This window comes from Corynebacterium sp. HMSC05D08 (assembly GCF_001807215.1).
In the GTDB taxonomy this organism is placed as follows: domain Bacteria; phylum Actinomycetota; class Actinomycetes; order Mycobacteriales; family Mycobacteriaceae; genus Corynebacterium; species Corynebacterium striatum.
The window spans coordinates 115,344-168,128 of record NZ_KV788292.1 but is presented as its reverse complement, the minus strand read 5'-3'; the positions used below and the strand labels follow the sequence as shown (position 1 = coordinate 168,128).

The following is a 52,785-nucleotide window of genomic DNA, read 5'->3' as shown; positions in this document are numbered from 1 at the left end:
CAAAGCAGCATAGCTAACCCCCGACGTATCCACTGTCCCGGGGTCAGGCCCTCCTTCGGCTTTGCTTTGGGTAAGCCAGAGCTGGACCATTTCGCCTACGGTGGGCACTTTACGGATCCTGGGTGCAATCTCTGGAGGTTGCCATGTGTCTAGATCGATGGTTTGCCGAATTGAAGCAAGCCACCCTAAAGCGGCTAACTCATCAGGAAAAGTAGTCTGCGCTTTGTACTGAATTCCATCCGGTCCTGTGTATCGAGCTTGGTAGCGACCGCTGCGCAATTTTCGGGTTGAGCCCCGTTTATTCCGTGCCATATCCGTGCCATAAATCCCCTGAAACAACCCATCGGGCTTTATGGTGCTATCTCAGGTAGAAAATCTATAACGCCCTGAACAGCGGAAACGTGAAAAACTAAAAGAACCGAAGTGAACTAAATCACTCCGGTTTCTCTCGGTCGGACTAACAGGATTTGAACCTGCGACCCCTACACCCCCAGTGTAGTGCGCTACCAAACTGCGCCATAGTCCGCCGTCACGCTTTGAGGACGCAACGTGATTAGATTACATCAGTCGTATTCACTGTTTCCAATCGCCTAGATGAGCTGTTGTTTTAACTAAAAGTCACCGGAGCTATAGACCCATTTCCCGTCTTGACGGCGGAACTGAGAACGTTCACGTTGGGAACCTACTGCGGCGCCCTTATAGAAGGCCTCAAATTCCACAACACCGGTGGTATCGAGCGGCCCGCCGTCCTCTGTGTCGATTATGTCTAGGCGATAAAAGCGAATTCCATTGTCCTCTAGGTGTACTCGCTCAGGGCGGGTGTCTGGGTCCCAGGTCCTGAGCAAGTATTCCTCATCACCCGTCACAAAAGCAGAGAAGCGGGAGCGCATCAAAGCCTCGGCAGTGGGCGCGGGTTTACCACCGTGATACTGCCCGCAGCATTGACTGAAGCTGAGGCCAAGCCCACAAGGACAACGGGCTTCTGGGCTTAATGGATTGAGCACGATCATGCGTGTACATCCACGATGTGGGCAGCGCCCAGAAGCTGTTCTATTTCAGAAGTAGTCGCTGCTTTGAAAAGCTCCGCCTTTTCGTCGGTGCTTAGGTTACCCACCAACTCAATGCGGCGTTCAAAAGTCTTGTCATGAACGTGGGTGACGGTTACCTCGACGTCGTCAAGCGCCATGCCCTTGGCCGCCTGCTTGATGGACTGAGTACTAGCCGTTGCCAATGCGGACATGAGCAGGCCCTCAGCGGTGAAACCTTGGCCTTTGCCTCCCTGCTTCTTAGTGCGGTCCGCAGGGACAGAGAGGTCATTGTGGCGCACCACAACGCCGAACTTGGTGCCCACTGCAGGCTGTGCCTGGGCTGCGGAATCGTCAACGTGCGCTGGCACGTTCTCTGGAACAATAAATTGCTCGAACCATGCGCCGATAAGGTCCGCCGCACGTGCGGCAGCCCCCTGCTTGGTCACGAGGTGATCCGCCTTATCGAGCGCCACCAAAGACTTGGGGTAGCGAGTCTTAAGGAAGATGTTCTGTGCATTATCGATGCCCACGGTCTGATCGATCGGGGAGTGCAGGATCATGAGCGGCTTGCGCAGGTGGCGCAGGTACTCCTCTGGATTGGTATCAGCAAGGTCTTCAAGGAAGTGACGCGAAATGGTAAGCGCACGTCCACCCAGAGTGACCTCAACTTCACCGTTTGCGTCGACCTCACCGATTTTGTCTGCGTAGTGAAGCACGGAGTGTGCCGGGTCGAAAGGCGCACCGATGGTAGCTACTGCCTTGAGTGAGCGGATTCCGCTTGCCGCGGCCAAGGAAGCGGCGCCGCCGAGAGAGTGGCCCATCAGCAGCTGCGGTGCGGAATAGTTCTCAGCGAGCCATGTGGCGGCTGCTTGAATATCGGCCACATTTTGGCTGAAGCTGGTTTCTGCAAAGTTGCCCTCTGATTGGCCCAGGCCAGGGAAATCAAAGCGGAGGGTGGCTACGCCGAAGTTGGTCAACTGCTTGGAAACGCGGGCGGCGCCAGGCGTGTGGCGGGAGCCTGCAAAACAGTGCGCAAAGATGGCGAATGCTTGCGGCGCAGAGTCTGGAAAGTCGATGGTTCCCGCCATCATGGTTCCGGTGGAGGACGGGAGCTTCACGTTCACGGATTGCATAAATTCTAGGATATAGAGCCTTCGCCACATAGGCCACAGTGGGTTAGCTAGAGTCGAAAGAGTTAAATGAATTTACGTTAAGTCGTTGGAAGTAACGGAGACGAGCATGGGTGCATTTGGTTGGTTCTGGAAAGCCATGGGTGCGCAGTCTGAGCGAAACGATAAGAAGTCCAAAGCGATCGTTGAAAGCTCAAGTTCTGCCACGCAGGAGCTAGCCGCGCTTGACGACGCCGCGGTTGCCCAGGCCGCGCGCGACTCCGTGCGGGATGGTGAAATTGCAGATAAAGCCACATTTTTGGCGGCTCTTGCGGTGGCCAGTGAACGCACCCTGGGAATGTATCCTTTCACCGTACAGTCCCAAGCCGTGCTCCGATTGCTCACCGGTGACGTCATCCAAATGGCCACCGGTGAGGGCAAAACTCTGGTTGGCGCGATGGCGGCAACCGGTTTCGCGCTCACGGGCAAGCGCGTTCATCTTGTGACGGTCAACAACTATCTTGCAGATCGTGATGCTGAATGGATGCGCCCTCTGGTGGAGTTTTTCGGTCTGACAGTTAGCTCAGTTACCGAAAAGAAGACAGCGGATGAGCGTCGCGCGGCATACCTTTGCGACATCATTTATGCCCCCGTCAATGAACTGGGATTTGACGTGCTTCGCGACAACCAGATCACGGATCGCTCCCAGACCGTTCAGGCCCGCGCGGATGTGGCGCTTGTCGATGAGGCGGACTCCGTTCTGGTGGATGAGGCCCTCGTGCCTCTCGTCCTGGCGGGCAATCGCCCCGGTCAAGCCCCCACAGGCCATATCACCAACGTTGTCTCCCGCCTGCGTGAGGACCTCGATTACGTCATTGCTGAGGACGGCCGCACGGTAGCGCTTACCGAAGACGGCGCAGCACGCGTCGAGCGGGAGCTTGGCATCGATTCCCTATATTCCGAGGAAAACATCGGCACCGTGCTGGTGAAGGTCAACCTTGCGCTCCACGCCAAGGCGTTGCTGATTCGCGACATTCACTACATCGTCGCAGACGGCAAGCTGCAGCTTATTGACGCCTCCCGCGGACGGGTAGCGGACCTGCAGCGTTGGCCAGACGGACTGCAGGCGGCCGTCGAAGCGAAGGAAGGACTCGAGGTTTCCGAGGGCGGCCGTATCCTTGACACCATCACTCTGCAGGAGCTGATGCGCCGCTACCCGCTGGTGTGCGGCATGACCGGCACCGCAGTCGAAGCAACGGATCAGCTGCGGCAGTTCTATGACCTTCACGTCTCGGTCATCGACAGGAACAAGGAGCTGCAGCGCTTTGACGAGGCCGACCGTATTTATGCAACGGTCGAGGACAAGTCCAAAGCAATCGTCGAAGAGATCGTTGCCATCAATGCCACTGGGCAGCCGGTGCTGGTAGGCACCCACGACGTGGCCGAATCTGAGGATCTTGCGGCAGCTTTGCGTGAGCGGGGCATTGCCGTGAGCGTTCTTAACGCGAAGAACGATGCCGAAGAGGCGCGGATTGTGGCCGAAGCCGGCGACATTGGGCGTGTAACGGTGTCTACTCAGATGGCAGGCCGCGGTACTGATATCAAGTTGGGCGGCGCCACCGAAGAAGATAGGGACAAAGTTGCCGAGCTTGGTGGCCTCGCGGTCATTGGCACCTCGCGGCATCGCACCTCGCGCCTGGATAATCAGCTGCGTGGTCGCGCAGGACGCCAAGGCGACCCGGGTCTGTCTCTGTTCTTCGTGTCCTTGGAGGACGACGTCGTCAAGCAAGGCGGTGGCGACGAAGCGCTGTCGGCGCAGCCGGATGAAACCGGCTTGATTCAATCGAAGCGTGTCTCTGACTTCGTGGCGCACTGCCAACGCGTTACCGAGGGCCAGTTGCTGGAAATCCACGCGCAAACCTGGAAATACAACCAGCTCCTAGCTGATCAGCGCATCATCATCGACGAACGCCGTGCAAAGCTGCTTGATTCCGCCCAAGCCTGGGAAGAACTCGAGCAACGTGCGCCGCAGCGGGCGGCCGAACTGGCAGAGGTCCCAGAAAGTGCTCGCATCGCCGCTGCGCGTGAAATCATGCTTTATCACCTGGACCTCGCCTGGGCAGACCACCTGGAACTCATGGATGATGTGCGTGAGTCCATCCATCTTCGTGCTATCGCGCGTGAGACTCCGATTGATGAATATCACCGTATTGCGGTGCGCGAATTCAAGGAGCTAGCACAGCGCGCGGTGGAGGAATCCGTGGATACCTTTAAGAAGGTCAGCATTGACGAAGCGGGGGCACACATGGAAGATTCTGGCTTGGCTCGCCCGAGCGCCACGTGGACCTACATGGTCTCGGATAATCCCTTGTCCGGCGGAGGAAATTCGGTGCTTAAAGGCATCGGCAATATTTTCCGTTAACATAATTTACGAAACAAATAGGGTGACGATGCTCGCGCGCGCGGGTGAGTCGCTAATATGGAATAAGTCAACATGAATCCGACCATTCGGAGGTAAAAATGAGCGAGCAGACCGGAACCCCGGAACCGCAGGTAGAAACCACTTCTGTATTCCGTGCAGACCTTCTCAAGGAGATGGAAAACGGCGCCGCGGCGGGTAACGAGACCTCCGTTGCTGGTGCTGAGAACCTCTCTGAGGGGCAAGCACTTCTCGTTGTAAAGCGTGGACCAAATGCTGGCGCCCGTTTCCTTCTTGACCAGCCCACCACCACTGCGGGCCGTCACCCAGAGGCTGACATCTTCCTTGATGATGTCACCGTTTCTCGCCGCCATGCCGAATTCCGCGTGAATGAGGGCGAGTTCGAGGTCGTCGACGTCGGATCCCTCAACGGCACCTACGTCAACCGCGAGCCTCGCAACTCCCAGGTACTGCACGTGGGCGATGAAATTCAGATCGGCAAGTTCCGTCTGGTTTTCATCGCCAACCAGTAATAACGAATCACGTTCGACCCTGAGAGAAGCACCAAGAGAAATATCGTGAGCGCAGCACAGTCCAACGCCGCAGCCCTGCGTAAAGGGGCAGTGAAGGCGAAGAAGGCCAAGACCATGTCGATCGGCGTCGTTTTGGAGCAGCTGAACAAGCAGTTCCCTGACGTTACCGTGTCGAAGATTCGCTTCCTCGAATCCGAAGGTCTGATCACGCCACAACGTACTGCGTCCGGTTACCGCCGCTTCACTCAGGAAGACGTTGATCGCCTTCGCTACATCCTGACTACTCAGCGAGACAACTACACGCCGCTGAAGGTTATTCGTGAGCAGCTTGAAGCCATGGATTCTGGTCAGGTTATGGCTATCGTGTCTGCGGGCAAGGCAGAAACACTTCTGCGTCCCGATCAGTTCCGTGCGCCGGCCGTCACCCGTTTGACTGACGCGGAAGTTGCCGCCCAGGCTGGCTCCACTGAAGCAGAGGTGGCAAGCCTGGTCAAGGTTGGCCTCATCTCTCCGGATGCGTCTGGATTCTTTGACGCTGACGACGTAGCCGCGGTTTCTGCAGCTGTGGCGCTCAAGGCCTTCGGCTTTGAGGAGCGTCAGCTTAAGTCCTTGCGCAACAATGCCCGCCGGCAGGCTGACCTCATTGCACGGGTTGCCTCCCCAGTGGCCAACTCCAAGTCTGACACCGCTGCTCACCAGGCGGAGGAACTCTCCCAGCAGATGACCGCGTTGGTCGTCTCCCTGCATGCCACTTTGGTCAAGACTGACCTGCGCAACGAGTACAACTCTTAAACAGACTCGGGGACTCAAGACCTTCCGGCCCACGGAACTCCCTACTTGCGCTGGGCCTGCCACCACGATCGGCCCAAATGTGGGAGAGTGGAGGGCATGGAAAAAACTAGTCTTGAGTTCCACGGCATCCATGTAATGGAGCCGGAAAATGAACTATGCGCGTTGCTGCGTTGGGTAGAAGGAAACAAGATCCTCCCCGTGTGGCTTTCCCCGCTTGAGGGGTCGCGCGTCATGCAGCGCCTCGACGGATATAGCGAGACTCGCCCTAACACGCATGATCTACTCCTGGAGTTCATCGAAATGGCCGGCGGCGTTGGCTCGATCGAGATAGTCAATTACTACGAAGGCACCTTCATGATTGACATCGTCGATGAAACCGGGGAAGTTCATGACGCTAAGCTCACCGATGCGCTTGTAGTCTCCGAACACTTTGGAGTTCCAATCACCGTCGATCAAGAGCTGCTCAATAAAGTGTCGGTGTTTGTGACGGCAGATGACATGGAAGCCTACTTCGGTTTTCACTTTGATCCCCCCGTTCCCCCCGCTGCGGAAGAAGCAGGGAAAACCCTCGGCTCAGACAGCTCTGCTTCAGGAAATCCCCAGGCAGATGCCGATTTTGAGGCGATGATGCGCTCTCTAGGTGTGTCTGAAGTGGACTTTCTTGAAGAAAACGATGGAAAAGAAACTAATGACACGCGTGTGACTAATGATGACAATGGGGATAAAGAAGTCTAAAGTTGCACTAGAGAGTTTGGTCATGCCTTGCCCTTGACGGGGTCAGGGTGGTGGCCTTTAATAAAGCTTTAGAGCTTCCAACAAACACCATTGGAGTAATTACGTGAGCATCAACGGCGAACGCGACGAGTACACCGCCACCTTCGGCACGGACGAAGGCTACGTTCAAGAGTCCCTTTTCGATGTGGGTCCTGACGAGGAACTGGGTTACCGTGTTCCAATCGCTTGCCAGGTTGCCGGCATTACTTACCGCCAGCTTGATTACTGGGCACGTACCAACCTGGTTAACCCTTCCATTCGTACCGCCCGCGGTTCGGGTTCGCAGCGTCTGTACTCCTTCAAGGACGTGCTTGTCTTGAAGATCGTTAAGCGTTTGCTTGACACTGGGATCTCGCTGCAGAACATTCGCGTGGCTGTTGATTCATTGCGCGACCGCGGTGTCAATGACCTTGCTGAGCTGACCCTCGTTTCCGACGGCACCACCGTCTACGAGTGCCGCTCCAACGATGAGGTCATCGACCTTCTGGCCGGCGGCCAGGGTGTGTTCGGTATTGCTGTGCCTGGCATCCTCAAGGAGCTCTCCGGCACCATTTCCTCTTTCCCGGCCGAGCGCGTCGACGAGTTCGAAGAAGAAACTGTTGTAGGAATCGACGAGCTCGCTGCTCGCCGCAAGCGCAAGACCTCTTAGGAGTTCTTTGACCAAAGCTATAGGCCCCGACTCAAGCTCACGTGAGTCGGGGCCTGTAGCTGTTTTGTTTGTCTGGCAGAATCTAGCCGCACTATCTACCTTTCAATTGGTGCGCGGCACGCGGCTGGTGCAAAGCGCTACGCGCCAGCGGCTGCCTTGAGTGCCTTGGCTACTGCTGCCTCATCGCTTGGGTCTGCAACGGCGGTGAAGGAATCTGCGGCGTCGTCAAGCACTGTGTCTTTGTCGCCTTCGCCAACGTGGACGACGGACAAGGTTACGTCCTTGGATTTGGCTTCGTTGAGTACTTGTTTGAATGTGGAATCATCCATGTCCTGCGCGGTGCCCGTGGTGACGAGGAGGACCTTAGCGTTCTTGCCAGTACCAGCAGCCTGTTCAGAGGCATTCGTCAGCGCGGCAGTGACTGCACTACGGGTTTGGGGAACACCACCGGTACCGAACTGCTGAACCGCAAACGCCACTGGGCCGGCCTCGCCGAAGCCAATGTTTTGGCGGTATCCCACTGTGGCGGTCTCGGAAATAGGTGAGGAATAGTTCCACAGGCTCACTAGGCCATCTTTCTCACCGAGAGCAGTGGCTGTTTCCGCTAGGGCCTGCGTTACAGGGTTGAAGTAGGGAGCGAGTCCCTCTGAAGTATCAAGCAGGACAAGGGTGTTGTCCGCGAAGGCGGCCCCAGCTTCGTTATCCGGCGCAGCGCTCATGGAGCTGGCGCTCGAATCCGCAGCCGTGGACGTGGAACTGGGTGCTTCCTTGCTCGTGGAAGCTGCGGCACTGGCTTCTGCCGTGGTTTCGGCGACTTCTGAGTCAGCTGCCGTCGTGGCTTTAGGGGAGTCCCCGCCCCGCAGAAGGAAGAACAAGCCCACCGCAATAGCGAGAATAAGTGCGGCCAGGAGGGCCAACACCCAACCCGCCATCGCGAACGTGTTCTTGCCATTGGAATGTCGTGCCATGAGTATTCCTTCCACACTGGACGGCTCGTGCCGTTTCCATAGCCCCACCCGGGCTTATGCTCACTTTATCGGTTTGTCATTGTAGCCGCCGACGCCTCATCCACGAGGGTGACAAGCCGTTGACGCAGCGGTTTAGCCTTGGCTGCCAGCGCACGTTGGCGCCCAACGTATTCAGCTTTGCCCTCTGGGGTTTCAATAGGCACCACGCCGAAGCCCCAATCACGGCAGTCATACGGCGAAGCCTCCATATCAAGAGTGCGGGCTTCAATGGCTAACTCCAAGGTTTGAATGAATAGCTCACCGGGCACCAAGGGGCCCAACTTCCATGCCCACTTGTACAGGTCCATCGTCGCATGGACGCAACCGCTCTGATCGCTGTCCGGCTGTCCTTCGCGCGTCAACACAGTGAGGTTGAGCGGACGTGCTGGCTCAGTGAAGAAGCGAAAAGCATCGTAGTGGGTGCACCGGATTCGATGGTTTTCGACGACCTCATTGGTGCCCGCCGCGCCCAAGCGCAGCGGTAAGTCATGGCGCGGAGTGTCCGTTTTATAAACCATCGCCCATTCGTGCAACCCGAAGCAGTCAAACTGTGCAGGATTGGCCGCAGTCTTTGCCATCAGGTTACGGATATAGGTGATAGATTCCCCGCGTCTTTGCCAGAAAGAGTCCAGATCAAGGTGTATCCCCTGACTCGTGCGGCGGTAGTCGCGCCACTCCTCGTGCGGAACCTGTCCCGGCTCGCCCAAGAGCGTAACCCCAAAGCCTGGGTGCCAACGTCGAAGATGAGAAGGCCGCACCGGGTAGTACTCGAAGAGGAAATCATAGACCGGGTGATAGCCACCGGGGTGGCGAAACTCGGCTAGGAGCTCCTCAGCACGTGCAACATGCGCATCGTAGCGGGGACGCCACTCGTTGGGCTGCAGCAGCATTAGCGCTGACCACCACCTCGGCGGCCCGAGCCCCCTGGCTTTCCATTGCGGGAACGGTTTCGACTGCCACGGCCACCCGCGCCACCACGGCCACCACGGCCACCGTGTCTGCCGCGTCCAGGTTGTCCAGACTGGTCGCCAGCGTTCTGGCGCTTGGAACTACCGCCCCGCGAAGCCGGATTGTTCTGGTGCGGCGGCGGGAGGGGTTCACCAGAAGGCTTGCGTGCGCCGGTAATCTTGGCGAGCTCCGGAGCGCCAGCAGGATTAGGTCGATCACTTAGATCAAGCTCGAAGGCTTTGATTCCGGCCTTCTTGATGAGCTTGGCAACCTCATCGCGTTGCTGATCCATGACCAAAGTGACCACCGCGCCAGAGGCACCACCACGCGCGGTACGCCCGGCGCGGTGCAGGTAGGCCTTGTGCTCAGCAGGTGGGTCCACGTGCACGACCAGCGAGACGTCCGCAATATCGATGCCGCGGGCCGCAATGTCGGTGGCCACAAGCACGGGAACCGAGCCATCAGCGAAACCCTCAATGGCCTTCGTGCGCGCGCCCTGGCCTTTATCACCATGCAGCGGCAGGGCATTGATTCCTACGCGGCGCAGCTTCTTGGCTTGACGGTCTACACCGTGCTTGGTGCGCATGAACAAGATGGTCTTGCCTTCGCGTGCGGCGATGCGCACAACCACGTCGTTGCGGCTATCGCGGTCCCCAACGAAAACCAAGTGGTGGGTCATGGTGTCTACTGCTGCTTCAACCGGTGCGGTTGAGTGTGTAACAGGGGAGTGCATGAACTGCTTGACCAGCTTGTCCACATCGCCATCCAGCGTGGCAGAGAAGAGTAAACGCTGTCCCTTCTTGGGCGTGAGCGCCATGAGCTTGCGGACCTGCGGGAGGAAGCCCATGTCAGCCATGTGGTCAGCTTCGTCGAGCGCAGTAATCGCGACGTCGTCAAGCGAAAGCTTGCCCTGATTGATGAGGTCCTGTGCGCGTCCAGGGGTTGCCACCAACAGATCTACGGGGCGGGCGAGCGAGCGGATGTGGTGGTTGATGTTCACGCCGCCGACCACAGAAAGGACGCGCAAGCCTAAAGCATTCGCGGGCTCATCGAGGCGATCGTGGATCTGCGTCGCGAGCTCACGCGTCGGTGCAAGCACCAAAGCGCGCGGGCGAGCCGGCTTCGAGGCACCAGTGTGAGTCAATCGGGTGAGGATGGGAAGGCCAAAGGTGAAGGTCTTGCCAGAACCCGTCGGACCGCGGCCGAGGACGTCTTTGCCAGCGAGGGCGTCGGGGATTGCCGCCTGCTGGATAGGGAAAGGTTCCGTGATGCCCTGCTTGTTGAGGACACGTACGATTTCTTGAGGTAAGCCGAGGTCGGCGAAAGTAGTCATTGCCCTTTAGCTTAGTGGCCAAGCCTCATGATTCCGTAATCCCGAAAGCACACAAAGTCCGGATTGACCGGCGCGGAGGCCCTAGGGCTAAAACGAGTGCAGCGCCAAGACCCCAAGAAGAGGACCTAGCGCTGCGCAAGATTCGGTGGCGTCAAGCCAGCTGAATCTAAAGCTCGCTCAGGCTGCGATCGGCTGACCACTCGATGTGGAAGGTGCCTTCCTTATCCACGCGCTTGAAGGTGTGAGCGCCGAAGAAATCGCGCTGACCCTGGATGAGGGCAGCGGGCAGGCGCTCAGCGCGCAGGCTGTCGTAGTAGGACAGGGAAGAGGCAAAGACCGGTACCGGTAGGCCTAGTTGGGTCGCGGTGACAACCACGCGGCGCCAAGGCGCAATGAGCTCGGAGAGCTCGCCCTTGAAGTAAGGATCGAGAATCAGGGCCGACAGCTGCGGGTTGGTGTCATAAGCCTCGCGGATGCGGTCCAGGAACTTAGCGCGGATGATGCAACCGCCGCGCCAGATGGTGGCAAGGTCGCGTGGGTCAACGTCCCAGCCGAACTGCTCAGAGCCCGCCTTGATCTCATCGAAGCCCTGGGAGTAAGCGATGAGCTTGGAAGCATAGAGTGCCTGGCGCACGTCCTCGATGAACGCCTGCTTGTCGACGTCGGTCTCGATGACGCCGGCTGGAAGCTCACCCTCCTGGGCCGCTGCGCGCTGCTCGGTAGCCGAAGAAAGAGCGCGAGCGAAGACAGCTTCAGCGATGGCAGTAACCGGAACACCCAGCTCTAGGCCATTGATGGCGGTCCAGCGGCCGGTGCCCTTCTGGCCGGCGGCGTCAACGATGACGTCGACAAGCGGCTTGCCCGTTTCTGGATCGGTCTGTGCGAGAACCTCAGCGGTGATCTCGATGAGGTAGGAGTCGAGATCGCCGGAGTTCCATTCCTTGAACACAGCAGCGATCTCGGCAGGCTCGAGGCCAGCGCCGTAACGCAGCAGCTGGTAGGCCTCGCCAATAACCTGCATGTCGGCGTACTCGATACCATTGTGGACCATCTTGACGAAGTGGCCGGCGCCATCCGGGCCGATGTGGGTCACGCACGGGGTGCCGTCAACCTTGGCAGCAATCGATTCCAGGATGGGGCCGAGGGTCTTCCAGGACTCAGCAGGGCCACCGGGCATGATGGACGGGCCGTTGAGCGCGCCTTCCTCGCCACCGGAGATGCCGGCGCCAACGAAGTGCTTGCCCTTGGCAGCTACTTCCTTCTCACGACGAATGGTGTCGGTGTAGAGGGCGTTTCCGCCATCGATGATGATGTCGCCTTCATCCATGGCTGCAGCCATCTGGTCGATTACTGCATCGGTAGCCTTACCTGCCTGAACCATGATGATGGCCTTGCGCGGGCGCGCAAGCGATGCGACGAAGTCCTCGACGGTCTCGGAAGGGATGAAGTTGCCCTCGGAGCCGTGTTCTTCGATGAGCTTGTGGGTCTTCTCCGGGCTGCGGTTGTAGACGGCTACGGTGTTGCCGTTGTGGGCGAAGTTGCGGGCCAAGTTAGAGCCCATAACAGCCAAGCCGACAACGCCAATGTGGGCGAGTTCAGTCTTTTCAGTCATGTGCTCTATCCTACGTCAGACTTTCCCGCTATTCTGTCATGGCATGAGCCAAGAAAACCCAGACAAGTTTGAACTCATGGCGAAGATGGTCGCCACCGTCCAAGAACGCCCGCTTTCCGCTGAGGAAATCGCGGTTTTCAACGCCCACAACCACGGCCTTGGCGGGCTGCTCGGCCTGGACTTTACTTTTGTGTCGAAGGACGAAGTACGTGCCCAGCTTGAGGTCAAGCCTGAGCACCACCAGCCGTGGGGCGCGGCCAACGGCGGCCTTTATTGCTCCATCGCGGAATCCGTGGGCTCCATTGCATCCTTCGTTGCAGCGGCTGCACCAGTAGTTGGAATCAACAACAACACCGACTTCATCCGCTCAGTGTCTGACGGAATTCTGGAAGCCGTGGCAACACCAGTACAGCTGGGTCGGCGCACCCACATCTGGTGCATTGAGATGCGCCAAGCCGGCAAACTCATTGCGCGCACGAACCTGCGCACAATGGTCAACCCATAGTGCTGCGGACCCTAGGGAGTGCTGTGTACTCCCTAGGGCTTTGTTTCCGCCCTAGAGCCAGTGGTTGCGGCGGAACCACCACCACATGACCGCGACCACGAGCACCATGACGCCTAGCGCCATGAAGTATCCGCCAGCCCAGTGCAGTTCCGGCATGACATCGAAGTTCATGCCGTAGATGCCAGCGACCAGGGTAGGAGCAGCCCACATGCCGACCACGGCAGAGATGGTGCGCATGTCGCTGTTTTGCTGCATGGTCACCTTGGCCACAGAGGCGTCGATAAGCGAGGTGAGGCGCTCGTCAAAGCCTGCCACCTGGTCCTTGACCACGAGCTCGTGGTCGTTGACGTCGCGCAGGTAAGAACGAATCTGCTTCGAGATCAAGTCCTTGTGGTCATTGATCATGGCTTTCAGCGCGACCGAAAGCGGGTCAATGGCGTGCTTCATCTCCAAGATCTCACGCTTGAACATGTAGATCCTGTCAATGTTGAACTTGGTCTGCGGCGTAAAGACCTCTTCCTCGATCTCATCGACCTCGATGGCGAGCAGGCGCACGATCTCGGAGTAGCGATCCACCATCATGTCAAGAATCTTCCATGCCATGGCTACTGGTCCGAGTTCGACCAAGTCCTGCTCGTCCTGGACCGTGTAGGCCAGGTTTGGCAGCTTGGCAGAGTGGCGGACCGTAATGATGAAGTTGCTCCCCAGAATCATCTGGATTTCACCTGTGGAGATGATCTGGCGCTTATCAGCAACCTCATCGTGGTCGCGGTAGTTGACCGAACGGGCGACCATAAACAGTTGATCGTCGTAGCGCTCGAGTTTGGGGCGCTGGTGTGCTTGGACGGCGTCTTCCACGATCAGTTCGTGGATACCAAACTCGGACGCAACCTTGGTCATCTGGGACTCATAAGGCTCATGCAGGCCTACCCACACGAATCCGCGTCCGTATTCCTCCACAGTCTGCAAAGCCGTGTGCGGGGTGAACTCGCCCGGAAGCGACTCGCCATCGACGAAGACCCGGCAATGTTCTATTGCTCGTTCTGCCGGAACAGAGAAAGTGCGGGAGGAACTGGGTGGATCGTTCTTCTTGCGTGGCCTGAAGGGCGACGGTACAGACGGCATCGTTTCAGCCTCCTTCACTTTATGAGCAGACGTGAGCCGAAATTGGTTTCGGCAGGCAATTTTTAACTAGCGGGTAAAGCCTACACTGCCACGGGGCATATACTAGTTTTCATGCCTACTTGGAAAGAAGTCACCGCTGCCAACCCTGCACACTCAGAGAACTTTGCCCGCAAGTGGAAAATGCTTGCTGCGCAGGGCAAAGATATCCACGGTGAGGCGCGTCTAGTGGACGCAATGGTGGAGCGAGGCTCCCTAATTTTGGATGCAGGCTGTGGCACAGGCCGGCTTGGTGGCGAGTTGGTCAATCGTGGCCACAAGGTCGTCGGTGTCGACGTCGATCCCATCCTCATTAGCCACGCGGAGCATGATTTCCCGGACGGCCAGTGGGTGGTAGGTGACCTCTCGGAGGACGAGATTCCGGAGGGTAACTTTGACTTGGCCGTGGCAGCAGGCAACGTTATGACCTTCCTCGCAGTTGATGGCCGCGAGGCAGCCATTCGCAACATCTACAACTCGCTGCATTCTGACGGCCGTTTTGTCGTCGGTTTTGGTGAAGGCCGCGGCTGGGCCTTTGATGACTTCCTGACCCTGGCCAAGGAGGTGGGCTTCCGCGTTGACTTCCTTTTCTCCTCGTGGGATATGAAGGTATTCAAGGAGAGCTCGACATTCTTGGTAGCGGTGCTGACCCGCCCAGGCGCAGACCTGCTTTAGCGTCCAGATACAGTCCTAGAGAATGACCGTCCTAAAGAATCTCGAGAAGGGTTCGAAAACAGTTAACAGTTCGCGAACTGTTCTAAAGCAGCCCGGCCTGTCGCCGCAGCTGGTGTCCGTGATCCACAGGTCCGTGCCCGTGTCCGACGCGCAGACCATCGGCGTTTTCAATGGCTTCATGCAACCATGTGGTGGACCACTCAAGAGCGTCCGGCAGGGTTTCCCCCGCGCCAAGGCGTGCGGCTAGTGCCGACGAGAGCGAGCAGCCGGTGCCGTGCGTATTTTTCGTGTCTACCCGCGGGCTTGAAACCCGGCAGAGCACTCCTTCTGGCCCCACAGCGGCGTTGTCTGCGTGGCCTGCCTGCAAGTGACCGCCTTTGGCGATGACATAGGTGCCCGTTTCGCTGGCCCAGTCCTGAGCTATCGAAATCGCCTCGTCGAGACTGCTCGCCTGCGGCGTGGACGTTAGCACCGCAAGCTCTTTGAGGTTTGGCGTGATGACGGTGACCTGGCGGCAGAGTTCCCGTACTGCGGCTTCCGCCTCCTCGTCGAGGAGCCTATCCCCGCTAGTGGCCACCATGACAGGGTCCAAGACAACTGGGGTATTTGGGGCGAGTGCGTCCAAGAAGCGAGAAACACTGGCCACAATGTCCGCGGTGCCGAGCATGCCGATCTTCACTGCGTCAACCGCGACGTCGTCAAGCACAGCGTCAAACTGCTCCTGCAGGAACGATAGAGGGGGAGTGTGCACCGCACGCACTCCCTGCGTATTTTGCGCCACCAAAGCCGTGACCACCGACATGCCATAGGCTCCTGCGGCCATAAAAGACTTTAGGTCGGCTTGGACGCCGGCACCGCCCGTGGGGTCCGTTCCGGCAATGGTCAAAACGCGTGGCAAAGTGCCACGTGGATCCGTGGATTCCACAACTATCCCTTCGCTAGTACTAACTGAGTGCAGGTTCTTAGGGTCTAATCTCAGCCGTTTTCAACGGCACCCCTTGTCGTAAGCTTTGAGGTTAACAAAAAGCACTATCTGGCGGAGATAAATGGTGGCAGATTCTGCAGATTCGGCAGAATCAGTAGCTTGAGAACAAAACAGAAACCGCCCCCGCGTGAGCAAGCTTAAAAGCTTGGCCAGGCGGGGGCGGGATGCAGGATGGCTGGGAGGCGGCGCTGAAGTGCGCGCCTGGCCCGTCATCGGCGTGACTTCATTTACTTATTCTTGTTGATGAAGTTGCGAGCGATGCGCTGCTGATCGGTGATCTCCAGGTTGCCGCGGTCGCGGGAAATCATGTTTTGGATCCAGTTGACAGCAACAGTGGTGCGGTTGCGGAAGCCAAGGACGTACATGATGTGCAAGCCCATCCAGGAAACCCATGCCGGGAAACCGTCGAACTCGGTCTTGCCCATCTTCACAACAGCGTTGAAGCGGGAGATGACGGCCATGGAGCCCTTGTCGAAGTACTCGAATGCCTCGTGCTCGTTGGCGGTGGACTCCTCGTCGACCTTTGCCTTGATGAGCTTGGCAACGTGTGCGCCACCCTGGATAGCAACCTGTGCTACGCCTGGCAGGCGGTTCAGGGAGATCATGTCGCCGACCATGTAGACGTTGTCGTGCTGGCCCACGGTCAGGTCGTCGTTGACGGAGACGCGGCCAGCGCGGTCTGCTTCGACGCCAGCCTGGTCAGCAACCATCTTGCCCAGCGGGGAAGCGGACACACCAGCGGACCAGATCTTGGTTGCGCCCTCGAGGGTGACAACGTCCTCGTTCTTCATGTTCTTGTAGGTGACAGCGTCCTCGGTGACGTCGGTAACCATAGCGTTCAGACGTACGTCGACGCCGAGACGCTCGAGGGAGCGCTGAGCCTTGCGGCCAAGGCGCTTGCCGAACGGCGGCAGTACCTGTGGCGCACCATCCAAGAGGTAAATCTTGGCGCTGGTGGTGCCGTAGTTGGAATACTGGTCGCGCAGCGTGCGGTTTGCAAGCTCGGCGATCTGGCCGGTTAGCTCCACACCGGTTGGGCCAGCACCAACGATGATGAAGGTAAGGAGGCGCTCGCGCTCGACAGGATCGTCAACAAACTCAGCCTTTTCGAAGGCAGACACGATGCGGGAGCGCAGCTCAAGTGCGTCATCCAGGGTCTTCATGCCCGGCGCGAACTCAGCGAAGTGGTCGTTGCCGAAGTAAGACTGGCCGGCACCAGCAGCTACGACGAGGGAGTCGTATGCGAAAGTACGGCTAAAACCGTCGAGCTCAGCGGTAACGGTCTGATCCTCGATGTTGATATCGGTTACTTCGCCGTTGACGAAGTGGGCATTATCCTGGCCGCGCAGCAGCTGACGGGTAGAAGGAGCAATCTCACCGGCGGAGATCATGCCGGTTGCTACCTGGTACAGCATCGGCTGGAACAGGTGGTGATTCTTCTTGTCAATCAGGGTGATCTCGACGTCAGCATTCTTTAGCTGCTGTACTGCGTTGAGACCGCCAAAGCCTGCGCCGATAACGACTACGTGGTGGCGGCCGCCGGCTGGGCGGTAAGGGGTTTCAGCCATGGTGGGGTGATACCTTCCTGAGAAAGCGAAAATTTTTGTACCGAATCAGTCTAAACCCTAGATACCGTACATGCATACTTTATATACCTTAAACTGGCTCTTCCTCGGCATGGCGAGGTATTTAGGTGGGCTTTTCAGATTAAGGTGAGTGCAAACCCCTTAGTGCAGCTGGTCAAGGAGACCCCAAGAAAATGGTCAATTTTCCACACCTAGACACAATTGACGCTGCGCAATGGCCAAGCGTGGCGAATGTTCCTTCAGTGAGCTTTGGGCAGTTTAAAGCCCGACGCGCAGAGGCGGAATTTGCCAAGACATGCGACCTGGCGGAGATCGACCTTGATCCGGAAACGGATTCAGAAGACGGTCCAGACATGGAGGTCCTACACGATGCGCTGTTTACTCGCATTGCGGCTACGGGATGGCTTGGTTTTGCGGAGTCTTATCTAGCAGGCGAGTGGACTACGGAAAACTCGGAGAAGCTGGTGAAGGTTTTACGCTGCCTGCTGCAGACTGGGTATCGGCCCAAGGCTAAGGACCTTGCACCGGAACTTTCTGCTCCGGGGGAGCTTCCTGTGGAGCTGGTCCGTTTATATGCAGGCGACGGGTTTACACACAGCGGTGGCATTTTTGCCAGTGGGGTTCCCACGACGGTCCGCGAGGCGGTTCCTAGCTTTAGCCAACAGGCGGGCAGGAAAGAGCCTAAAGAACACCTTGTTGACGTAACTAAAGTCAGTGAGCCAACGAGCGTGGATCGTAGTGATTTGCGGGACGGCCAGCGGCGCAGCGCACAGTGGCTCCTCGACGCCACGCATTCCGGTGCGGGTACGCATCTTTTGGTTTATCCCGCGACGGGGTTGAATGTGGCGGTGGAGGCTGTGAGTCGACGCGCAACGGTGGATGTGTTGACGGCCGATGCTGAGCAGCTTAACGAGTTCAACGAGATCTTGTTGCTCGAAGGCGCTGCGGATTCGGTACACGTGCAGCTTAGCGACGCCGTGATTCCTCACCCCAAGCAGTGGCGTGGGCGTTATGACGCGATTGTGAGCGTGGAGAAACTAGAGCTGCTCACTCCGGCTGAGCGCAAGCGCTTTGTGAGCGTCCTGGACCGTTCCTTGGTGCCAGGCGGGCGAGTTGCATTGGCCTCTACTTTTGCGACGGATGCGATGACGCCTGCTGGGCGGGCAGCACTGCAGGTGCTGCGGGCTTATATCTGGCCGGGTTTGGATTACCCGACCATCGAGGAAACACACAAGCTCTTTGACAAGCAGTCCAATCTTCGCATCGTGGCACAGACTCACGTGGGTAGCCATTACGCGGAGTCGCTGCGTGAGCAGCGTAGCTACTTTGACGGGCACCTGCGCGAAGCAGCAGCAGCGGGATTCGATCCGGTATTCCGCAGGCTGTGGACCTTCCAGTTCGCGTTGCGTGAAGCGCTCTTCGAGCTGGGCATGATCGACGCCGTACAAGTAACGGCGACCCATCGCAATCGCGGCGGCCGCCGTTAGGCTGCAATCGGCCACGCAGTAGACCCAGGCAGGGTTAAGGGGCTAACTGGCTAAGAGGATAAGCGGTTAAGGAGTAACCACAGGGCGCGAGGCGCGCTCGAGCAAGACAGCGATGGAGTCGTAGCTCTTGCCGGAGATCATCTCCAGGCCCATCTCACAGGTGCGGTTATCGGAGACATAAGCATCGAAGTGCTCAGCCTCGAGGGAAGCGCGCTCCTCACGGGTAGCCGATTCCACCAGCTCTGGGTGGAGCATGATGCGGTCACCGGCGGAGCCACAGCACATAGCGCCTTCTGGAACCTTGGCATGGCCACAGAGGTTGGCCAGCTGCACCAAGTCATCGCTGATGCCCATGTGCGCAGTGGAACAGGTTGGGTGAACGGCGATGGTGCCCATGTTCTGGACGATCGGTAGGTGAGGGGCAACCTCATCGCGTAGCCACTCGACGACGTCCATGATGCGCAGCTGGGACCATAATTCCTTGTCCGCTTCGGAGAGCGCCTCTGGGACACTGTCGAGCAAGCCGTGGGTACAGCTGGCGGCATCCACGATGATGGGGAGCTTGCCGTGCTCAGACCAGTGCCACAGGTCGCGGACGATCTTGGTGGCCTGGTATTCGAAGCCCTCGGTGTAGCCCTTAGAAGACCAAGGAGTACCGCAGCAGTCGCCTGCTACATCATCCGGAATCCACACCGGTTGTCCGGAACGGCGGCCAAGTTCGACGACGGCGCGCGGCAGATCCACCGAATCCGGGGCGGCGCCAGCAGGGCGGCCAAAGATGCGGTTGATGCAAGCCGGGAAGTACAAGGCCTGTGCGCCTTCACGCGGTGTCTCCGGTAGACGGGACGCACCCTTAGGGAGTGGACCTGGCACAGTGGGCAGCAAGTCAGGGGAGATGACGTTGCGGGCCATGTTGGCGCCGAGCTCAAGTGGCTTGTGCGGAATCTTATTGGCGGAAATGACGCCAGCACGCGCGAGCTTCTCGACGAGCGCCCAACGCTGCGCGGTCGACAGGGCTACCTTCTCGGCCTTGGGGCCAGCTCCCTGCTTGCGCAGCTGCTTCATCACTGCGCCGGTGTCGATGCTGATGGGGCACGGAATGGAACAGGTGCCGTCCGCCGCACACATGTCGACGGCATCGTACTGATATTCCTCTTGCAGCTGGCGCAGGACCGCAGAGCCTTCTGGTTGGCGGGCCATCTCGCGGCGCAAGACGATGCGCTGACGTGGGGTGACCGTGGCGTGGCGGGACGGGCAAACGGGTTCGCAGAAGCCGCACTCCACGCAAGGATTAATCATGTCCTCGACCTTGGGGAAGGACTTGAAATTCTTCAGGTGCACGGACTTGTCGCGGGTGAGCTTCACATTTGGCGCGAGGATGCCTTGCGGGTCAATCATGTTCTTGACTTCCCAGAAGAGCTCGAAGGCTTCGGAGCCCCACTCGTGCTCGAGGAATGGAGCCATGTTTACGCCGGTACCGTGCTCGGCCTTCATCGAACCTTGGTACTTGTCGATGACCAACTCAGCCAGCTCGTCCAGGAAGTTGGCATAAGATTCGCGTTCTTCGTCTAGATCGAAGCGCGGGGTAAGGAAGAAGTGCAGGTTGCCGAAGGCGGCGTGTCCCATCACCGACTCGGGGTAGCCATACTTGTGCTGCAGATCCAGCAAATCGGCGGCTGCGTTGCCTACCTCTGCGGGCGGGAAGCAGACGTCCTCGGTGATGTAGGTGGTGCCGTTCGGGCGGTCGGCTCCGAGCAGGCCGTACAAACCGTTGCGGAGCTCCCATGCGCCGCGCATGCCCTCTGGTGTGGTCTCGAATTCGAGTGGGCGTAAAAGCGGTGCGTCCTTGAGGACCTCCTTGAGGCGCTCCATCGCGGATTCGAGATCGGCGAGGTCGGTGCCGCCTACCTCGACGAGCAGTGCTGCTGCATCGTCATCAAGGTCGATCCAGGACTTTGGCGCGTGGGCGTAGTGTTCTGCCGAACGGCGCATCACCGGTGCGACGAGGAGTTCGCAGGCTTCAGCGCCGGCCTCCATGATTGGGTGCACGAAGTTGGCTGCATCGCGCAGGTTCGGTAACTCGACCCAGGTCGTGGCCTTGACCTTGGGAAGTTTTACCGTCTTGATGACGGACTCGACGATGGCGCCGAAAATGCCTTCGGAGCCGACGAGGAGGCGCTTTAGGATCTTGACCGGCTCGTCCTCGTCGAGGAAAGCGTCAATGCGTAGGCCGTTGGTATTGCGGATGGAGAACTTCTTGCGCAAGAACTCCACCATCTCGGTGTTCGCTCGCAGGCAGTCCCGGAAGGCGAGGAGGTTGGCGTGAAGTTCAGGCTCCTGTGCACGGAAGGCATCGTCGCCGCGAGCGGTATCGACAATGGTTCCGGAGGGCAAGACGAAGACGAGCTCATCGACGCAGTGGTAGCTATCGCGCTCCAGCGAACAGCGCATGCCGCCGGAGTTGTCGGCAAGGACGCCGCCGATGGTGCATACAGAGGTTGATCCTGGGTCCGGGCCGAGCATGAATCCGTGCCGGCCGAGGACTGCCTGGGCGTCGCCAAGCACAACGCCTGGGCGGGACCACAGCTTGCCGCCGCCATCCCTGACCTCCATGCCGGTGAAGTTGGTCTTCACATCAACCAAGATGTCATCTGACATTGCTTGGCCGTTGAGCGAGGTGCCCGCGGCGCGGAACGTCATGTGGCGGCCGTTCTCGCGGCAGTAGGTCATGAGCTTGGACAAGTCGCTGGCACTACGCGCTGACACTACGATTTGAGGAATGGATCGGTAGGGGCCGGCGTCGGAAGAGAATCGGACAAGGTCTGATAGGCGTCCGTGCACGTTTTCCGGACCGACGATGGCCTCCATGTCTTTGATGAGCGACATGGGGGAGCCGTTGGTGTACTTCGCTGGTACAGCATCTGCCTGGCTCGTTGATCCCTGTGGGCGAGAAATCTTTGTTGAATCGGGACTCAGAAGCTTTTGCATACACTCAACTTAGTCCCAGATATCTGTTGACCGATAGTAAGTGTGGCCTAAGGTCACCTTTGTTTAACCACAGTTGGGGCGGCAGTTTAGACCCCTTCATTAGCGGTATCCCAACGTCCGAAACTGCTAGTTCATTTAACGGGATGTTGTGCTATGGTTTGGAAATCAATCAATCCATAGAAAGATATTCACCACGTCGGTGGGATCGGGAAAGGGAAGTTGGGCTCAGGGGTATCGTTCCTGGGGGCAAGGTCCCTAACCTTTACCCCCACAGATTCCACTCACAATGAAGGTGCCTGATGGCAAGCCGGACATGCGAGTGGGGAAGAGGTGGGTAACTTCCAAGTAGTAAGGGCGAGTCACATGTCGAGTATGACTTCTCACCAGTGTGAAGTAGCCGATCCGTCGGCGGCGCAGGAAGCGCAAAGCAGCTCTGAGAAGCTAGCGGTTTACGCATTTCCCATCGTGATTGTGCTGTGTGCAATTGCAGCCTTCATGAGTCCGTCGACCTTTGTCCCGGTTAGCTCTTATACGAGCCAGCTGCTTATGGTCATTATGTTCTCGATGGGTCTTACCCTGACGATCCCGGATCTTGCGCTCGTTGCCAAGCGTCCATTGCCCATCCTTATTGGCGTTGTATGCCAGTTTGTGGTTATGCCGACCAGTGCAGTGCTTGTTGCTAAGCTGCTGGGGCTTAACGACGCCGTTACCGTCGGCCTAATCCTGCTTGGTTCGGTTCCTGGTGGTACGGCATCCAATGTCATGGCGTACTTGGCAAAGGGTGACGTGGCGCTGTCTGTCGCCATGACGTCCGTTTCTACCTTGGTTTCCCCAATTATGACGCCACTGTTGATGCTGTGGCTGGCGGGGCAGAGCGCTGAGGTTGATGGAATGGGTATGATGTGGTCGCTGGTTCAGACGGTCTTAATCCCGGTTGCACTTGGCCTGTTGCTGCGCGTTGTGGCAAGCAAGGCGGTTGATTATGTCATCCCGGTGCTGCCGTGGGTGGCTATCGTCGGTATTGGTGCAGTGGTTACTGCGGTTGTGGCAAAGTCGCAGGATAAGCTGCTGACGGTTGGTCTTGTTGTATTCTTCGGTGTGGCCATTCAGAATGTCATCGGATTCCTCTTTGGTTACTACACGGCAAAGGTAACTCGTCAGCGCGAAGCAGCAGCGCGTACGACGGCTATCGAAGTTGCCACTCAGAACTCCGGTTTGGCCTCCGCGCTGGCGCTGCAGTTCTTTACGCCTGAGGCTGCATTGCCAGGCGTTGTGGCAGCCGTGTGGGCGAACATCACGGGCGCAGTATTCGCAGCACTCGTTCGCCGTAAGCCTTTGCCCGCTGAGGAGACCTCAGGGGAACTACTGAAAGAGCCGGCGCACGTGAGCTAGTTGTGAGGTCAGGTGGGCCCCTTATATAAGGGGCCCGGGGGATAACGACACAAATCCTAAATGACATAATGTACATTATCGGACAAATATTGAATAGTGGCGTTACGTCTATACGTCCCCGTGCATCTATATCGATTTGTCGGCACTCACGTATCAATTAGTTCTTGTGACGCGCATTTCCCCGGCTGGGTGCAGACGTCGCCGAGCGGCTTGGCTTTGTCCTGGGCTACTCGCGCGGCTCAACTCGTTGGATTTATATTGACCCGGTTGTTGGTCTGGCTTGTTGGTCCGACTGCTTGCCCCCGGTTTGGGTCCGGTTTTGGTCTGGCTCGGACGCGGTGGCTGAATTTGGGCTTTTTCGGCTTTTGGGGTTGCTTCTGCCCTAACTGAGTACACCACCGTTTAATGTCACTGTGACGTTAAACGGTGGTGTGAGTGGGAATTGCGGGTGTGCTCTAACGGCGGTTGTATGCAGTGATAAGTTGCCAGCCCGTAAGAATGCCGAGCAATACTGCGATGCCAAGGAGTAGCCACATTTTCTGGAAGCCGACGAATACTGCGAAGCTAATGAGCACCACGAGTCGGAACCAGATGACTGGGATTAGATGTTGAGAGTTCATGCCTGCGTATTGCTAGTTACTTCCGTATTGCTAGTTACTTCTGAAGCGTGACGCGAATGTTTACTTCGCCTTCTTTTTCAATCTTGGCCGCGATCATCTCTGGAGTCTCAATTCCGTAATCTAGACGGTTGACCGGAATGTTGCCGCCCATAACGATGGTCTCACCGTCGCGAACAACGTCGAATTCCTGGGTGACCTTCTTGGTCTTGCCCTTGATCGTTAGGTCGCCGGTCAGCTTAACCTTGGCCACCGAGCCGTCGTCTGGCACTGCAGAAATATCAGCAGGCTCAGTCAGAGTGAACGTGGCTTCAGGGAATTGGCGCGTGATAAACAGCTTGTCCTTCATGTTTTGGTCACGAACCTTTTTATCCGTGGTCAAGGTGGTCATGTCCACGGTGATCGTGCCTTCTTCGATCTTGCCGTCTTTAATGACAGCCTGGCCGGTCACGTCCTTGGTGGAGCCGGAGGTCGTGGTCTTCTCAGCAGGCAGAACCTCGTTGATGGTGAAACCAACCGAGGTGAAATTATGTGGCGTACCAGCAACAACGTTCCAGGTGCCATCGACATCGGTGCTAGCTGGCTTGGTGTGCGCTGCATCAACAGGCTTTGTCTGGACACCACGGCCCATGAAAATCGAATAGAACAACGGGCCAAGTGCAACCACCGTGGCGACGAGAATTAGCACCACGAAAATGGAAATGACCAGCTTGCGGTTACCTAGAAGTTTCTGCATTTTTCCTTATCTCAATTCCTCGAGCCGACGTGCCAAGGCGACGAGTTCAGAACACAGTTCCTGGAGCTCATCTCCATCTGCACCTTCCTTCGCTGCCATTGCGACGTCCTCGGCTGAGCAGCGTAGTTCAAATAATCCATCCCGCAATTCATCAGCACGCTCCGGAGTCATGATCACAGCGTTCTTCGGAATTGATGTACCCGAAACGTTATTACGCTGCTCATATGCGCGTTGCTTGCATGATGCGCTACAGAATTTGCGAGGGCGTCCGCGCCCTCCTTGTGGGATCTCCTTGCCGCACCATTGACACGATGCGACAGCACGGTCGCGGCTAGCTTGACGGATCACCTGTTACACCTTAGTCCATTTAACCCGGGGTGGGAACAAACGCACGCTGTACTTCGTTATACTGTTAGTTTCTTGGGTGATTTATATCAACCCTTCCGAGCACTCTTTATGAAAAGGATGATGTTGCATGGCAGATCGCGTACTCCGTGGTAGCCGTATGGGCGCCGTCAGCTACGAGACGGACCGTGACCACGACCTAGCACCACGCCAGATGGTCAAGTACCGCACCGAAGACGGTGACATCTACGAAGTTCCTTTCGCAGATGATGCGGAAATTCCTGAGGAGTGGATGTGTAAGAACGGTAAGCTGGGCACCCTTATGGAGGGCGAAGGCGTAGAATCCAAGCCAGCCAAGCCGCCACGTACCCACTGGGACATGCTGCGTGAGCGCCGTTCCATCGAGGAACTCGACGAACTGCTTACCGAGCGCATCGATCAGCTGCGCTCCCGCCGCCGCTCCGCTGCTCGTCTGCTCAAGGAGCAGCAGGAGAATCAGAGCTAGAACTCGGTTTCTGCAGCGCCACACATGCTGTACATAGCGCACAAAAGGGGCGCGCTACTTCCCCATTGCTGGGAATGTAGCGCGCCCCTTTCGTCTTAGTAGGCGGCTCATGGTGAGCCGCTCGGAGCCTACTCGGCTTGCTTTGCCTACTTAGACTTGCTGCCGAACTGGTGCTTCAGCAGGGACTGTACCTCGTCAGCGAAGTCGCCGGTCCAGGCAAAGCCTTCTTTGAGCTTGCCAGCCAGGCCCGGAAGGGAGCTGTGGCGGTAAGTGTAGGACGCGATGTTGCTGACCTCGCCAGCCAAGTCCTTGGCCTGCTCGGAACGGTGTGCAATGCCCCACTTGGTGACCTCGAAGAGGGAATCCTTGACGAAGGAGCCGTCCAGCTTCGACTCACCGTACTCGCGCTCGGTGAAGGTGATTGGTACCTCGCGTACATCCCAGCCATCCTTGACAGCGCGGAAAGCCAAGTCAACCTGGAAGATGTAGCCAGCTTTCGACAGGTCGTCGAAGTCGATGGACTCCAGCAGCTCACGCGTGAATGCGCGGTAGCCTGCGGTCATGTCGGACAGGCCGGCGCCCAGCGCCACGGAGATGTACAAGTTGCCCAAGCGGGACAGGTATTCGCGGGAAGCAGGCCAGTTGATGGTCTCGCCGCCCGGTACGTAGCGGGAACCGATGACGAGGTCCGCGCCCTTGTCGATCTCAGCGAGGAGCAAGTGCAGCTGCTCAGGTGCGTGGGAACCGTCAGCGTCCATCTCACAGAGGACCTGGTAGTCGCGCTCCAAGCCCCACTTGAAGCCAGCAATGTAAGCACCTAGGAGGCCGCCCTTGCCCTCACGGTGGAGGACGTGCAGCTTGTCATCCTCAGCAGCCAGCTTGTCTGCAGCCTCACCGGTGCCGTCAGGCGAGTTATCGTCCACGATCAGAATGCTGACCTCTGGGGTTGCCTTGCGGACACGGCCGGTGATCAGCGGAAGGTTCTCAATCTCGTTGTAGGTCGGGATGATAACCAAGGTGGAAGCGTGGGTAGTGCTCACGTTTTAAAGCTCCTCGTTGTTTGCTGCCGGTGTAGCAGAGTTTTGTTTAGGCGCACGTTGCTTGCCACGGGCTCCTGGCTTTTCAAGATTGCCTGTCCTGCGTGCAGAACGGAGAGCAAGTAGTGCGCTGACTGTTCCAATGATAACCATGAGCCATTGCAGGAGCGAACCATACCTCACGGCAAAGGTCACTCCCTTGCGCAGCGGCAGCGTCTCAATGAGATACTTCGGCTCAAAGATTTCGCTGTGTTGGCTCACCCGGCCATCCGGATGGACAATGGCCGAGACTCCCGATGTTGCGGCGATAACCACGGCGCGGTCAGTCTCCAAGGCGCGCAGGCGGCTCATGGCTAGTTGCTGATAGGTCATGTCGGAGTAACCGAAGGTGGCGTTGTTCGTAGGCGTCGAAAGAATTTGAGCACCGTTGTTCACCGAACTGCGGAATGCCTGGTCGAAAGAGACCTCGTAGCATGTGGCCACACCGACGAGAACGTCGTTCATCGTGACCACACCGGGGCCGTCGCCCGGCTTGAAATCGCTGGCTAGGTCGACCATGTCCGTGAACTTGCGGAAGAAATTCCGCATAGGCATCGTCTCGCCGAAGGGCTGCAAATACTTCTTGTAGTGGTGCTCTCCTACTTCCCCACCTGGCTCGAAAACCTGCATGGTGTTGCGGTAGCCCACCGCGTCCTTCGTTAGCGTACCCACCAGAACGGGCGCGTCGATGGCGTCGACGGCGGCGTCGATAAGCATGCGTGCCTGCGCATCCTTAAGAGGATTGACGTCGGAGGAATTCTCCGGCCAGATCACCAGATCGATGGGGTCTTCCTTGTTTTCCTGGGCCGCATTGGCGGCTTCCTGTGTGACTCGGACGTGGTTTTCCAATACGGCCCTGCGCTGGGCGGCAAAATCCAGGCCCATCCGCGGGACGTTGCCCTGAATCGCGGCTACCTTGACTTCGCCCACAGTATGGTCCGGGCGGTTGATACCGAGTCCCGCCGCGAGCCCTGCCACCAAGGGAAGCACCACTGCCGCCAGCGCAGCCGCACGGAGTTTTCCGCGGGCCTGTACCAAACCCACCAATCCGCACGCGCACATGACGGTGGCGAAAGTGATGAGCGCTGGCCCGCCCCACGGCGCCAGATTAGCCAACGGCCCTTCAATCTGTCCCCAGGCAAGGCGGACCCAGGAAAAGCCGCCGAAGGGAACGCTCGAGCGCAACATCTCGACCGCTACGTAAAAGAACGGGAACAAGAGGAAACCCGACCTCATGCGGGCAAGTGCAGCCCCGCCGATACCTAGCAAGATGGCATAGAGGGAGAGCCAGAATGCCAAAGCAATGTAGGGGAAATTACCCACCAACTCCCCGATCCACGGCAAGGTGAGCAGATAGAGAAAAAACGCGTGAAGGCTGGCGATTGCGGCTCCAGCTTTCAGGCTCACGCTTGAGGCTCTCCACGGCACCAAGGCGGCAAAGAGCAACGCGATACCGAGGATCCCCATGGGCCACCAACCCAGTGGCTCAACAGTGCAAAAAGTAACGCCGCCTGAAACGCCGGCAAGCGCTAGGCGGCACAGAAACTGTTTCATTACTTCTTGGAGTCTCCCGCATCGTTTCCGGAGTCGTCGGCCGAGCCACCGGTGAAGTCATCAGGATCGAGGTTCTCGGTCCACTGACGGATCTCTTCCTCGTCGAGGACCTCCGGCTCTGGGCGGCTCCCCTGGGCACCGCCTGGATACCCGGTTGCTGAACCGTAGTCCGCAGCGTTTCCGAAGCTTCCATAGGAATCATGGTGCTGCGCCATGGGCGAAGCTTCAAAGATGCGGGTGCCCATGTGCTCAATCTTGCGCACCATAGAAGCCGCGAGAATCGTGCGCGCCAGGGAGCGCGTTGGCGCAAAGATGAGTAGCGCGCCGATGAGCGTTGAGACAAACCCTGGCATCGATAGCAACAGGCCGCCTGCCAGCGTCAGGCCCACGTTGCCGGCGGTCTTGCCAGCTTGGTTTCCGTCCATGTAGTAGATCCCGTCTTGCCCGCGCACAATCTGGCGGCTCATGATGCGGCGGATTTCAATACCTGCGAGGGACATGCCGAAGAACATCGACACGAACAAGGCCACGAGTGCCCACAGGATTCCAATCCACTTGGCCACGGCCCAAAAGGCGAGTGTCTCAAGCAAGGTATAGGCGATAAACAGAACGAATGGCATGGCCTCTACCCTACCCATCCGCGGCATACATGCCGTGGCCAACACCCGCTGACGTGTTTTCTACAACCGGAATCTAGGGGCAGTGAACGCAACGGTTAGACTCGCAGCCATGACTGATACCCCTGAAGCGCCCCACGTTATCACTGAAACGCCTCACGTAGGTTCGCCGCTGCTGCTTGACGACGCCGTCCATGGAACCGTCGCGCGTTTCCAACCGGTAGCCGGTGCGACGACGGCGGAAGACTGGATTGAAATCGCAGGACTGGCTCAGGATTTCGGCGACGGCAATGTCTACCTCGCCCAGAACGCAGCATTGGAGCTGCGCGGTGTCCACGACGTAGCGCAGCTCGTGGCTCGCGTTAGCGCTCCTGCATTGAGCACGCTAAGCCGGCCTGTCTTGGCTTCCCCTCTCTCGGCAGCAGCGCGCGAACTGGCCCGCGATATTGCGGCGGTTTGTGAGGGGCTGGAGGCGGCTTCTGAGCTTGTCCTAGGCGTCGATGACGGAAGCGGCGACATTGTTGCGGAGGGCGTCGACTATGGCGTGCTCTTACGCGGCACTGACAGCGCTCAGCTGATTACGCAGGGCGTGCTTTCCGACGCTGTGCTGGCCATCGAGGACCTCGTGCCCGCCTTGGTTAATGCGATTGAAGAAGCGGCGGCGAAGGCGCCGGAGGAAGCGTCTGCGGATACAGGCCGAACGGAAGAGCTGAAGCTGTCTGCAACGGAGACCTCGGACAAGCCGGCCCAGCCCATCGGCTGGCTGGCTGAGCATACCCCTGAAGGGCGCGTTGACCTAGGAGCAGGACTGCACAAGGGAGTAATCCCAGCGGAGTTCGCGGACCTGATCGGACGCCTCGACGTCGATATCACGGTCACCCCGTGGCAGGGGCTCGTGTTCCATGACATCGCGGAAGGCGACGCCGAAGTGGTCCTGCGCGTGCTGGCACCACGTGGGTTTATCTTCGACGTGAATTCGCCTTTGCTGTAACAAGTAAGAACAAGCTAGCGCGGCATATGGCGCCACACGGGGCGCGGAACCACGCGCATGACCCATGCCAACGCCTGGAGGGGACGCGGAATCCAGAGGGTGCGGCTGCGCGGCGCGTCAGCAGTGCCCGCGCCCTTGCCAGACATGGCATCAACCACGGCGTCGGCAACCGCGTCTGGGGTCACCGAAAGCGGTGCTGGCTTCATTCCGGTGGTCATGGAACCGATGACAAAGCCCGGGCGCGCGGTAATGAGTGCGAGCGGGCTGCCGTGCAGGCGATCGGCAAGTCCTTGGCAGAAAGCATCGAGACCAGCCTTGGTGGAGCCATATACGTAGTTGGCGCGCCGGGCACGCCACCCAGCGATGGACGAGAAGGCGATGATGTGGCCGCGGGTCATCTCATCAGCAAGTACCGTCAGCATCGATACCTGGGCGCCATAGTCCACCAAGGCGATATCGAAAGCATGGGCCTCATCGTGCTCAGCACGGTCTTGGTCACCAAGGATGCCGAAAGCCACTACGGCGGTGGTGATTCCGTCGCTGTGCTCGCACAGCTCACGTGCCGCACGAAATATGGCACGGTGCTGCTCGACGGCGGTGGCGTCGAAGTCGAGAGTATGGACTGCAGTTGCGCCCGCGGCACGGAGCTTCTTAATGCGCTCGTCCATGCCGTGGGTGCCGCGTGCTGCAAGGACAATTTCGTTTCCCGGAGCAAGACGCTGCGCAATCTCGCCACCGATGTCACTGCGCCCGCCGAGGATTAACACACCTGCCATCTAGCGGACCTCGCGGGGGGCCTGGTTGACGGATTCGTATCCATCCGCGGTGGTGTACACGATGTCCTCAAGACGCATGCCCCACTTGCCTGGCACGTAGATGCCCGGCTCGATGGAAAAGGCCATGCCCTCCTCAAGGACCAACTCGTTGCCAGCCATAATGAAGGGCTCCTCGTGGGTAGACAGGCCAATGCCGTGTCCGGTGCGGTGCGTAAAGTACTCGCCGTAGCCAGCTTCCTCGATGACCTCACGGGTAGCGCGGTCGACTTCCTGTGCAGTCGCGCCGGGCTTGGCTGCTGCGCGGCCAGCTGCCTGGGCGCGCTCCAGTACTGCGTAAGCGTCCTGGAAGTCCTGAGGCGCTGCGCTCAGATCTCCGCCCACAACGTAAGTACGGGTGGTGTCGGAGTGATAACCCGAAGGCAGGGTGCCTCCGATGTCAACGACCACTGGATCGCCTTTGCTCAGCACGCGGTCACCGTAGTCGTAGTGCGGGTTGGCACCGTTGGGGCCAGAACCGACGATGATGAAGTCGACCTCCACGTGTTGGCGGAGGATCAGGTCGCGCAGGTCCGCTGCGACGTCAGCCTCGGTGCGTCCTGCCTTGAGCAGACCAGGAACAGCAGCGTGGACGGCGTCGATAGCCGCGCCCGCCTTGGTCAGCTCCTCCAGCTCGGCGGCGTCCTTGCGGGTAAACAACTCGGCCAAGGAGTAGGTGGCCAGCACGTACTGAGGCTGTGCACCAGACTGGGCGGACTCAGCAAGCAGGCCCTGGATGCGCAAGACGTGGTCAGCGGTCAGCGATGCACCAAGCGCCACCGTGGGGGTACTGGAAGATGTCGTGGCGCGCAGAGGCTCGCAGGCGAGCTCATAAGGGTTCTCGCCATCGCTCCAGCCGCGCAACTCCAAACCGAGCTGCGCCACAGGCGAGGAGCTAAGCGTTTCGATGTCCGTAGACGGGGCAACGATGAAAGGCTTGCCCGTGGGGCCAAGCACCAAAGCGGTTAAGCGCTCGTGGGAGGAGACCCAGGAACCAGTGAGATAAGCAAAGTCGGCACCGGTACCCAAAATAAGCAGGTCAATCCCCTTTTCAGCGGATACCTCTTGAGCCCGCTGCAAGCGGTCGGCGTATACAGACACTGGAAAAGTACTGTTCGAATCAGACATGTGCATGAGCCTACCCGCGCACCCCGCGCCCTTTCATTTCAGGGGACGCGGTGTGCTTAAGCGCCGATGGCCACGACGCCGCGCTGAATTGCATCGATGGCGCGCCGGGCATTGCGGCGGATGTCTTCCTCGTAGCCGGTCTTGGCGATCTGCTGCAGCATGTCCACCACCTGGCGGCACCAGCGCACGAAGTCGCCGGGGGTAAGTTCCGCACCAGCTTCGTTCGCGGCAGCCATGCAGTATCCCAGCGGGGCTCCGGCGGCCCACTGATGGATGGCGAGTGCGAAGCCGGCTTCCGGTTCACGGGTGCGTGGGAGGTTATGGCGGGCCTCGTCGGCAATGAGCTCGGTGTAGATGCGATACGTAGCTTCCATGGCATCGGCCATGGCATCCGTGGCCGCTTCCAGCTCGCCACGGGTTTCCTTGCGGTTTTCAAAGAGGCACAGGGATGCCACACCGGCTAGCTCCGCTGGGTCTAGCTCATTCCAGATGCCACGCTTCAAGCACTGCGCTACGAGCAAGTCTGACTCGCTGTGGATCTGGGAAAGGCGCTCGCCTTCATCGGTGATGACTGGGCGGCGGTCTTCGCCAAAGCCTTCGAACTCGACGTAATCCATTTCAGAGAGCAAGTCGACGATACGTCCGAAGGTCTTGCCCAAGGTATCGGTAGCCCGCTCGACCTTCTTGCTGACCTTCTCGAGGTCCCTTTCGCGCCGCGCCAATTTTTGCGCGATACCCGCCAGTTGCTCGCGGTCGGTTGCTGGCCACGAGTGGGCCGGATGGTTGCGGATGGCGTCGCGTAGCTCGCCCACCTTCTTGTTGGTGCGGTTGCGCGGCGCCATGCGCATCTTCTTTGGGCGGTCGTAGCGGTTGCGCTTGAAGGAATCTTGTATGAACTTGGTGTTGCGACGCGGGTTTTTCTGCACCGGACGCGGGAGCTTCATGCGGCCCACGACGATTGGCGGATTGTTGATGCCGGAGACATCGATGCGGCCGGACCATCCAGTTTCGGTAGTCACCCATGGGCGTGGGTCCGCGGTTTGATTCGCGGGAGTGACCACGACGGCAAGAATGGGATGCTTCTTTCCAGCGATGGCGATGACGTCGCCCAGCTGGAGACGGCTGAGCACCACGGCGACCTCTTGGTTGCGCTGCGCATTGTTGTTGGCGCGCACCGACTTCTCCTCGTCGGTGAGCTTGCGACGCAGGCGGATGTAGTCCATGAGGACCTCTGCTGGGTCTTCACCATCGCGTGATGGAGGTGCGAGTGCATCGATGGCGTCGTCAAGCTGATTGCGCAGCTCCCGCACGCGGTGCTCCGCCTTTTCGATCTCACGGGTCTCCTCGACGACCGAGCCATCAGCTTGGAACTGCGCGAAGGACTTCTCGAGCAGGCGTAGTGACTCCTCGAAGCCCAGCATGCCCAGCAGGTTGATAGCCATGTTGTAGCCGGGCGCAAACGTGGAAATCAGCGGGTAGGTACGCGTGGAGGCCAGACCTGCGACCGCATGCGGATCCATAGCTGGGGCCCACTGCACCACGGCATTGCCGATGGTGTCGATGCCGCGACGACCCGCGCGGCCGGTTAACTGCGTGTACTGGCCCGGGGTGAGATCGACGTGCGCCTCGCCGTTGAACTTCACCAGCTTTTCCAGGATGACCGTGCGAGCAGGCATGTTGATGCCCAAGGCAAGAGTCTCGGTGGCGAATACGGCGCGGACTAAGCCTTGCACGAAGAGGTCTTCGACGATGTGCCGGAATGCAGGAAGCATTCCCGCGTGGTGGGCCGCAAAGCCGCGGGACAATGCTTCGCGCCAACGCTTGAAGTCAAGGACCTGAAGATCTTCTTCTGGAATGCCCTCGACACCTGCGTCGATGATGGCCTTGATGCGCTCGGATTCTTCTTGTGAGGTGAGCACCATGCGGCTGCGCAGACACTGGTGGAGCGCGCCATCGCAACCCGCGCGGGAGAAGATGAACGTGATGGCAGGGAGCATGTCCATGCCCTGCAGCACCTGGAGAGTCTCAGGGCGGCCCAGCGGACGGTAGCGGTCCTGCGGGCGGGAGGCGCCGGAACGGCCGCGGCCACCCCGCCCACCGCGGGAGTTACGTGCATCGCGGTCACCGCCCTTGTGGCGGGCACGGGCGCGGAAGCCCTGGCCCGAATGGGCGTCGTTGCGCCCGTCGTCGCTATCGCCCGCCTCAAGACGACGGATGCGCCGTGCCAACTCGGCATTGACTTGGCCGCCGGACTCGGGCTCAAACAGCGGGTAGATCTTGCGGCCAATCATCATCCACTGGTCCAAAGGCACCGGGCGATGATCAGAGACAATAACCGTGGTGTCGCCGCGCACGGCGGAAAGCCACTCGCCGAACTCCTCCGAGTTGGACACTGTGGCGGACAGGCCGATGATGGAGACACTCTCGTCGAGATTCAGGATGACCTCTTCCCACACTGCGCCGCGAGAGGCATCGGCGAGGAAGTGGACTTCATCCATGACCACGTGGCTTAGGCGGTCCAACGCCCCGGACTCTGCGTAAATCATGTTGCGCAGAACCTCAGTGGTCATGACGAGGATTTCTGCCCGGGAGTTGATGGAGACATCGCCCGTGAGCAGGCCGACGGCGTCCGCGCCGTGTGCGGCGACAAGATCGTGGTACTTCTGGTTGCTCAGCGCCTTGATGGGCGTGGTGTAGAAGCAACGGGTTCCGCGGCTTAGCGCCAGGGACACAGCGAACTCGCCCACAATGGTCTTGCCCGCGCCGGTGGGCGCGCAGACGAGAACACCGTGTCCTTCTTCAACGGCTCGGCATCCCTTAACCTGGAAATCATCCAGCGGGTGGGACAGTCTATCGCGGAAGGTATCCAGGTGTGTGGAAGTCATAAGTCCTCAGGTTACCCGCTGCTACAGGACGTCGTCGAAGAAGCCCGCGTTAGGCGGCGTACTTGGCGCCGAGTTAGGCGCTGCGGAAGGTGCGGTTGGCGGCGCGCCATGAGTGCGGGGTGCCAGGTGCGAGGAAGAAACAGGTTGTGCGGCTTCAACCGGCGTAGGCAGCCCGATACCCGTGGTGTCGTCATCCAACGCCGAAGCAGACTCGTCGTCCACATCCAACCAATCCGGACGGTTGCGGTTGCGCCGTTTGTCATTGATGCGGCAGAACTGGAACGCGGATTCGATGAGGACCTCGAGCGCTACGCCCAAGACGATCATCGAGAAGACTTCCTGGCCCGGAGTAACCACCGCCGCGAAGATGAGGATGACCACAAAGATGATGCGGCGCTTGTTCCTGATCACTCGGTATTCCAAGATGCCGATGATGTTGAGCATGACTACCAGCAGCGGGATCTCAAAGCTCACGCCGAAGATGAGGAGCATCGCGAGAAGGTAGTAATAGTAGCGCTCACCAGTCAGAGCGGCCGTTTGGAACTCCTCGCCCATGCTCATGAGGAACTCAAGGCCGACGGAGAGAATGTAGTAGGCCAGTACGGCGCCGCCAACGAAGAGAATGACGGCGGTGGTAACGAAGATGAAGGTGTACTTCTTCTCATTCTTGTGCAGGCCAGGCACGATGAACGCCCAGATTTGGTACAGCCAAACCGGTGAGGCCAGCACAGTGCCAGCGAGTGTGCCCACTTTCAAGCGCAAAGTCAGCATTTCAAACGGGCTGGTGGCCAAGAGGCGGCACTCCCCGTCAGCGCTGAAGGAGGCGCGGCGCTCAGCAGGAAGTTCACAATATGGGCCACGCAGGATCTCGCCTAGCGGGCGCAGCCCCAAGGGAGCTTGTTCGTACCAGATGAATCCGATGACGGCGCCGATGGCGAGCACGACGAGTGAAATGACGATGCGCTTGCGCAACTCCTGAAGGTGCTCAACCAGCGTCATCTCGCCCATGGGATTGGACTTACGCTTGCCGAACCTCTTGAGCAGGGGTCGCTTACGCGCTGGCCTTTGTTGGCCAGCAACACTTCCCTGTGCAGACATTGACATCGACCTTCCGTGAAAAGAAAAATCTGGAACGAATAAAGCGCCTCCGACACGGCTATTGCGTGTCAGAAGCGCTCACCACATCTATGAGTTTGGGTTGCCTTCAGAACGCGGCTGGGTCTGGCGAGGCTGCATTTCCGGGCTGTTCCAGAACTCTTCATCAGTCTGATTCGCAGGCTTTGCGAGCTGGCCTTGCTGTTCATTCTCAGCCTTCATTTCGTTGACCTCAGACTTGAAAATGCGCATCGAACGGCCCATAGAGCGAGCCAGCTCAGGCAGCTTCTTGGCGCCGAAAAGCAGGACGACGACGAGAAGGATAATAAGTAATTCCCTAGGACCGATTGGCATGGGTGCCTCTTTCTGTTCGACAGGCTCATGTGGAGCTGGTCTATTGAGTTAACTTTCGGCTATTGAGTATAACGCTTAAGGGCCGCGATTCGCCGATCTGCAATTGCTTGAACAAGCGTTTCAGGGCCCACAACTCGCACTCTATCTGCTTGGCTGAGTGCGAAACGAATAAACCAGTCCTCACCACCAATTGGCATCGTTGCAGCTACACGACCATTTTCTAGGGTCTTACCCAAAGTCATATCGTGCTGCTCAGCAAGCCAAGTGAATTCTGGTTGAATCTCTAGTTGCGCAGTCTTGGCGTGTCGCATTTCGAAAGGCTGGGCAGGGTCAAAGTCGAGCTGACGAACGCGCGGATTAACCTTTTCTTCCAGCACTTTTACTTGACGCATGCGGTCAAGGCGGAAGGTGCGGTGTGCGCCTACAGACTCGTCCCAGGCAACGAGGTAGGGCTCCGATTCGAAGATGAAAATACGCGCCGGATCGACGGTACGTTCCTTTTCTTGGTTGCTTGATGCGGACCAGTACTTGAAGCGCACGCGTTGACGCTTGTCGACGGCGCCCGCAAGCGCGGCCTGCACCTCGGACTCAGTGGGGTCGATGTGCGCCAGCGAGTCGTAGATGGCTGCGGTCTTTTTGTCCATGATGTCGCGCAGCTTTGCAGCGGCGGACCGCACAGCGGCAGTGTCGATTAGACCCGGCATGGCTTCCAAGGACTCGAGGGTCAGCAGCAACGCGCCCGCCTCCGTAGGCGTGAGACGCAGTGCCTGGGTCAAGCCCTGATCGTTGTAGATCTGGATACCGTCGCGGTAATCAAAGGAAAGATCGATGAGGTCCTCTGTATTACGCCCAACGCCTGAACAAAAGAGGCGATCCACCGCGTCCTTGAGCTCCGCTGGTGTCATCCCCAGGTCCGTGGCGGCCTCCATTGGGCTTTGCCCAGGGTGGTTGCGGAAATAGGGAATCAGATTAAGTGAGCGCACCAGCGCTTGGAGCTTTTGGGAACCATCAGCCATGTCTACTTCTCCCCTTCCTGCGGGCGTTCTGCGGTAAGCAGCTCGATGATGGCGGCGCGAACCGCGGCGGGCTCGAGGACCTCAACGCCTGGTGCATAGCTAGCAGCAGTGCGAACAAGCCAGTCCTTTTCCACTCCATTCATGGCATAGAGCCCATCTTCCCGCTGGGTGCCAGCAGCAGCGAGCTCGAGCGCGCTGCCCTGCGGGATTGAAACGAGCGCGTCCACGGTCTCGCCGCGTTGGAGAGCCTCAACAACGAGGTCTTGCAGCGGGCCAGGCACAGTAAGGTGCGTGGCGTCCTGGCGCGACCTTTTGACGTTATCGATGCGCGTTGCACGGAACACGCGGGGCGCCTCACGGTCAACGTCCCAGCCAACCAAGTACACGCGGCTGTTGTGGTTGACTAGTCCCCACGGGTCCATCGTGCGCCGCACTGCCGGCGAGGAGGGCGTGGCGTAGTAATCAAAAGTAATGCGGAGATGCGCGCGCACCGCCGTGATGACTGCGGTGGTCAGCTCCGGGCTGATGCGGGTGATGTCGTTGACCGCAACGTAGACGGGTGCGCCGCTCAGGTCGCGGGATGCACCAGAGGCTGCGATCTTCGTCCACGCCGACAGCGTGAAGTCACTCAAGCCGCCTGGCTTGCCAATTCCGCCAGCCACGCCCAAGACCATGGCCTCCTCAGGAGTGAAGTCAACGGGCGGCAGCTGGTACTCGTCCTGGTTGAGGCGGTACATCGATCCATTCTCGCCACTGGAGTGGACCACTGGGACACCCGCGCGTTGCAGCGTGACGACGTCGCGCGAGAGCTGCTTCAAGAAGGCCTCATCGCTGCGATTCTGATAACCCTCGACATTCTTGCGGATCCAAGCCGCGCTGCGGTCCGGGCTGCCGCCACCATGTGCCGCGCCTTGCAAGGCAAAGGAAAGGTTGGTCAGCCGCTCGACGGCCTCGTCGCGCTTTGCCGGATTCCCTTCAGCCATGCGGGCATGCTCCTTCACATCGGTTATATGCAAACAGGTTTATTTAAGAATACAGCGCGCATACCTGCACCGCGCCAACCATACGCACGGGATCTAGGCAGGCACGGGAACTAGGCGTTATGCTCCATGTAGTCTAACAACGCTTGCAGGCGGGGATCCTCTGAAACGAACGGGTCAGAAAACTCCTCCGTCATGGGCTCAGGGCGGTTGACCTTCAAGCGTGTCCAGTCCACAGTGACATTAGATCCCAGCCTGCGCGCCTCCGCCAGGAACTGCCCGCGCAACTTGGCGCGCGTGGTCTGCGGCGGGGTGTTGATGCACTTAGCAATTGCTTCGTCAGTGGTCCAACGCTCCACCATTCCGCGGCTTTCCAAGATGCTGAACAAACCGCGGTCCGGCCGGATGTCGTGATAGGTCAGGTCAATCTGTGCCAGCTTCGGGTGGCCCCACTCCCCGCCCAGGCGGTCGCGGTAACGGTCTAGCAGTCCGCGCTTAATAACCCAATCGATCTCGCGGTCAACGCCCGAGAAGTCCTGGGTCTCAATGGCATGCAATGTGCGCTCCCACAAGTCGACCACGCGCGCCATCTCAGCCGACGGGGTGCCTGCGTCTTCGCGCTCGTTAAGCCAGCGGCGGGCGGCGTCGCATAGCGCCTGCTGCACCTCCAACGCAGTGATCGTGGAACCATCAGCCAATGGCAGCGGCGTTCGCCCCGTCGTATCCCTGGCAATCTCGCGAATGTGGTGAATCGGATCAACAACCTCGAAGCGCGGAACGTCGAATCCGGCCTCGAGCATCTCCAGCATCAACAACGCAGAGCCGACCTTGAGCGCCAACGTCGGCTCGGACATGTTGGAATCGCCCACGATGACGTGCATGCGGCGAAAGCGCTTTGAGTCACCGTGCGGCTCGTCGCGGGTGTTGATGATGGGGCGCGAACGAGTGGTCGCGGAAGAAACGCCTTCCCACACCTGGTCGGCGCGCTGCGAAAGCAGGAAGTGCGCTGATTCCTCGCCTCGCGCGGGCTGAACCTTTCCCGCACCGCAGATCAGCTGGCGGGTAATCATGAATGGAAGCAGGGCTACGCCCAAATCCTTGAGCACCACGTGCCGGCTGATGAGGTAGTTCTCGTGGCAACCATAGGAATTGCCGACCGAGTCAACGTTGTTCTTGAACAGGTACACCGCGCGGGGCTGTTGTTCCGCCGCGAGAGCTTCCTCAGCGCGGCGTGCTAAGTCATCAACCACGCGGTCGCCAGCGCGCTCATAGTTGATGAGCTGGGTGAGGCTATCGCACTCCGCGGTGGCCACCTCCGGGTGGGAACCTACATCGAGGTACAAGCGTGAGGCGTTGGGATGAAAGATATTCGAGGAGGAGTACTCGTCCACCACGGGACGGAAAAGGATGCGGGCGATCTCGTCCGGAGTCATTCTCCGTTGATCGCCGCTGGCACTCGAGGTGATTCCGTATTCGGTCTCAATTCCCATAATGCGGCGGGCATAGACCGGACCTGTGGCGAGTTCCCCCACGATTATTCGCCGCCCTTTTGTACGTAAGCGCGCACGAATTCCTCGGCGTTGTTCTCCAGCAGTCCGTCGATCTCGTCAAGGAGATCCTCGGTGCCGGCGCTGTTGATGCTAACCTGGCCTGCGGCCAAGTCCTCAGATGCGTCGCCGTCGTTTCCGCCGTTGCCAGCGTTGACCTGGGATTGGTTTCCACTCATAGCTCTACTTTTCCTTTCTTAACCATGTTTAGAGTACTCGACGTTTACGCCCATGTGGCCGAGCTTGGCCAATAGCTCCTGGGAGTCTGCGGAGTCCGCAATGAGCTTCTCGACGTCGTCAGCGCCAAGCCCGCGCGTATCGTCCAGCGCTACGGTTGCCGTGCCCGTCGGGGTGCGGAAAGACAGTGTCTGCCAGCTGGCCGCCAGCAGATCCTCGCTGTACTTCTGCGTGATGCTGCCGCGGAAGAAGGCGCGGGTGTCGCGAGGCGGATTATCCGCAGCGCGGGCGATGTCCTCATCGCTAACGAGCGTGCGCATGCGACCCTTGCGCACGAGCGCGTGGTATAGCGACTTCGCTGGGTCGATGTCAGTGTACTGAAGATCGATGAGCGCGAGCTTCGGGTTCGCAGGATCCACGCCGCGGTCCATATAGCCCTTGATGAGCTGGTACTTGGCCACCCAGTCCAAGAGATGCGCTGCCGACATTGGGGCGGCAGACAGCAGGCCTGTCACCTCGTCCCAGGCTTCGAGCACGCGCTTGTCGACGTCCGTCACCGCAGCGACGCGCTCGCGGTAGACCGCGAGAATCTCGAGTGCTGTGAGTTCGCGGCCGTCTTTGAGCTGCAGCTTGTGGGTCAAGGTGAGGTCGTGGCTGACCTTAGATACCTCGGCCACGGCGTCGCGCAGCTGCAGATCGCTAAAGTCAACGCCGGCTTCGATGGCATCGAGGACCAAGGAGGTCATGCCCAGCTTCAAGAAGTTTGAGGTCTGCGACATGTTCGCGTCGCCGATGATGACGTGCAGGCGCCCGAAGTCCTCTGCCACGGCATGCGGCTCGTCACGAGTGTTGATGATGCCGCGGTTGAGCGTGGTCTCTAGCGAGATCTCCTGCTCGATGTAGTCGGCACGTTGGGAAATTTGGAAGCCGGCCTCCTCGCCGTCTTGTCCCCTGCCCACGCGTCCTGCACCAATGACTACCTGGCGGGCGACAAAGAAGGGAATGAGTCCCGCAGCGATGTCGCCAAAGTCGGTGCTGCGGCGATACTGGTAGTTCTCGTGGGAACCATAGGACGCGCCCTTGCCGTCCACGTTGTTCTTGTAGAACTTCAGCGGCGGGCACGGATCATGGTTGACGAGCACCGAAGTGCCCTGCTCTGTGAGTTCCGCGACGGACGCGGCGGCGCGGCGCAGGATGAGGTCACCGGCAGCGTCGTAAAGCATGGCGTCCCAAGCATTGGTGCACTCTGGCGAGGAATACTCGGGGTGCGCGTGATCGACGTAGAAGCGCGCGCCGTTGGCGGTGACCACGTTGGCAACACCAATGGCGTTGGGGTCCACGATGGGTACCGTCTGGTAGCGCTTGAGGTCGAAGCCCCGGGAATCTCGCAGCGGGTGTTCCTCCCGGAAATCCCAGCGCGAGCGGGCCCCTGTATGCAGCGCTGCATAAGCGACGACCGCGTGAGTCGAGGTGACAATAGGTGACATCTCCGGGTTAGTTGGCGTGGAGATGCCGTATTCAGTTTCAGTTCCTAAGACGCGTGCCATGAGGTGCTCCTAAAACCCATCAACTCAACGCGGGTGCCCTCGGCGCCAGCCTCGGTTCCCGCGACAATCTTTGTCCACTCCTCCGGGCTTGCGGAGGTTGGGACATACTCGGACTCCGCTTGCTCCGCGGCGATCGCTTGGCGCAAGTGATTCTCGGTGATGCCTTGGGCTGCGCGGGCATCCCCGGCCAGAGCCTCCTTGATGGCCAGCTTCTTCGCGCGGGCGATGATGTTTGCGATCATCGCGCCGGACACGAAGTCGCGGTAGTAGAGAATGCGCGGCTCATCGTTCAAGTAGTGCAAGCGCACGAATGGGCGCTCCGAATACAGATCCTCTACCGCGGCGTCGATAAGAGCATCGACATCGCCCTGGTGCGGGACCTTTTCCCCCAAGTGGCGGGAGAAGATATCGCGTGCGCCCTGCTTGTTGGGGCGGTTCACACGAATCTTGATGTCGAGGCGGCCCGGGCGCATAATCGCGGGGTCAATGAGTTCCTCGCGGTTGGTGGCACCGATGACGATGACGTTGCCCAGCTTCTCGACGCCGTCGAGCTCCGTCAACAGCTGTGGGACCACGGTGGTCTCCATATCGGAGGACACGCCGGAGCCACGCGTGCGGAAGATGGACTCCATCTCGTCGAAAAAGACGATGACAGGACGCGCGGCGTCGAGAGCCGCCAGCTCGCGGGCGCGCTCGAAGATGAGGCGAATGCGGCGCTCGGTCTCGCCGACATACTTGTTGAGCAGCTCTGGGCCCTTGACGTTGAGGAAGTAACTCGGGCCGGCGCTGCCCATCTTATTGGCAAGAGAATTGGCCACTGCCTTGGCGATCAGGGTCTTGCCACAGCCGGGAGGGCCGTATAGGAGCACGCCTTTGGGCGGCTCGAGGTCATACTGGCGGTAGAGATCCGGATGCAGGAAGGGTAGCTCCACGGAGTCGCGGATTTGGGAGATCTGCGCGTCGAGGCCGCCGATGTCCTCGTAGGTGACGTCAGGAACTTCCTCCAGCGAGAGCTGCGCAACCTCGGTCTTTTCGATCTTCTCTAGTGCGACGCCGGACTTGGAGTCGATGAGGATGGTGTCGCCAGCGCGTACGCCCTCGCGGAGACGGGTGGCGAGCAGAACGACCTGTTCCTCACCAGAGGAATTAGCCACGATGGCGCGAGAGTCATCGACTTTTTCCTGCACGGTGGCAAGGTTGCCGGTATCTGGATGCCCGCAGCCTTCGACGACCACGAAGCCGTCGCCAAGCCGCACCTGCTGGCCCACGCTGAGGCTGCCCGGCTCCAAGTTGGGCGAGATCTTCAGGCGCATGGGCCTGCCGTTGGTATAGACCTCGGCATCACGGCGGGAGTCGTGCTCGCGGCCTGAGTATCCGAGGAAGACGCCATAGGTCGAAGCAGGCTCGGAAAGGGCGTTGACTTCAGCGAGCATCTGCTGCAGCTTGTTGCGAGAGTCCTGCAACAAGGATGCGAGCTTGGTGTTGCGCTCGGCGAGCTGATCAATCTGCCGTTTGAGGTCGGCGGTGTGACTTGCGTCGTTCATAGCTACACACTAGCGCGTACGGCTCTCCGCAAGGTTAGGTACCCCTCATTCGTGAGGGTGCACCCTGGTGTGCTGTGTTTGGCGCGCAGGGCTTGGGCGGCGTTACTTGCGAGCGCGGCGCTGCGGGCGCGGCGGGGTTACGCCGTCGGCAAGGCGGCGCGTCCAGATGAGGAATGCGGTGTGTGCGTTCATGCGGTGTTCTGGGCGGGTAGCCAAGCCCTCGACCTTCCACTCGCGCACGAGGGACTCCCAAGCCTTAGGCTCGGTGAAGCACTGCAGCTCGCGGATGCCCTCCATGACCTTCATCAGCTGTGGGACGGTGGCCACGTAGGTCATGAACACGCCGCCAGGAATCAGGATGTCGCGCACCTTCTCGAGGTGCTCCCATGGCTCGAGCATATCGAGGATGACGCGGTCAACTGGGCCGCCCAACTCGTCGACGGTGACATCGGCCAAGTCACCCAAGCGCGGCGACCACCACTCCGGCTGATTACCGAAGTATTCCTTGACGTTGTCCACCGCGTACTCGAGATGATCGTCGCGAACCTCGTAGGAGAAGACGTGGCCCTCTGGGCCCACAGCACGCAGCAGAGTCATCGAAAGCGCGCCAGAACCCGCGCCTGCCTCCAGGACGCGGGCGCCCATGAAGATGTCGCCCTCCACCAGGATCTGAGCAGAGTCCTTGGGGTAAATGACGGCGGCGCCGCGCGGCATCGACAGCACGTGGTCCACCATGAGGTGGCGGAAGAGCAGGAAATCGCTGCCCAAAGTCGAGCGCACGACAGAGCCCTCGTCCATTCCGGCGATCTCGTCGTGGCGGATGATGCCCTTGTGCGAGTGGAATTCCCCGCCCTCTTCGAGCACCACGGTGTAGTGGCGGCGCTTAGCATCGGTCAGCTGGACGCGATCGCCATAGTGAAATGGTCCGGAGTAAGGCATCGTGGGGATTCCTATGCTTTCTGTGGAGAGGGTCTAGTTAACCTACCAAGTATGCCTCAATGGCCTCGCCCATCCATACTTGGTCGCGTTCGCCGACCATTTCGCGGGCCGAGTGCATCGAGAGCATGGGCACTCCGACGTCGACAGTGTCGATGCCGAGCCGCGTTGCGGTGATGGGGCCGATGGTGGAGCCACACGGGACGTCGTTGTTGCCCACGAAGCGTTGGAAAGGAACTCCTGCTCGCTCACACGCGCGTTCCCACAAGGAAACAGTGGTGGCGTCGGAGGCATAGCGCTGATTACCGTTGATCTTGGTGACCGGACCCTTGCCGATGATCGGATGGTGTGTCGGATCGTGCTTGCCTACATAGTTCGGGTGTACGGAGTGCGCGGCGTCGGCAGATACGCAGGAGGAGCGTGCGAACATCTGGTAGCGCTCCTCTTCGTTGGCGCCGAGTGCGCGGCCGGTACGGCCCAGCACGTCCGCCAGGATTGGACCAGCAGCACCAAAGCGGGAGGAAGAGCCCTCCTCCTCGTGGTCGAAGGCGGCCATAACGAGGACGTCGTTATGCGCAACCGCGCCCTTCTGTGCCGCGTTCTTCATGGCTACTAAGGAAGCATGGACCGAAGCCAGGTTGTCCATACGGCCAGCTGCGATGAGTGGTTCACCGACGCCGAAGACGGCACCGCGCTGCGCGTCAGCGGTGATGAGATTAAAGGCCGAGATCTCGTCTTTTTCCACACCGATCTTTTCCGCAACGACGCTCAAGACGGAGGCATCAGGAGTGCCAACGGAAAGCACTGGCTGCATGTTGTGCTGGCGGTCCGGCTTGAACTCGTCTTGACGGTAGAGGTGGATGGCCAAAGAAGGCAGACGCAGGATTGGGCCGGTGTTGACCAGGTGGTGCTCGCCATCCTTGGTGACTACCTGGCCAGCAACGGTGAGCTCGCGGTCGAACCACGTATGCAGGAGCGCGCCGCCGTAGATTTCCACTGCGACTTGCTGCCAGCCGGCGGAATCAAAGTCCGGGGTGGGTTTTAGGACCAAGCCTGGTGAGTCAGTGTGAGAGCCTACGATGCGGAAGGCCGAGTTCTTGTCCGCACCTTCGGGCACATACCAAGCCATTACTGCGCCACCGCGAACCATGACGTGTCCGCCAGGCGCCGCTGACCACTCGGCGGATTCATCTTGACGGACGAAGCCTTCCTCCTCCAATTGGCGCGCTACTTCGTGCGCTGCGTGATAGGAAGAAGGGCTTGCAGCAATAAAATCGAGGAACTCATCCGAAATACTCATACCCCCTACTTTGCCATGAATGCTCGGGCGCTAGGCTAAAAGGACCATGGCTGATGCACGCACTCCCCGACCGCTGGCGCTTTCACCGTCACGGGCCTCTGACTATAAGCAATGCCCATTGCTCTACCGCTTCCGAGCAATTGACAAACTCCCCGAACCGAAGACGCTGGCACAGGTGAAGGGAACGCTGGTTCACGCGGTTCTCGAAAACACCCACAAGCTTCCCCGTGAGCAGCGCGACTACCCCACTGCGGTGAAGATGATTAAGCCGGAGTGGGAGAAAATGGTGGCGGCGGATTCGGAGCTTAAGGAGCTGGTGCCTGACGACGCCACTCTCGACTTCTTCGTCTCTGCCCGGGACCTGGTCAAGGGTTACTTCCAGATGGAAAACCCGCAGGGCTTCGACGCCCAAGAATGCGAGATGTACGTCGATACTGTCTTGCCCAACGGCGTACCGGTCCGCGGATTTATCGACCGTGTTGATGTGGCGCCAACGGGCGAGGTGCGCGTTGTTGACTACAAGACGGGCAAGAAGCCGCTCCCCCGTTACAGCCACGATGCCCAGTTCCAGATGCGTTTTTATGCGCTGGTCTATTGGCGCATCCTCGGGACCATTCCAGCCCAGCTGCGCCTGATGTACCTCAAGGTGCTGGACTCGATGTTCCTTGCACCAACTCGGGAGGAGCTGGAGTACTTCGAGCGCGACCTTGGCGATTTGTGGGCGAAAATCGAAGGTGACGGCAAAGAGGGCGTCTTCCGGCCAAAGACCTCGAAGCTGTGCGGCTGGTGCTCCTTCCAAAAGCTGTGCCCCGAGTTCGGCGGCACCCCTCCGGAGTACCCGGGCTGGCCCGGGTCCACGGCGGACGTTTCCTAGTTAACAGCTAGCAACTCATAAACAAAGGCTGCCGAGTACACATTGTTATCTTCGAGTACTCGGCAGCCTTTTTTGATTTTCTGTCTTTAGAACAGACCAGAGATGGTTCCGTTGGTGTCAACGTCGATGTTGTTCGCGGCCGGCTTCGTAGGCAGACCCGGCATGGTCATGACGTCGCCGGTAAGGACGACGATGAATCCAGCGCCGGTACGTGGCAGAAGCTCGCGCACATGCAGGGTGTGGTCTTCCGGTGCCCCCAGCGCAGACGGGTTGTCCGAGAAGGAATACTGCGTCTTAGAGATGACGACTGGGAATTCATTCCAGCCGTTGTCCTTGATGTACTGCAGGTCCTTCTTCGCCTTGGGGCCATACTCGATGTGGGTGGCACGGTAGATTTCCTTGGCGACGGTCTCGATGGACTTCTCGACGCCCTCTGCTGGGTCGTAGAGCTGGTGGGCTGCGCCGTCCTGCAGGTTGTCGATGAGCGTCTGAGCAAGTTCCTTTGCGCCTTCGCCGCCCTTGCCCCAGACGTCTGCCTCGGCGAGAGCAACACCGAAGTCCTCAGCCCACGTGCGCATGAACTCACGCTCGGCGTCGGTATCGGTGAAGAAGGAATTCAGAGCGACAACTGGGCGTAGGCCAAACTTCCGTAGGTTCTCTACGTGGCGCTCTAGGTTTACGATGCCCTTGCGCAGCGCATCCAGGTTTTCGGTGGTGAGGTCTTCACGAGCCTGGCCGCCGTTGTACTTCTGGGAGCGGATGGTTGCTACGACCACTGCACCGGCGACGTCGAGATCGCCAAAGCGAGCCTTGATGTCCATGAACTTCTCGCCACCAAGGTCTGCACCAAAGCCAGCTTCGGTGAGGACGATGTCGCCGAACTCCATAGCAGTCTGGGTAGCCAGCAAGGTGTTGCAGCCGTGGGCAATGTTGGCGAACGGGCCGCCGTGCACGAATGCCGGGGTGCCGCCCAGGGTCTGGACCAAGTTCGGGTTCAGGGCATCGCGCATAAGCGCGGTGAGCGCGCCTTCTGCGTTGAGCTCACGTGCGGTGACGGGCTTTTGATCGTAGGTGTAGCCGACGGTGATGTCACCGAGGCGCTTCTTCAAATCCTCGAGGTCCGTAGCCAAGCCCAGGATTGCCATGATTTCGGACGCTGCGGTGATGGTGAAACCAGTTTCTGCCGGGACTCCGTGGGCGGGTCCACCGAGTCCGGTGACGACGTTGCGCAGTGCACGGTCGTTGACGTCGAGGCAGCGCTGCCAGGTCACGCGTCGAGGATCGATGCCTAGTTGGTTGCCTTGATGGATGTGGTTATCGATGATTGCCGCAAGAGTGTTGGTGGCGGCGGCAATGGCGTGGAAGTCACCGGTGAAGTGCAGGTTGATGTCTTCCATTGGGACGATCTGAGAGTAACCGCCGCCAGCGGCACCACCCTTGATGCCCATGACTGGGCCTTGAGAAGGCTCGCGCAGAGCGACGATGGCCTTGTGGCCGAGGAGGGAGAGCGCATCGGTGAGGCCGATGAGCGTGGTGGACTTGCCTTCGCCGGCAGGAGTTGGCGAAACACCCGTTACCAAGACCAGCTTGCCCTTGGGCTTAGAGTGATCCAGCTTGGTGATGTCGACTTTGGCTTTGGTGTTGCCGTAAGGGATGAGAGCTTCTGCCGGGATGCCGGCGCGGTCTGCGATATCGGTGATGGGCTCGAGGTGGTGAGCCTGGGCGATTTCAACGTCTGTCAGGTGGGTAGTCATGGCTTTATGCTACCGAGAAAAAGCCGCTTGATCCGGCCAAATTCAAAGATTTGGGGGCCAAGCGGCTGGCTTTAAACTTACCTTTTGTGGTGGGTAATTCAGGTGCCTCAAGAAGCTAGGCGATAACTGCACCCAAAAGGTAGCTCAGCAGGACAGAGGCCACGATGGAGACCGTACCCGGGATGAGGAATGGGTGGTTGAAGACGGCCTTTCCGATGCGGGTAGAACCAGTATCGTCCATCTCGACCGCTGCAAGCAGAGTTGGGTAGGTCGGGAGAATGAACAGAGCAGAAACTGCTGGGAATGCTGCCAGCGCGGTAAGTGGGCTTGCACCCAGAGCGAGAGCAGCTGGAAGCAGTGCCTTGGTGGTAGCTGCCTGGGAGTACAGGAGCGCTGCTGCGAAGAAGAGAACCACGGCGAGCATCCACGGAGCGGACTTGATGATGTCACCAGCCATTGCCTGGATGTCTTCGAGGTAGTGGTTGATTAGGGTGGTGCCGAGCCAAGCGACGCCCAGAACACACATCGAGGCAGACATGCCGGACTTGAACACTGGGGTGTTGAGAACGTCCGCGGCCGGAATCTTGGTGATCATCACGATGAGTGCAGCGGCGGTCAGCATGACCGTCATGATTGCCTCGTTACGTGGCAGGGTCGGGTCGGTGATGAGGCCGACCTGCTCAGAGGTCAGGGTTGCCCAGATCATGACGATGACGATGGCGGCGAGGAAGATACCGATGGAGGCCTTAGCGCCCTTCTGGACAGTATGGCCGGACTCCCCCTTCGGCTTCGATACGAGGCCTTGTGCAAGGCGCTCCTGGTAAACCGGATCGTCGTCGAGTTCCTTACCGGCGTGGTTGGCAAGCCAAGCAGCCGGGAAGATGCTCAGGAAGGTAGCTGGAATCAATACTGCGAGAAGCTGCAGGTAACCAATGCCTACTGGCTCGAGGAGCGAGGCCAACAGGACGACTGCTGCGGAAATCGGGGATGCACAAATTGCCATCTGTGAGGCAACGACGGCGATGGACAGCGGCCGGGAAGGACGAACCTTGCCTTCCTTTGCGACCTCGACGATAACCGGAAGAGTAGAGAACGCAGTGTGGCCGGTACCAGCCAGTACAGTCATCAACCAGGTAACGATTGGTGCGTAGTAGGTAATGCGGCGAGGGTTCTTACGCAGGAAGCGCTCTGCGACATAAACCAGGTAATCCATGCCGCCAGCGCGCTGCATCGCCGCGATGGCAGCGATAACGGTCATGATGATGCCGATGACATCGAATGGGATGTCTTCGCGGGTAACGGGGATACCGGTAAGGCCAAGGGCCAGTACGCCGAGGCCGCCGGCCATACCGATACCGATTGAGCCGATGCGGGCGCCCAAGTAAATTGCCGCAAGGACAATGAGGATATGGACTATAACCATGAGAGTCTCCACAGGTTTGAAATGAATGGCTTCCTCAGCCCAAATTCATGAGGGAGCCATGCTCTGTCCCTCCTATTGTCCCCCAAACAATGTGGCTTTTGTTAGCCAAATCGCCCGTTTGTGTTTGTTCCCACATATTTAATTCTTTATATTACGGTTGGTTAATTGAAATTCATCAAAACCCCTGGATATACAAGAAGCCCGGTTCGAACGAAGCTTTCCGCCCTCGTGTCACCCTGCCCATTTAAGGGGGTGGCACGAGTCGAAAACTAGTCCGAAACGGGCTTTTGAAACTCTTATCTCTTAAGACCGTGCAGATTCCCACACGGCCTTAAAGTGGGAATTAATCCTCGTCGACGTAGAGCTGGCCGCGGAACTCTGGGTGCATAAGGTTTTCTACGGACAGGACCTTCGACAGGGTTGCCTCGTCCATGAGACCCTTCTCCAGGACCAGCTCCTTGACGCCCTTGCCAGTCTTCAGGGACTCCTTGGCGATTTCGTCACCGTTGTGGTGGCCGATGAACGGGTTGAGGTAAGTGACGATACCGATGGAGTTCTCGACGTATGCGCGGCAGACATCTGCATTTGCGGTGATGCCAGTGACGCACTTCTCGCGGAGCGTATCAACGGCGTTGCCCATGATGCGGATGGACTGGAACAGTGCCTCGCCGATAACCGGCTCCATGACGTTGAGCTGGAGCTGGCCGGCTTCAGCGGCCATGGTGACGACGTGGTCGTTACCGAAGACCTTGAAGCAGACCTGGTTGACAACCTCTGGGATAACCGGGTTGACCTTACCCGGCATGATGGAGGAACCAGCCTGGCGAGGAGGCAGGTTGATTTCACCCAGACCAGCGCGTGGGCCAGAGGCCAGCAGGCGCAGGTCATTACAGATCTTGGCGAGCTTCATGGCGGTGCGCTTGATCACGGAGTGCAGAAGCACGTAAGCGCCACAGTCGGAGGTTGCCTCGATTAGGTCGCGAGCGGTCTTGATCTCGAGGCCGGTGACCTCGGACAGGGCGGCGGTGACCTGGTGGCGGTAGCCGGCTGGGGTGTTTACGCCGGTACCAATTGCGGTTGCGCCGAGGTTGATTTCCAGCAGACGCTTCTGAGCGTCACGCAGGACAGCTTGCTCTTCGGCCAGGTTGTGGGCGAAGGCCTTGAACTCGTCACCAAGGGTCATTGGGACTGCGTCCTGCAGCTGGGTACGGCCCATCTTCAGAATGTCCTGGAACTCGTTGCCCTTCTCGTGGAAGGATGCCTGCAGCGCGTCGATGCGCTCAATGAGGGCATCAAGCGAGAAATACAGGCCGAGGCGGAAACCGGTTGGGTATGCGTCATTGGTGGACTGCGACATGTTGACATCATCGTTCGGGTTGATGATGTCGTAAGCACCCTTTTCCTCGCCGAGGTACTCGAGAGCGAGGTTTGCCACAACCTCGTTGGTGTTCATGTTCAGTGAGGTGCCAGCGCCGCCCTGGAATACGTCCAGTGGGAACTGGTCCATGCAGCGGCCCTCATCCAGAATTTGGTCACAAGCCCAAATGATGGCTTCTGCCTTCTTCTTTGGCAGAACGTGCAGACGGCGGTTTGCCATCGCGGTGGCCTTCTTTACCATCACCATGCCGCGGATAAAGTCCGGGATGGTGTTGATGGTTACGTACGAGATTTGGAAGTTGTCGATTGCGCGAAGGGTGTGGACACCGTAGTACGCGTCATTCGGAATTTCCAGGGAGCCGAGAAGGTCGGTCTCGGTACGAGTCTTCTTCGAAGACTTCGTTGCCTTAGCAGCATCCTTTGCTTCAGAGGCGGATGGCTTTACACCTTCCTCCTTGGCGTCAATCTCTACATCCTTCTTAGTGGTCTTAGCCATTTGGCGGGACTCCTTAGTAGGTTAATGCTCGCTATTTATTCACGAACATTTTGAACGATGAAAGGGTGAGTAAACTCAACGCCCATCGTAGCCAGCCCCGCCGTATGGGTGCCCGATCTATGGGATAAATCTAATAATTACCCCTAAAAGCGGGCGATACGGAGATCGGAAGCCAAAATGGCTTCGGCGCCCAGCGCAGATAGCTTGTCCATGATGTGGTTTGCCTCCTTGCGTGGGACCATTGCGCGGACCGCTGCCCAGTTCTCGCGAGCTAGCGGAGATACGGTCGGGCCGGTGAGTCCTGGCGTAACTGCGGATGCGGCATCGAGATTATCCGTCGAAACGTTGTAGTCAATCATCAAGTAGTTACGTGCGTGCAAAATACCTTGGATGCGGCTGAGTACTACTTGCTCGGCAGGCGTGACTTCCTGTCCCTCGCGCTTAATCACCACTGCTTCAGAGGTGATAATTGGCTCGCCAAATGGCTCGAGCCCCTGCTGTCGCAAGGTGGTGCCTGTCGAGACAACGTCAGCGATCGCATCGGCGACGCCTAGGTGGATGGAGATCTCTACCGCGCCGTCGAGGCGAATCACCTCGGCCTCAATGCCGCGAGTCTTTAAGTCGTCACGAACCAAGTTCGGGTACGAGGTAGCAATGCGCTTTCCAGCGAGCTTCTCAACCGTCCAGTTTTCGCCTTGGCGGGAGGCATAGCGGAAGGTCGAAGTGCCAAAGCCCAGGCCGAGGACCTCGTTGAACTTGGCCTTGGAGTCTCGGGCAAGGTCGCGGCCAGTGATGCCAAGGTCTAATACACCTTGTGCGACGTAAATAGCGATGTCTTTGGGGCGGAGGAAGAAAAACTCAACGTCGTTCGCCTCGTCGACGATGTTAAGGGCTTTGTTATGGCCGCGGCCTTTGTAGCCTGCTTCGGCCAAAATCTCTATTGCTGCCTCTGACAGTGAACCCTTATTAGGGACGGCAATCTTGATCATGATGGAACCTTCGCAATAAGCCACATCGCTCTTGCTGCGTTAGCAATCAGAGGGCGGTGGGAGTCTTAAGTGAATGGGATGACGTTACGGGAAACGCGTTTACAGATATTTGTAAATGTCTTCTGGCTGCAGGCCGCGCTTGAGCATCATGACCTGAGTCCAGTAGATGAGCTGGGACATTTCTTCAGCGAGTTCTTCGTCCGACTGATATTCGGAAGCAATCCAGACTTCGCCAGCTTCCTCGATGATCTTCTTGCCAAGATGATGGACGCCCTTGTCGAATGCTTCTACGGTGCCGGAACCCTCTTGGTGGGTGGCAACCTTCTCGGACAGTTCAACAAAAAGCGACTCAAAATTCTTCACGGTTTCCTATTCTTCCACAGATACGCATACAATGTCATAATTGGTGTTTAAAATATCTCTTCTGGAGCTACCACTACCCTATTTGTGAGGGCTTGACCTACCTGCATCAACGGCGTACTTATGAGGCGTCTAGCTTCGAATCTGCGCAAACCACGCGTAAATGTCAGCGGCGCCCGCGCCGTGCAAGTGGCGAGAATTATGCAGGGAGGATATTTCCACAACCTCTTCTGGGACCTCCACGCGATTGTCTTCCGGGAGACCAATGACCGTGCACCCCGCGTCAACGGCGGCGCGCATACCTGCGGCTGAATCCTCGAAGACCAAACAGTCACGCGGGTCCAAATCCAATCGACGGGCCGCTTCGACATACATGTCCGGGGCTGGTTTGCCTGTGGGTACTTCGTCGCCACAGATCGTGTCCACAAAGAAGTGCTCGCCCAACTCAGCGATAGCGGAGCCAGCCACATAGCGTTCCGTATTGGTGGTGACCATCATCGGGATCCCGTCGGCGTGGAGCTCGCGCAACAGCTCCGGCACACCAGGGAAGATTTCGAGATTGCCGTGGAAGAGGCCTTTTACATAGTCGAACATCGCCATGCGGTAACGCTCGACTTCATTTGGGGCAACCTCTACCCCAGCCAAGCCTGCGCAGATATCTAGCGTCGTCTCAAAAGTGACACCGACTGTGGCCAAGCGCTCCTCGTGCGTCATTTCGTGGCCCAAAAGGCTCGACAGATAAAGCGTCGCCTCCGCCCACAATGGCT

47 protein-coding genes, 1 tRNA gene and 1 riboswitch (1 of these 49 cut by a window edge) are annotated in these 52,785 nt (G+C 58.9%); of the genes, 12 read left to right on the top strand and 36 right to left on the bottom strand.

What is annotated here, in order from left to right:
- Positions 1-452 precede the first annotated feature (452 nt).
- The 3 genes from HMPREF3148_RS01560 to HMPREF3148_RS01550 all read right to left on the bottom strand — a co-directional run bounded on the left by HMPREF3148_RS01560 (position 453) and on the right by HMPREF3148_RS01550 (position 2,161).
- Positions 453-526, bottom strand: a tRNA-Pro gene (locus HMPREF3148_RS01560).
- An 85-nt stretch (positions 527-611) separates the two neighbouring features.
- Positions 612-1,010, bottom strand: coding sequence for a YchJ family protein (locus HMPREF3148_RS01555; protein WP_049063610.1), 399 nt, complete (start codon positions 1,008-1,010; stop codon positions 612-614).
- On the bottom strand, positions 1,007-2,161 hold the full coding sequence (locus HMPREF3148_RS01550) for a bifunctional alpha/beta hydrolase/OsmC family protein (protein ID WP_070508587.1): 1,155 nt from the start codon (positions 2,159-2,161) through the stop codon (positions 1,007-1,009). The genes HMPREF3148_RS01555 and HMPREF3148_RS01550 overlap by 4 nt, the downstream gene beginning before the upstream one ends.
- A gap of 106 nt (positions 2,162-2,267) precedes the next feature.
- Between HMPREF3148_RS01550 and secA2 the strand changes: the two genes are divergently transcribed.
- The 5 genes from secA2 to HMPREF3148_RS01525 all read left to right on the top strand — a co-directional run bounded on the left by secA2 (position 2,268) and on the right by HMPREF3148_RS01525 (position 7,304).
- Entirely contained in the window at positions 2,268-4,559 is a 2,292-nt protein-coding gene (gene secA2 / locus HMPREF3148_RS01545) for an accessory Sec system translocase SecA2 (RefSeq protein WP_070508586.1), read from the top strand.
- A 98-nt stretch (positions 4,560-4,657) separates the two neighbouring features.
- On the top strand, positions 4,658-5,089 hold the full coding sequence (gene odhI / locus HMPREF3148_RS01540; protein WP_046646002.1) for an oxoglutarate dehydrogenase inhibitor Odhl: 432 nt from the start codon (positions 4,658-4,660) through the stop codon (positions 5,087-5,089).
- A 45-nt stretch (positions 5,090-5,134) separates the two neighbouring features.
- Positions 5,135-5,881, top strand: a complete 747-nt coding sequence (locus HMPREF3148_RS01535; RefSeq protein ID WP_049063604.1) for a transcriptional regulator FtsR — start codon at positions 5,135-5,137, stop codon at positions 5,879-5,881.
- A gap of 96 nt (positions 5,882-5,977) precedes the next feature.
- Positions 5,978-6,616: a bifunctional nuclease family protein gene (locus tag HMPREF3148_RS01530; RefSeq protein ID WP_070508590.1), complete on the top strand. Its 639-nt coding sequence runs from the start codon at positions 5,978-5,980 to the stop codon at positions 6,614-6,616.
- A 109-nt stretch (positions 6,617-6,725) separates the two neighbouring features.
- Positions 6,726-7,304, top strand: coding sequence for a MerR family transcriptional regulator (locus tag HMPREF3148_RS01525; protein WP_100619455.1), 579 nt, complete (start codon positions 6,726-6,728; stop codon positions 7,302-7,304).
- Between the two features lie 137 nt (positions 7,305-7,441).
- Here the strand turns inward: HMPREF3148_RS01525 and HMPREF3148_RS01520 are convergent, their stop codons facing one another.
- The 4 genes from HMPREF3148_RS01520 to gndA all read right to left on the bottom strand — a co-directional run bounded on the left by HMPREF3148_RS01520 (position 7,442) and on the right by gndA (position 12,204).
- A complete protein-coding gene (locus HMPREF3148_RS01520) occupies positions 7,442-8,272 on the bottom strand; it encodes a vWA domain-containing protein (RefSeq protein WP_070508585.1) in 831 nt (276 codons plus the stop codon).
- A gap of 65 nt (positions 8,273-8,337) precedes the next feature.
- Entirely contained in the window at positions 8,338-9,201 is an 864-nt protein-coding gene (locus HMPREF3148_RS01515; RefSeq protein WP_005531466.1) for a hypothetical protein, read from the bottom strand.
- Positions 9,201-10,592 (bottom strand): DEAD/DEAH box helicase, encoded by a 1,392-nt coding sequence (locus HMPREF3148_RS01510; protein ID WP_049063597.1) that lies wholly within the window; start codon positions 10,590-10,592, stop codon positions 9,201-9,203. Before HMPREF3148_RS01510 ends, HMPREF3148_RS01515 begins: the two co-directional genes overlap by 1 nt.
- 166 nt (positions 10,593-10,758) lie before the next feature.
- The gene (gndA, locus tag HMPREF3148_RS01505; RefSeq protein WP_049063595.1) at positions 10,759-12,204 is read right to left on the bottom strand and encodes an NADP-dependent phosphogluconate dehydrogenase; all 1,446 of its coding nucleotides are present in this window, start codon (positions 12,202-12,204) and stop codon (positions 10,759-10,761) included.
- A 43-nt stretch (positions 12,205-12,247) separates the two neighbouring features.
- Between gndA and HMPREF3148_RS01500 the strand changes: the two genes are divergently transcribed.
- On the top strand, positions 12,248-12,709 hold the full coding sequence (locus tag HMPREF3148_RS01500) for a PaaI family thioesterase (RefSeq protein ID WP_172453480.1): 462 nt from the start codon (positions 12,248-12,250) through the stop codon (positions 12,707-12,709).
- Between the two features lie 51 nt (positions 12,710-12,760).
- Here the strand turns inward: HMPREF3148_RS01500 and corA are convergent, their stop codons facing one another.
- Positions 12,761-13,834: a magnesium/cobalt transporter CorA gene (gene corA / locus HMPREF3148_RS01495; protein ID WP_049063593.1), complete on the bottom strand. Its 1,074-nt coding sequence runs from the start codon at positions 13,832-13,834 to the stop codon at positions 12,761-12,763.
- 111 nt (positions 13,835-13,945) lie between these two features.
- Between corA and HMPREF3148_RS01490 the strand changes: the two genes are divergently transcribed.
- Positions 13,946-14,545, top strand: coding sequence for a class I SAM-dependent DNA methyltransferase (locus tag HMPREF3148_RS01490; protein ID WP_005531477.1), 600 nt, complete (start codon positions 13,946-13,948; stop codon positions 14,543-14,545).
- Positions 14,546-14,627: 82 nt separating this feature from the next.
- On the opposite strand, the gene thiD is transcribed toward HMPREF3148_RS01490, so the two are convergent.
- Complete coding sequence (thiD, locus tag HMPREF3148_RS01485; RefSeq protein WP_049063591.1) at positions 14,628-15,470, bottom strand: bifunctional hydroxymethylpyrimidine kinase/phosphomethylpyrimidine kinase; 843 nt, start codon at positions 15,468-15,470, stop codon at positions 14,628-14,630.
- Positions 15,458-15,554, bottom strand: a riboswitch (TPP riboswitch). (Overlaps the previous gene by 13 nt.)
- A 203-nt stretch (positions 15,555-15,757) precedes the next feature.
- Positions 15,758-17,098 (bottom strand): NAD(P)/FAD-dependent oxidoreductase, encoded by a 1,341-nt coding sequence (locus tag HMPREF3148_RS01480; RefSeq protein WP_005531479.1) that lies wholly within the window; start codon positions 17,096-17,098, stop codon positions 15,758-15,760.
- 191 nt (positions 17,099-17,289) lie between these two features.
- Here HMPREF3148_RS01480 and HMPREF3148_RS01475 point away from each other — a divergent pair, with 191 nt between their 5' ends.
- The gene (locus tag HMPREF3148_RS01475) at positions 17,290-18,603 is read left to right on the top strand and encodes a class I SAM-dependent methyltransferase (RefSeq protein WP_070508584.1); all 1,314 of its coding nucleotides are present in this window, start codon (positions 17,290-17,292) and stop codon (positions 18,601-18,603) included.
- 66 nt (positions 18,604-18,669) lie between these two features.
- Here HMPREF3148_RS01475 and HMPREF3148_RS01470 read toward each other — a convergent pair whose 3' ends face one another.
- A complete protein-coding gene (locus HMPREF3148_RS01470) occupies positions 18,670-21,591 on the bottom strand; it encodes an FAD-binding and (Fe-S)-binding domain-containing protein (protein ID WP_070508583.1) in 2,922 nt (973 codons plus the stop codon).
- Positions 21,592-21,954: 363 nt separating this feature from the next.
- On the opposite strand from HMPREF3148_RS01470, the gene HMPREF3148_RS01465 reads away from it, so the two are divergent.
- Complete coding sequence (locus HMPREF3148_RS01465) at positions 21,955-22,983, top strand: bile acid:sodium symporter family protein (RefSeq protein WP_172954269.1); 1,029 nt, start codon at positions 21,955-21,957, stop codon at positions 22,981-22,983.
- 455 nt (positions 22,984-23,438) lie between these two features.
- Here the strand turns inward: HMPREF3148_RS01465 and HMPREF3148_RS13610 are convergent, their stop codons facing one another.
- From HMPREF3148_RS13610 to HMPREF3148_RS13935, 3 genes are read right to left on the bottom strand one after another with little or no spacing between them, the layout of a single operon-like run.
- On the bottom strand, positions 23,439-23,603 hold the full coding sequence (locus HMPREF3148_RS13610; protein ID WP_005531483.1) for a hypothetical protein: 165 nt from the start codon (positions 23,601-23,603) through the stop codon (positions 23,439-23,441).
- A gap of 34 nt (positions 23,604-23,637) precedes the next feature.
- Positions 23,638-24,336 (bottom strand): YceI family protein, encoded by a 699-nt coding sequence (locus HMPREF3148_RS01460; protein ID WP_049151694.1) that lies wholly within the window; start codon positions 24,334-24,336, stop codon positions 23,638-23,640.
- Between the two features lie 6 nt (positions 24,337-24,342).
- Positions 24,343-24,681 (bottom strand): hypothetical protein, encoded by a 339-nt coding sequence (locus HMPREF3148_RS13935; RefSeq protein ID WP_080548661.1) that lies wholly within the window; start codon positions 24,679-24,681, stop codon positions 24,343-24,345.
- Positions 24,682-24,811: 130 nt separating this feature from the next.
- Here HMPREF3148_RS13935 and HMPREF3148_RS01455 point away from each other — a divergent pair, with 130 nt between their 5' ends.
- Positions 24,812-25,186, top strand: coding sequence for an RNA polymerase-binding protein RbpA (locus HMPREF3148_RS01455; RefSeq protein ID WP_034657500.1), 375 nt, complete (start codon positions 24,812-24,814; stop codon positions 25,184-25,186).
- A 146-nt stretch (positions 25,187-25,332) separates the two neighbouring features.
- On the opposite strand, the gene HMPREF3148_RS01450 is transcribed toward HMPREF3148_RS01455, so the two are convergent.
- Genes HMPREF3148_RS01450 through HMPREF3148_RS01440 form a run of 3 tightly spaced genes read right to left on the bottom strand, consistent with a single transcriptional unit; the run spans position 25,333 to position 28,436 of the window.
- On the bottom strand, positions 25,333-26,226 hold the full coding sequence (locus HMPREF3148_RS01450; protein WP_005531487.1) for a polyprenol monophosphomannose synthase: 894 nt from the start codon (positions 26,224-26,226) through the stop codon (positions 25,333-25,335).
- Positions 26,227-26,229: 3 nt separating this feature from the next.
- Positions 26,230-27,816: an apolipoprotein N-acyltransferase gene (gene lnt / locus HMPREF3148_RS01445; protein ID WP_049063583.1), complete on the bottom strand. Its 1,587-nt coding sequence runs from the start codon at positions 27,814-27,816 to the stop codon at positions 26,230-26,232.
- Complete coding sequence (locus tag HMPREF3148_RS01440) at positions 27,816-28,436, bottom strand: FxsA family protein (RefSeq protein ID WP_034657502.1); 621 nt, start codon at positions 28,434-28,436, stop codon at positions 27,816-27,818. Before HMPREF3148_RS01440 ends, lnt begins: the two co-directional genes overlap by 1 nt.
- 109 nt (positions 28,437-28,545) lie before the next feature.
- Between HMPREF3148_RS01440 and HMPREF3148_RS01435 the strand changes: the two genes are divergently transcribed.
- Positions 28,546-29,424: a hypothetical protein gene (locus tag HMPREF3148_RS01435; RefSeq protein ID WP_065420394.1), complete on the top strand. Its 879-nt coding sequence runs from the start codon at positions 28,546-28,548 to the stop codon at positions 29,422-29,424.
- A gap of 14 nt (positions 29,425-29,438) precedes the next feature.
- Here HMPREF3148_RS01435 and HMPREF3148_RS01430 read toward each other — a convergent pair whose 3' ends face one another.
- From HMPREF3148_RS01430 to HMPREF3148_RS01370, 13 genes are all read right to left on the bottom strand, one after another.
- On the bottom strand, positions 29,439-30,200 hold the full coding sequence (locus HMPREF3148_RS01430; protein ID WP_049063579.1) for an SDR family oxidoreductase: 762 nt from the start codon (positions 30,198-30,200) through the stop codon (positions 29,439-29,441).
- Positions 30,201-31,364 (bottom strand): M24 family metallopeptidase, encoded by a 1,164-nt coding sequence (locus tag HMPREF3148_RS01425; RefSeq protein ID WP_034657504.1) that lies wholly within the window; start codon positions 31,362-31,364, stop codon positions 30,201-30,203. It lies immediately after the preceding gene.
- Positions 31,365-31,420: 56 nt separating this feature from the next.
- A complete protein-coding gene (locus tag HMPREF3148_RS01420; protein ID WP_049151695.1) occupies positions 31,421-34,249 on the bottom strand; it encodes a DEAD/DEAH box helicase in 2,829 nt (942 codons plus the stop codon).
- A 21-nt stretch (positions 34,250-34,270) separates the two neighbouring features.
- Positions 34,271-35,347: a twin-arginine translocase subunit TatC gene (gene tatC / locus HMPREF3148_RS01415; protein WP_005531498.1), complete on the bottom strand. Its 1,077-nt coding sequence runs from the start codon at positions 35,345-35,347 to the stop codon at positions 34,271-34,273.
- A gap of 87 nt (positions 35,348-35,434) precedes the next feature.
- Positions 35,435-35,698 carry a Sec-independent protein translocase subunit TatA gene (tatA, locus tag HMPREF3148_RS01410; protein ID WP_005531500.1) on the bottom strand — a complete coding sequence of 88 codons (264 nt, stop codon included), beginning with the start codon at positions 35,696-35,698 and terminating at the stop codon, positions 35,435-35,437.
- A gap of 59 nt (positions 35,699-35,757) precedes the next feature.
- Positions 35,758-36,714 carry a helix-turn-helix transcriptional regulator gene (locus HMPREF3148_RS01405; RefSeq protein ID WP_049151696.1) on the bottom strand — a complete coding sequence of 319 codons (957 nt, stop codon included), beginning with the start codon at positions 36,712-36,714 and terminating at the stop codon, positions 35,758-35,760.
- 2 nt (positions 36,715-36,716) lie between these two features.
- Positions 36,717-37,697, bottom strand: coding sequence for a helix-turn-helix transcriptional regulator (locus HMPREF3148_RS01400; RefSeq protein ID WP_070508581.1), 981 nt, complete (start codon positions 37,695-37,697; stop codon positions 36,717-36,719).
- A 110-nt stretch (positions 37,698-37,807) separates the two neighbouring features.
- A complete protein-coding gene (gene pafA / locus HMPREF3148_RS01395; protein WP_050765453.1) occupies positions 37,808-39,184 on the bottom strand; it encodes a Pup--protein ligase in 1,377 nt (458 codons plus the stop codon).
- Positions 39,185-39,228: 44 nt separating this feature from the next.
- Positions 39,229-39,420: a ubiquitin-like protein Pup gene (locus HMPREF3148_RS01390; RefSeq protein ID WP_005531508.1), complete on the bottom strand. Its 192-nt coding sequence runs from the start codon at positions 39,418-39,420 to the stop codon at positions 39,229-39,231.
- An 18-nt stretch (positions 39,421-39,438) separates the two neighbouring features.
- Positions 39,439-40,965 carry a depupylase/deamidase Dop gene (gene dop, locus HMPREF3148_RS01385; RefSeq protein WP_070508580.1) on the bottom strand — a complete coding sequence of 509 codons (1,527 nt, stop codon included), beginning with the start codon at positions 40,963-40,965 and terminating at the stop codon, positions 39,439-39,441.
- The gene (gene arc / locus HMPREF3148_RS01380) at positions 40,950-42,509 is read right to left on the bottom strand and encodes a proteasome ATPase (protein WP_070508579.1); all 1,560 of its coding nucleotides are present in this window, start codon (positions 42,507-42,509) and stop codon (positions 40,950-40,952) included. The genes dop and arc overlap by 16 nt, the downstream gene beginning before the upstream one ends.
- A 102-nt stretch (positions 42,510-42,611) precedes the next feature.
- A complete protein-coding gene (locus HMPREF3148_RS01375) occupies positions 42,612-43,448 on the bottom strand; it encodes a tRNA (adenine-N1)-methyltransferase (protein ID WP_070508578.1) in 837 nt (278 codons plus the stop codon).
- Between the two features lie 37 nt (positions 43,449-43,485).
- Positions 43,486-44,745, bottom strand: a complete 1,260-nt coding sequence (locus HMPREF3148_RS01370; RefSeq protein WP_070508577.1) for a M18 family aminopeptidase — start codon at positions 44,743-44,745, stop codon at positions 43,486-43,488.
- A 46-nt stretch (positions 44,746-44,791) separates the two neighbouring features.
- On the opposite strand from HMPREF3148_RS01370, the gene HMPREF3148_RS01365 reads away from it, so the two are divergent.
- Positions 44,792-45,619 carry a RecB family exonuclease gene (locus HMPREF3148_RS01365; RefSeq protein ID WP_034657506.1) on the top strand — a complete coding sequence of 276 codons (828 nt, stop codon included), beginning with the start codon at positions 44,792-44,794 and terminating at the stop codon, positions 45,617-45,619.
- Between the two features lie 86 nt (positions 45,620-45,705).
- On the opposite strand, the gene HMPREF3148_RS01360 is transcribed toward HMPREF3148_RS01365, so the two are convergent.
- The 6 genes from HMPREF3148_RS01360 to HMPREF3148_RS01335 all read right to left on the bottom strand — a co-directional run.
- On the bottom strand, positions 45,706-47,373 hold the full coding sequence (locus tag HMPREF3148_RS01360; protein WP_049063567.1) for a formate--tetrahydrofolate ligase: 1,668 nt from the start codon (positions 47,371-47,373) through the stop codon (positions 45,706-45,708).
- A gap of 115 nt (positions 47,374-47,488) precedes the next feature.
- Positions 47,489-48,796 carry an anaerobic C4-dicarboxylate transporter gene (locus HMPREF3148_RS01355; RefSeq protein WP_005531521.1) on the bottom strand — a complete coding sequence of 436 codons (1,308 nt, stop codon included), beginning with the start codon at positions 48,794-48,796 and terminating at the stop codon, positions 47,489-47,491.
- 343 nt (positions 48,797-49,139) lie between these two features.
- Positions 49,140-50,669: an aspartate ammonia-lyase gene (gene aspA / locus HMPREF3148_RS01350; protein WP_049063566.1), complete on the bottom strand. Its 1,530-nt coding sequence runs from the start codon at positions 50,667-50,669 to the stop codon at positions 49,140-49,142.
- Positions 50,670-50,812: 143 nt separating this feature from the next.
- The gene (gene hisG / locus HMPREF3148_RS01345) at positions 50,813-51,658 is read right to left on the bottom strand and encodes an ATP phosphoribosyltransferase (RefSeq protein ID WP_049063613.1); all 846 of its coding nucleotides are present in this window, start codon (positions 51,656-51,658) and stop codon (positions 50,813-50,815) included.
- A gap of 99 nt (positions 51,659-51,757) precedes the next feature.
- Positions 51,758-52,021 carry a phosphoribosyl-ATP diphosphatase gene (locus HMPREF3148_RS01340; protein WP_005531527.1) on the bottom strand — a complete coding sequence of 88 codons (264 nt, stop codon included), beginning with the start codon at positions 52,019-52,021 and terminating at the stop codon, positions 51,758-51,760.
- A 129-nt stretch (positions 52,022-52,150) separates the two neighbouring features.
- On the bottom strand, positions 52,151-52,785 hold the 3' portion of the coding sequence (locus tag HMPREF3148_RS01335; RefSeq protein WP_049063564.1) for an HAD family hydrolase. It continues 73 nt past the right edge of the window; the window shows 635 of its 708 coding nt (coding positions 74-708); its start codon lies off the right edge, out of view; the stop codon is at positions 52,151-52,153.

Bases quoted from the DNA above. Each gene is read 5' to 3' on its own strand.
- HMPREF3148_RS01555 (WP_049063610.1), bottom strand. From the start codon at position 1,010: ATGATCGTGCTCAATCCATTAAGCCCAGAAGCCCGTTGTCCTTGTGGG.
- HMPREF3148_RS01550 (WP_070508587.1), bottom strand. From the start codon at position 2,161: ATGCAATCCGTGAACGTGAAGCTCCCGTCCTCCACCGGAACCATGATG.
- secA2 (WP_070508586.1), top strand. From the start codon at position 2,268: ATGGGTGCATTTGGTTGGTTCTGGAAAGCCATGGGTGCGCAGTCTGAG.
- odhI (WP_046646002.1), top strand. From the start codon at position 4,658: ATGAGCGAGCAGACCGGAACCCCGGAACCGCAGGTAGAAACCACTTCT.
- HMPREF3148_RS01530 (WP_070508590.1), top strand. From the start codon at position 5,978: ATGGAAAAAACTAGTCTTGAGTTCCACGGCATCCATGTAATGGAGCCG.
- HMPREF3148_RS01520 (WP_070508585.1), bottom strand. From the start codon at position 8,272: ATGGCACGACATTCCAATGGCAAGAACACGTTCGCGATGGCGGGTTGG.
- HMPREF3148_RS01515 (WP_005531466.1), bottom strand. From the start codon at position 9,201: ATGCTGCTGCAGCCCAACGAGTGGCGTCCCCGCTACGATGCGCATGTT.
- HMPREF3148_RS01510 (WP_049063597.1), bottom strand. From the start codon at position 10,592: ATGACTACTTTCGCCGACCTCGGCTTACCTCAAGAAATCGTACGTGTC.
- gndA (WP_049063595.1), bottom strand. From the start codon at position 12,204: ATGACTGAAAAGACTGAACTCGCCCACATTGGCGTTGTCGGCTTGGCT.
- HMPREF3148_RS01500 (WP_172453480.1), top strand. From the start codon at position 12,248: ATGAGCCAAGAAAACCCAGACAAGTTTGAACTCATGGCGAAGATGGTC.
- corA (WP_049063593.1), bottom strand. From the start codon at position 13,834: ATGCCGTCTGTACCGTCGCCCTTCAGGCCACGCAAGAAGAACGATCCA.
- HMPREF3148_RS01490 (WP_005531477.1), top strand. From the start codon at position 13,946: ATGCCTACTTGGAAAGAAGTCACCGCTGCCAACCCTGCACACTCAGAG.
- HMPREF3148_RS01480 (WP_005531479.1), bottom strand. From the start codon at position 17,098: ATGGCTGAAACCCCTTACCGCCCAGCCGGCGGCCGCCACCACGTAGTC.
- HMPREF3148_RS01475 (WP_070508584.1), top strand. From the start codon at position 17,290: ATGGTCAATTTTCCACACCTAGACACAATTGACGCTGCGCAATGGCCA.
- HMPREF3148_RS01470 (WP_070508583.1), bottom strand. From the start codon at position 21,591: ATGCAAAAGCTTCTGAGTCCCGATTCAACAAAGATTTCTCGCCCACAG.
- HMPREF3148_RS01465 (WP_172954269.1), top strand. From the start codon at position 21,955: ATGTCGAGTATGACTTCTCACCAGTGTGAAGTAGCCGATCCGTCGGCG.
- HMPREF3148_RS13610 (WP_005531483.1), bottom strand. From the start codon at position 23,603: ATGAACTCTCAACATCTAATCCCAGTCATCTGGTTCCGACTCGTGGTG.
- HMPREF3148_RS01460 (WP_049151694.1), bottom strand. From the start codon at position 24,336: ATGCAGAAACTTCTAGGTAACCGCAAGCTGGTCATTTCCATTTTCGTG.
- HMPREF3148_RS01455 (WP_034657500.1), top strand. From the start codon at position 24,812: ATGGCAGATCGCGTACTCCGTGGTAGCCGTATGGGCGCCGTCAGCTAC.
- lnt (WP_049063583.1), bottom strand. From the start codon at position 27,816: ATGAAACAGTTTCTGTGCCGCCTAGCGCTTGCCGGCGTTTCAGGCGGC.
- HMPREF3148_RS01440 (WP_034657502.1), bottom strand. From the start codon at position 28,436: ATGCCATTCGTTCTGTTTATCGCCTATACCTTGCTTGAGACACTCGCC.
- HMPREF3148_RS01435 (WP_065420394.1), top strand. From the start codon at position 28,546: ATGACTGATACCCCTGAAGCGCCCCACGTTATCACTGAAACGCCTCAC.
- HMPREF3148_RS01430 (WP_049063579.1), bottom strand. From the start codon at position 30,200: ATGGCAGGTGTGTTAATCCTCGGCGGGCGCAGTGACATCGGTGGCGAG.
- HMPREF3148_RS01425 (WP_034657504.1), bottom strand. From the start codon at position 31,364: ATGTCTGATTCGAACAGTACTTTTCCAGTGTCTGTATACGCCGACCGC.
- HMPREF3148_RS01420 (WP_049151695.1), bottom strand. From the start codon at position 34,249: ATGACTTCCACACACCTGGATACCTTCCGCGATAGACTGTCCCACCCG.
- tatC (WP_005531498.1), bottom strand. From the start codon at position 35,347: ATGTCTGCACAGGGAAGTGTTGCTGGCCAACAAAGGCCAGCGCGTAAG.
- tatA (WP_005531500.1), bottom strand. From the start codon at position 35,698: ATGCCAATCGGTCCTAGGGAATTACTTATTATCCTTCTCGTCGTCGTC.
- HMPREF3148_RS01405 (WP_049151696.1), bottom strand. From the start codon at position 36,714: ATGGCTGATGGTTCCCAAAAGCTCCAAGCGCTGGTGCGCTCACTTAAT.
- HMPREF3148_RS01400 (WP_070508581.1), bottom strand. From the start codon at position 37,697: ATGGCTGAAGGGAATCCGGCAAAGCGCGACGAGGCCGTCGAGCGGCTG.
- pafA (WP_050765453.1), bottom strand. From the start codon at position 39,184: ATGGGAATTGAGACCGAATACGGAATCACCTCGAGTGCCAGCGGCGAT.
- HMPREF3148_RS01390 (WP_005531508.1), bottom strand. From the start codon at position 39,420: ATGAGTGGAAACCAATCCCAGGTCAACGCTGGCAACGGCGGAAACGAC.
- dop (WP_070508580.1), bottom strand. From the start codon at position 40,965: ATGGCACGCGTCTTAGGAACTGAAACTGAATACGGCATCTCCACGCCA.
- arc (WP_070508579.1), bottom strand. From the start codon at position 42,509: ATGAACGACGCAAGTCACACCGCCGACCTCAAACGGCAGATTGATCAG.
- HMPREF3148_RS01375 (WP_070508578.1), bottom strand. From the start codon at position 43,448: ATGCCTTACTCCGGACCATTTCACTATGGCGATCGCGTCCAGCTGACC.
- HMPREF3148_RS01370 (WP_070508577.1), bottom strand. From the start codon at position 44,745: ATGAGTATTTCGGATGAGTTCCTCGATTTTATTGCTGCAAGCCCTTCT.
- HMPREF3148_RS01365 (WP_034657506.1), top strand. From the start codon at position 44,792: ATGGCTGATGCACGCACTCCCCGACCGCTGGCGCTTTCACCGTCACGG.
- HMPREF3148_RS01360 (WP_049063567.1), bottom strand. From the start codon at position 47,373: ATGACTACCCACCTGACAGACGTTGAAATCGCCCAGGCTCACCACCTC.
- HMPREF3148_RS01355 (WP_005531521.1), bottom strand. From the start codon at position 48,796: ATGGTTATAGTCCATATCCTCATTGTCCTTGCGGCAATTTACTTGGGC.
- aspA (WP_049063566.1), bottom strand. From the start codon at position 50,669: ATGGCTAAGACCACTAAGAAGGATGTAGAGATTGACGCCAAGGAGGAA.
- hisG (WP_049063613.1), bottom strand. From the start codon at position 51,658: ATGATCAAGATTGCCGTCCCTAATAAGGGTTCACTGTCAGAGGCAGCA.